Annotated in this window: 43 protein-coding genes, 1 tRNA gene and 1 other RNA gene (2 of these 45 only partly in view); 21 read left to right on the top strand and 24 right to left on the bottom strand. The window is 64.9% G+C overall.

All coding sequences use genetic code 11. The features are described from left to right. From THPRO_RS03575 to THPRO_RS03560, 4 genes are all read right to left on the bottom strand, one after another. On the bottom strand, positions 1-458 hold the 5' portion of the coding sequence (locus tag THPRO_RS03575) for a cupredoxin domain-containing protein (RefSeq protein WP_052064026.1). Its footprint begins 124 nt before the window's first position; 458 of the gene's 582 nt are visible here — the first part of the coding sequence; its start codon is at positions 456-458; its stop codon lies beyond the left edge, outside the window. Positions 459-597: 139 nt separating this feature from the next. Continuing rightward, the gene (locus tag THPRO_RS03570; protein ID WP_038086712.1) at positions 598-1,449 is read right to left on the bottom strand and encodes a class II fructose-bisphosphate aldolase; all 852 of its coding nucleotides are present in this window, start codon (positions 1,447-1,449) and stop codon (positions 598-600) included. Continuing rightward, on the bottom strand, positions 1,446-2,783 hold the full coding sequence (locus THPRO_RS03565) for a four-carbon acid sugar kinase family protein (RefSeq protein ID WP_038086709.1): 1,338 nt from the start codon (positions 2,781-2,783) through the stop codon (positions 1,446-1,448). The genes THPRO_RS03570 and THPRO_RS03565 overlap by 4 nt, the downstream gene beginning before the upstream one ends. A gap of 58 nt (positions 2,784-2,841) precedes the next feature. Continuing rightward, the gene (locus THPRO_RS03560; protein WP_038087017.1) at positions 2,842-5,061 is read right to left on the bottom strand and encodes a phosphoketolase family protein; all 2,220 of its coding nucleotides are present in this window, start codon (positions 5,059-5,061) and stop codon (positions 2,842-2,844) included. A gap of 173 nt (positions 5,062-5,234) precedes the next feature. Here THPRO_RS03560 and THPRO_RS03555 point away from each other — a divergent pair, with 173 nt between their 5' ends. The 5 genes from THPRO_RS03555 to THPRO_RS16600 all read left to right on the top strand — a co-directional run bounded on the left by THPRO_RS03555 (position 5,235) and on the right by THPRO_RS16600 (position 12,990). Then, complete coding sequence (locus THPRO_RS03555) at positions 5,235-5,993, top strand: IclR family transcriptional regulator (RefSeq protein ID WP_038086707.1); 759 nt, start codon at positions 5,235-5,237, stop codon at positions 5,991-5,993. A 33-nt stretch (positions 5,994-6,026) separates the two neighbouring features. Beyond that, entirely contained in the window at positions 6,027-7,544 is a 1,518-nt protein-coding gene (locus tag THPRO_RS03550) for a Wadjet anti-phage system protein JetA family protein (RefSeq protein WP_201786924.1), read from the top strand. After that, entirely contained in the window at positions 7,534-8,199 is a 666-nt protein-coding gene (locus THPRO_RS03545) for a DUF4194 domain-containing protein (RefSeq protein ID WP_038086703.1), read from the top strand. Before THPRO_RS03550 ends, THPRO_RS03545 begins: the two co-directional genes overlap by 11 nt. Continuing rightward, a complete protein-coding gene (locus tag THPRO_RS03540) occupies positions 8,189-11,821 on the top strand; it encodes an ATP-binding protein (RefSeq protein ID WP_065089218.1) in 3,633 nt (1,210 codons plus the stop codon). Before THPRO_RS03545 ends, THPRO_RS03540 begins: the two co-directional genes overlap by 11 nt. Positions 11,822-12,069: 248 nt before the next feature. Then, positions 12,070-12,990: a Wadjet anti-phage system protein JetD domain-containing protein gene (locus THPRO_RS16600; RefSeq protein WP_161489926.1), complete on the top strand. Its 921-nt coding sequence runs from the start codon at positions 12,070-12,072 to the stop codon at positions 12,988-12,990. A gap of 27 nt (positions 12,991-13,017) precedes the next feature. Here the strand turns inward: THPRO_RS16600 and yghU are convergent, their stop codons facing one another. Further along, positions 13,018-13,890 carry a glutathione-dependent disulfide-bond oxidoreductase gene (gene yghU, locus THPRO_RS03530; RefSeq protein ID WP_038086693.1) on the bottom strand — a complete coding sequence of 291 codons (873 nt, stop codon included), beginning with the start codon at positions 13,888-13,890 and terminating at the stop codon, positions 13,018-13,020. 174 nt (positions 13,891-14,064) lie between these two features. Next, positions 14,065-14,429, bottom strand: a transfer-messenger RNA (tmRNA) gene (gene ssrA / locus THPRO_RS03525). A gap of 120 nt (positions 14,430-14,549) precedes the next feature. Here ssrA and purL point away from each other — a divergent pair. The 3 genes from purL to THPRO_RS03510 are packed head-to-tail and all read left to right on the top strand — an operon-like array spanning position 14,550 to position 19,810. Further along, positions 14,550-18,446 carry a phosphoribosylformylglycinamidine synthase gene (purL, locus tag THPRO_RS03520; RefSeq protein WP_065089217.1) on the top strand — a complete coding sequence of 1,299 codons (3,897 nt, stop codon included), beginning with the start codon at positions 14,550-14,552 and terminating at the stop codon, positions 18,444-18,446. Positions 18,447-18,501: 55 nt separating this feature from the next. Then, on the top strand, positions 18,502-19,098 hold the full coding sequence (locus THPRO_RS03515; RefSeq protein ID WP_052064024.1) for a hypothetical protein: 597 nt from the start codon (positions 18,502-18,504) through the stop codon (positions 19,096-19,098). Positions 19,099-19,120: 22 nt separating this feature from the next. After that, entirely contained in the window at positions 19,121-19,810 is a 690-nt protein-coding gene (locus tag THPRO_RS03510; protein WP_065089216.1) for an HAD family hydrolase, read from the top strand. 25 nt (positions 19,811-19,835) lie between these two features. Here THPRO_RS03510 and THPRO_RS03505 read toward each other — a convergent pair whose 3' ends face one another. Further along, positions 19,836-21,023: an MFS transporter gene (locus THPRO_RS03505; protein ID WP_052064052.1), complete on the bottom strand. Its 1,188-nt coding sequence runs from the start codon at positions 21,021-21,023 to the stop codon at positions 19,836-19,838. Positions 21,024-21,108: 85 nt separating this feature from the next. Further along, a complete protein-coding gene (locus THPRO_RS03500) occupies positions 21,109-21,735 on the bottom strand; it encodes an arylesterase (protein ID WP_065089215.1) in 627 nt (208 codons plus the stop codon). Between THPRO_RS03500 and THPRO_RS16940 the strand changes: the two genes are divergently transcribed. From THPRO_RS16940 to THPRO_RS03475, 5 genes are all read left to right on the top strand, one after another. After that, positions 21,734-22,420, top strand: a complete 687-nt coding sequence (locus THPRO_RS16940) for an ABC transporter ATP-binding protein (RefSeq protein ID WP_038087001.1) — start codon at positions 21,734-21,736, stop codon at positions 22,418-22,420. The two genes, THPRO_RS03500 and THPRO_RS16940, sit on opposite strands and share 2 nt — an antisense overlap. Then, complete coding sequence (locus THPRO_RS03490; protein WP_052064023.1) at positions 22,414-24,915, top strand: ABC transporter permease; 2,502 nt, start codon at positions 22,414-22,416, stop codon at positions 24,913-24,915. Before THPRO_RS16940 ends, THPRO_RS03490 begins: the two co-directional genes overlap by 7 nt. 31 nt (positions 24,916-24,946) lie before the next feature. After that, positions 24,947-27,109 (top strand): RelA/SpoT family protein, encoded by a 2,163-nt coding sequence (locus THPRO_RS03485; protein ID WP_038086682.1) that lies wholly within the window; start codon positions 24,947-24,949, stop codon positions 27,107-27,109. Between the two features lie 114 nt (positions 27,110-27,223). Beyond that, positions 27,224-28,003: a 3-oxoadipate enol-lactonase gene (gene pcaD / locus THPRO_RS03480; RefSeq protein WP_038086679.1), complete on the top strand. Its 780-nt coding sequence runs from the start codon at positions 27,224-27,226 to the stop codon at positions 28,001-28,003. 103 nt (positions 28,004-28,106) lie between these two features. Beyond that, positions 28,107-28,661, top strand: coding sequence for a cytochrome b (locus THPRO_RS03475; RefSeq protein WP_038086677.1), 555 nt, complete (start codon positions 28,107-28,109; stop codon positions 28,659-28,661). Positions 28,662-28,724: 63 nt separating this feature from the next. On the opposite strand, the gene THPRO_RS03470 is transcribed toward THPRO_RS03475, so the two are convergent. Genes THPRO_RS03470 through THPRO_RS03460 form a run of 3 tightly spaced genes read right to left on the bottom strand, consistent with a single transcriptional unit; the run spans position 28,725 to position 32,139 of the window. Then, on the bottom strand, positions 28,725-29,279 hold the full coding sequence (locus tag THPRO_RS03470; protein ID WP_038086675.1) for a cupredoxin domain-containing protein: 555 nt from the start codon (positions 29,277-29,279) through the stop codon (positions 28,725-28,727). 41 nt (positions 29,280-29,320) lie between these two features. Further along, a complete protein-coding gene (locus THPRO_RS03465) occupies positions 29,321-30,325 on the bottom strand; it encodes a copper resistance protein B (protein ID WP_052064021.1) in 1,005 nt (334 codons plus the stop codon). A 29-nt stretch (positions 30,326-30,354) separates the two neighbouring features. Beyond that, the gene (locus THPRO_RS03460; RefSeq protein ID WP_038086672.1) at positions 30,355-32,139 is read right to left on the bottom strand and encodes a copper resistance system multicopper oxidase; all 1,785 of its coding nucleotides are present in this window, start codon (positions 32,137-32,139) and stop codon (positions 30,355-30,357) included. Between the two features lie 176 nt (positions 32,140-32,315). Here THPRO_RS03460 and THPRO_RS03455 point away from each other — a divergent pair, with 176 nt between their 5' ends. From THPRO_RS03455 to THPRO_RS16195, 4 genes are all read left to right on the top strand, one after another. Beyond that, the gene (locus THPRO_RS03455) at positions 32,316-32,999 is read left to right on the top strand and encodes a heavy metal response regulator transcription factor (protein WP_065089214.1); all 684 of its coding nucleotides are present in this window, start codon (positions 32,316-32,318) and stop codon (positions 32,997-32,999) included. Then, positions 32,996-34,393, top strand: a complete 1,398-nt coding sequence (locus THPRO_RS03450; protein WP_065089213.1) for a Cu(+)/Ag(+) sensor histidine kinase — start codon at positions 32,996-32,998, stop codon at positions 34,391-34,393. The genes THPRO_RS03455 and THPRO_RS03450 overlap by 4 nt, the downstream gene beginning before the upstream one ends. Before the next feature lie 493 nt (positions 34,394-34,886). Continuing rightward, positions 34,887-35,975 carry a site-specific integrase gene (locus THPRO_RS03445; RefSeq protein ID WP_038086669.1) on the top strand — a complete coding sequence of 363 codons (1,089 nt, stop codon included), beginning with the start codon at positions 34,887-34,889 and terminating at the stop codon, positions 35,973-35,975. A 128-nt stretch (positions 35,976-36,103) separates the two neighbouring features. Beyond that, positions 36,104-36,976: a trypsin-like serine peptidase gene (locus tag THPRO_RS16195; RefSeq protein ID WP_201786923.1), complete on the top strand. Its 873-nt coding sequence runs from the start codon at positions 36,104-36,106 to the stop codon at positions 36,974-36,976. A gap of 46 nt (positions 36,977-37,022) precedes the next feature. On the opposite strand, the gene THPRO_RS03440 is transcribed toward THPRO_RS16195, so the two are convergent. Beyond that, positions 37,023-37,304 (bottom strand): helix-turn-helix domain-containing protein, encoded by a 282-nt coding sequence (locus THPRO_RS03440; RefSeq protein ID WP_038086666.1) that lies wholly within the window; start codon positions 37,302-37,304, stop codon positions 37,023-37,025. Beyond that, positions 37,301-37,600, bottom strand: coding sequence for a type II toxin-antitoxin system RelE/ParE family toxin (locus tag THPRO_RS03435; RefSeq protein ID WP_236717239.1), 300 nt, complete (start codon positions 37,598-37,600; stop codon positions 37,301-37,303). The genes THPRO_RS03440 and THPRO_RS03435 overlap by 4 nt, the downstream gene beginning before the upstream one ends. 702 nt (positions 37,601-38,302) lie before the next feature. Between THPRO_RS03435 and THPRO_RS03430 the strand changes: the two genes are divergently transcribed. Beyond that, a complete protein-coding gene (locus THPRO_RS03430; protein WP_038086661.1) occupies positions 38,303-38,791 on the top strand; it encodes a hypothetical protein in 489 nt (162 codons plus the stop codon). A gap of 1,605 nt (positions 38,792-40,396) precedes the next feature. Here THPRO_RS03430 and THPRO_RS03420 read toward each other — a convergent pair. The 5 genes from THPRO_RS03420 to THPRO_RS03400 form a co-directional block, all read right to left on the bottom strand. Continuing rightward, positions 40,397-41,368 carry a helicase RepA family protein gene (locus THPRO_RS03420; protein WP_038086652.1) on the bottom strand — a complete coding sequence of 324 codons (972 nt, stop codon included), beginning with the start codon at positions 41,366-41,368 and terminating at the stop codon, positions 40,397-40,399. A gap of 730 nt (positions 41,369-42,098) precedes the next feature. Then, positions 42,099-42,173: transfer RNA gene (locus THPRO_RS03415), tRNA-Val, on the bottom strand. Between the two features lie 58 nt (positions 42,174-42,231). Next, complete coding sequence (locus THPRO_RS03410) at positions 42,232-43,515, bottom strand: ATP-binding protein (RefSeq protein WP_065089211.1); 1,284 nt, start codon at positions 43,513-43,515, stop codon at positions 42,232-42,234. Next, positions 43,512-44,249, bottom strand: a complete 738-nt coding sequence (locus THPRO_RS03405; RefSeq protein WP_038086993.1) for a response regulator — start codon at positions 44,247-44,249, stop codon at positions 43,512-43,514. Before THPRO_RS03405 ends, THPRO_RS03410 begins: the two co-directional genes overlap by 4 nt. 68 nt (positions 44,250-44,317) lie before the next feature. Next, positions 44,318-44,869: a hypothetical protein gene (locus THPRO_RS03400; RefSeq protein ID WP_145930679.1), complete on the bottom strand. Its 552-nt coding sequence runs from the start codon at positions 44,867-44,869 to the stop codon at positions 44,318-44,320. Between the two features lie 225 nt (positions 44,870-45,094). Here THPRO_RS03400 and THPRO_RS03395 point away from each other — a divergent pair, with 225 nt between their 5' ends. The 3 genes from THPRO_RS03395 to THPRO_RS03385 are packed head-to-tail and all read left to right on the top strand — an operon-like array spanning position 45,095 to position 50,820. After that, positions 45,095-46,498, top strand: coding sequence for a TolC family protein (locus THPRO_RS03395; protein WP_161489925.1), 1,404 nt, complete (start codon positions 45,095-45,097; stop codon positions 46,496-46,498). A gap of 42 nt (positions 46,499-46,540) precedes the next feature. After that, positions 46,541-47,728, top strand: a complete 1,188-nt coding sequence (locus THPRO_RS03390; protein WP_052064017.1) for an efflux RND transporter periplasmic adaptor subunit — start codon at positions 46,541-46,543, stop codon at positions 47,726-47,728. Then, entirely contained in the window at positions 47,725-50,820 is a 3,096-nt protein-coding gene (locus THPRO_RS03385) for an efflux RND transporter permease subunit (RefSeq protein ID WP_038086650.1), read from the top strand. The genes THPRO_RS03390 and THPRO_RS03385 overlap by 4 nt, the downstream gene beginning before the upstream one ends. Here THPRO_RS03385 and THPRO_RS03380 read toward each other — a convergent pair. The 6 genes from THPRO_RS03380 to THPRO_RS03360 form a co-directional block, all read right to left on the bottom strand. Beyond that, positions 50,811-51,500 (bottom strand): hypothetical protein, encoded by a 690-nt coding sequence (locus THPRO_RS03380; protein WP_038086649.1) that lies wholly within the window; start codon positions 51,498-51,500, stop codon positions 50,811-50,813. The genes THPRO_RS03385 and THPRO_RS03380 overlap by 10 nt on opposite strands. 86 nt (positions 51,501-51,586) lie before the next feature. Continuing rightward, on the bottom strand, positions 51,587-53,929 hold the full coding sequence (locus THPRO_RS03375; protein ID WP_052064016.1) for a glycoside hydrolase family 15 protein: 2,343 nt from the start codon (positions 53,927-53,929) through the stop codon (positions 51,587-51,589). Continuing rightward, positions 53,926-54,384, bottom strand: coding sequence for a DedA family protein (locus THPRO_RS03370; protein WP_052064015.1), 459 nt, complete (start codon positions 54,382-54,384; stop codon positions 53,926-53,928). Before THPRO_RS03370 ends, THPRO_RS03375 begins: the two co-directional genes overlap by 4 nt. Then, positions 54,381-54,542: a hypothetical protein gene (locus tag THPRO_RS16935; protein WP_161489924.1), complete on the bottom strand. Its 162-nt coding sequence runs from the start codon at positions 54,540-54,542 to the stop codon at positions 54,381-54,383. Before THPRO_RS16935 ends, THPRO_RS03370 begins: the two co-directional genes overlap by 4 nt. A 126-nt stretch (positions 54,543-54,668) precedes the next feature. Beyond that, on the bottom strand, positions 54,669-56,108 hold the full coding sequence (gndA, locus tag THPRO_RS03365) for an NADP-dependent phosphogluconate dehydrogenase (RefSeq protein WP_038086648.1): 1,440 nt from the start codon (positions 56,106-56,108) through the stop codon (positions 54,669-54,671). A 131-nt stretch (positions 56,109-56,239) separates the two neighbouring features. Beyond that, positions 56,240-57,671 carry the 3' portion of a DegQ family serine endoprotease gene (locus THPRO_RS03360; protein WP_082954402.1) on the bottom strand. The gene runs 71 nt beyond the window's last position, so 1,432 of the gene's 1,503 nt are visible here — the last part of the coding sequence; its start codon lies beyond the right edge, outside the window — the gene reads right to left on this strand; it ends in the stop codon at positions 56,240-56,242.

Genomic DNA, 57,671 nt, shown 5'->3' with positions numbered 1-57,671 from the left:
TCGGCAAGAATGGGTAGATTGCCGGTGTCGACAAGCGGGTGCGTGACGCGATGATCGGCGGGGACGACCGCGTACGGCGGGGCGGCCGTGGTGATGGCGAAACTGTGCGGCGCCACCTGGCTCGTGTTGACCACGTAGAACGTGATGTCGGCGCCGGACTTGAAGACCAGGGTCGGGTTCTTGATGTTGTCCACCTCGAAGGTGGGGTAGGGGAAACCGGGCAGCACTTGCTCGACCACGACGACAGGATGCGCGCCTTCATATACCACGCGATCGCCGTCATGCGGGCTACCGGTATCGGTCTTCATCAAACTCTGGATCTGCGGCCATGTCAGCGACGGCGTGGCGTCGGTCGTGGCCGCCATCGATAGGGGGGCGATCAGGATCGCCAGCAGCGACAAGGCGTATGCGTGAAACGGGCGCGCGGCCGCGCGAGGTCGAGGGAGACGAATCGACATGTGTCACCTTTTTTGAGTTGTCTTAATGTGGTGAATGCACCGCCAGGGTGCGGTTGCCGGCCCACTCTAGCCGATTACAAAAAATATTTCATGGATTAATTGATGTGATCGCCATGCCGGGAATCGGCTTGGCGGGCGCTTAATGTGTATCGCCGGCATAGAGCAATATCTGCGTTGTGACCAGCTCTTGCCAACTCGCGCGGCATGCCCGCAGGAATGCCTGGTAGTCGTTATGGGTGGCGTCGGCGCAGGCGCGGACCTCGTCCATACCCGCTTGCAGCAGCCCCGAGAAGAAGTTGATCTTGCGGATGCCGCGCGACACCGCGCCCCGGATGGCGATGTCGCCCACGCCGGTGGCGCCATGCATGACCAGGGGGATGGAGACGGCGTTCGCCGCGGCTTCGATGGTGTCGAGGCTGATGTGCGGGGATTCGCGATAAAGGCCGTGCGCGGTGCCGACCGCGATCGCCAGGGCGTCGACCCCGGTCTGTTCGACGAAGCGGCGTGCTTCGGCGGCATCGGTATAGGGCAGGGCGGCCGGTGCGTCGTGCCCGGTGTCGGCCACGCCTTCCTCGCCGGCGACCGCGCCCAGTTCGCCCTCAACACCTGCTCCGTAGCGACGGGCGAGTTCAACCACGCGAGCCGTGATTTCGACGTTTTCGTCGAAGGGCAGGTGCGAGCCATCGATCATGATACTGGTGAAGCCGAGATCGAGTGCCTCGCGGATCATGTCGAACTGTTCGGGGGTGGCGTGATCGAGGTGCAGGGCGGCGGGGACAGCAGCCGCTTCGATGGCCCTCAGGTATGCCGACGCGCGCAGGCCGGCGCGCATGTCATCGAAGTGCCGGCTGGCGATGCCCACGATGACCCCTCGGCTCAGATTCTCCGCCGCGTCTAGCACCGATAGCGCCATGTCGATGTTGAGGGTGTTGAAACAGCCGGCGGCACCTGGCTTCGCCGCGTGCAGCACGTCCGCAAGATCCCGTTTCATGGGGGGCTTCCGCCATTGATCGAAGCCAGACGCCGGTAGGCGGTGGCGAGAGCCTGCGCGTCGCCGACGTTGCCGGGAAAAATGACGACCGGCAGGTCGGGAAATCGCGGGTGATCGTGCGGGCAGCGGACGACGGAGCAGCCGGGCAGGATCTGCCCGAGAACGCGCGAGGCGCGCAGCGCGAGGCCGCTGCTGAGTACGTCGTTGGAGGTGATGCCCCCCTTGCCGATAAGAAAGCCCAGCGTGGCGGGGAGGCCGCGTACGATGTCCATCAGGAAGGCGGAAACCTGTTCGCCAAAGGCCAGGCGGGTGGCCTGATCCGGGAAGGTGCGTTCGACACGGCTGGTGAAGATCACGGGCGCCGATCCTGCCGCGTGCAGCCGGCCGCAGTGTTCCAGCAGTTCGTCCAACAGGGCGTCGCGTTCGCCGACGATGCGGTCGACGTCGACTTCCAATCCGGCGACGCGAGGCATGCGCAGCAGTTCGTTGAGCTGTTGCGTGGTCTTGTTGACGTGGGAGCCCACGACGACCGCGCCCGCGCGGCCGCCGCGCACGTAGGCGGCCATGCGTTCGGCCGGAACGGGTTGCGGTGGCAGCGCCGCCAGTGCGGTGAGCAGACTGGCGGCGCTGCGAAACAAGAAGCGTTTGCCCTGGGTCGCGGCCGCTCTCAACTGGGCGGCGAAACGGTCCAGATCTTCCTGCGATTCGGCGTCGACCACGCAGCACATGTTGCCGTGCAGGCCGAGCAGGCGTTCGCTTACATCGCCGCGCACGTCGTCGAGGGTGAAATGTTCGACCTCGGCAGCGCGGATGCGCCCGCGGGTTTTTTCCTCGACGTAGTCGGGTAGGTGGCTGTGGCGGTAGGCGAACACCGAGTCGCGCGCGAATTCGGTTTCGTGCACGGGGACCGGCCGCCCGTCGGCGATCAGGTAGTGGGTGCCTTCGCGCGTGAACCGGCCGCCTTCGAAAAAGGCCGGGATCATGAAATGAGCGTCGAAGGGACCGAGAACCTCGGCGATCACGTCGGTCTCGACCGGATAGTGTCCGCGCAGGGTCGAGTCCGAACGGCTGACCAGCAGTGGGTTGAGCGGATGGCCGTCCTTGGCAAGCGCGTCGAGTGCCTGTCCGAGGTTCACGCATACCTGGCGGGTAACGGCTTCGGCGCGCACGGCGTCCATGCCGCGGGTATTGGTCAATACGAAGCACAAGGGCGAGTCGTCGCGCAACGCCCCGCGCAGGGTGTCGACGTCCCAGCGGGTCAACAGCAGGCAACCGTGCACGGTTTGCGAGCCGGTCGGGTCGTCGTCGAGAACGATGATCTTGGTGGTGCTCATCTCGGGCTCCTCAGGCCGCGCAGCTCGCCGCGACCGATGCGGCGGGCTGCGCGACGGACTACGACAGCGCGCGGACGCGCTCGATCATGCGGCTGGCGGTGATACCGTTGAAGTCCATGATCTCGGCCGGGGAGGCGGTCGTCTCGCCGCGCTTCCAGCACAGGGTGTCGCGACGTGCCGCGCGCGTGCGCAGCAGTACCGGCTCCAGCGGCGCGCTCGGCCCGCCGCTGACGGCGAGCAGCACGTCGCCGTCGAACAGCGAATCGAACCGGACATCGTCCATGAATCGGCCGTCCCCCTGCGACACGGTATCCCATGCGACATCGCCCGGGCGGTACAGGCGGCGCGGGTTGATCACGGCGACGATGCGCACGCGATAACCTTCGGCTTCCAGCGCCTGCTTGGCCTCGAACACCGGCAGGAACACCATGTCGCCGGTGACCGCGAAGACCACCGTGCCCTTGTCGCCGCCTGCGGATTCATACAGCACGGCGGCGCCTTCCTCGACGGCGGTGCGGGCTTCCTCCAGGCTCAGGTACACCGGTAGCGGACTCTTGGAGGCGATGATCACCATGCCCTTGTTGCAGCTGTCGGTGGCATAGGCGTAGGCGGCCTGAATCGCATTGGCATCGCAGGGGAACAGCGGATACACGTTGCCGTTGCGCATCATGGCCGCGAAGTAGTTCTCGATCTCCGGCCGCTGGTGGGTCCAGCCATTGCGTCCCTGTTCCAGTGCGCCGGCGGTGAACATGGTGACGATCGAGGGCGTCTTGCGGCGCAGCTCGGCCATCGCCTGGGTGACGGTCTGGACGATCGGCCAGCCGTTGATCGCGAAGGATTCGTAGGATAGCCACAGCGCGCGTGAACCGAACAGGGCAAGTCCCGCCGCCAGGCCGGCGCAAGCATCCTCGTTCAGGGGTTCGTAGACCTGTCCGTTCGGCATCTGGTTGTAGAGCGGGTCCTGCGTCGGGTGACGGATCTTCAGCGCGTCGTTGATGTTCTTCATCGCCGAGGCCTCGTTGCCGTCGGCATTGGTGACCACGAAGCGCGGATCGGCCTGGCCGAGCTGTGCGACCAGTGCGCCCATTGCCGTCGAGGGCACGGCCTTTTCGCCCTTGGCAAAGTCCTGCATGGCGAATGCCGGCAACGGCGCGAGCGCGAGCTCGGTTTCGGTCACGGCCGTCTTGGCTGCAGGTCCGCCGCCTGCGCGGCCGAGGTTTTCACGTACGATGTGCCAGGCCTGCGCCGGCAACGCCCGGCGTTTGAGGCCGTCTACGATGTGCGCCGCATCCAGGGTATCGGCCGGATAGAGGTTGTGCGATTTGGCGCCGACTGCGTGTACGCCGGTTCCCTTGAGCTGCTTGAGCACGAAGGCGGTGAGTTTGCCGCCCAGCGCGGATTTCGCGGCGCGGTCCATCTCCGCCAGCACGCGCGCGGCGAAGGCCATGCGCGCGTCATGGCCGAAGCGGCTGCTGTCCACGAAGGCGCCGTCCTGCGCGCTGTCGTCGAAGTCCTTGGCGTCGACCAGAACCACTTCGTCGAAGCCGTGTCCCTCCCAGTAGGCGGTCATGGCGCCGTTGTCGAGCAGCGACACCATGGAGTGGTGTTCCTGCGAATAGCCGTTCCAGACCAGTACGGGCAGGAAATTGGTCACCTCGGGGTAGGCCGTGTGGAAATGCATCATGGCGTTGAGCACGTAGGGTTCGCCCATGCCGCCGTCGCCGATGGTCACCGGAAACAGTTTGTCGCGATGCAGCAGCGCCCCGGCCATGGCGAAATGCTGGCCCTGGCCGAGCGGGCCTGCGGGCGCAAGCAGGCCGGGGATGGCGCCGGAAAGATGTCCCAGCAAGCCATGCTTCTCACGGAAGCGCGCCATCATGTCGTTGAGGGTGCGGATACCCATCGCCTCCAGCGAGCCGTCGAGGAACATCGAGGCATAGAAGCCGGGCGCATGGTGGCCGACCTCGGTGACGATGTTGGTGTGGCCGAGCATCATCAGTGCGGCATGGGCCTCTGCACTGGAGGCGAAGCCGCCCGGATGGCCCGAGCCCTTGGAGCCGCAAACCTGCAGGGTCACATAACGCAAGGCATCCGCGGCGAGCAGGGTCTGGTACACGGCGCGCGGGTCGGCCGGATCGGCAATGGCCGACTGTCCCTCCTGGATGATCGCGTGGTCCGCGTAGCGTTCGAAATCCGCCCACGGTTCGCCCAGGTGACGGATACCCTCGCAGTAGGCGGGCAGATGGCTGTGGTCGATCTCGATGGGATTGCTGCTCATGATGCCTCCTTTGCCGCCAGGGATTTTCATCTGGCGGTAAAAATTTCATAATACGAAAAAATATGCCGGGCAAAACACGCGTCACCCTGTATGCAGGCCTCGCCGTCGCCGATAGGGTCACGATAGGGCGACATCGATTATTCCGCAATACACAATCGTTTTCATAATGTGAAATGAACAAAGCAGGCAACCCCATTCAGGTCATCGAGCGTTCGGCCGCGCTGCTCGACGCCATCGCGGCCCAGGCGGAGCCGACCAGTCTCAAGGTTCTGTCCGCCGAGACCGGCCTCCATCCTTCGACGGCGTTCCGCATACTCGCGTCGCTGATCGATACGGGCTTCGTCGAACGCGATGCCGCCGGGGGCTATGTGCTTGGCCGCAAACTGCTGCAGCTCGCGGGCCGGGTGCGCCGTGGCATCGATATCCGCGAGGAGGCGCGCGCGCACATGGAATGGCTGCGCGATCAGATCGGCGAGACCGTCAACCTAACCGTGCGCGAAGGCGACGAGGTGATCTACATCGAGCGCGTCGCGCCCAAGCGCATGATGCGTGTCGAGCAGGTGATCGGCAGCCGCGCGCCTTTGCACGTGACCGCCGTCGGCAAACTCATGCTGGGTGAGCTGGGCGATGCGTTTTTACGCGCATATGCCCGCCGTACCGGCCTGCCTGCGTATACGCCGAAGACCATTACCTCCGTCGAACGCCTGCTGACGGTGGTGCATCAGGCCCGTGCGCAGGGCACGGCACTGGACGACGAGGAGGCGGAAGAGGGCGTCGGCTGCATCGGCACGCTGGTGCACGACAGCACCGGCGCCGTGGTGGCCGGGCTGTCGATTTCCGCGCCCATGGAGCGCCGTCGGGATGCCTGGGTAGCGCTGGTGCGCGAAGCCGGCCGCCGTATTGCGGCGCGTTTGGGGTATTTCGGGGACTGACGCGCCGAACCGGCGCCCAGGCGGGCCATGTCCATGTCGTGTATTCCTGCCCGGGTCGATTACAATCGCCGCCACTTCGAGCATTCGCGACCCGGGACCGGCCTCCACGTGCTTTTCGACGATACCAGAAGGCATTTCTTCCGCCCGCTCAACGGCAAATACCGGGGGCAGGTGGCCGACTGCCTGATCCTGCTCTACACGCGCCTGTATGGCGCCTACGCGGATTACAGCCGGCATTTCATGCGCGAGCAAGTGGTGGAAGTCCTGGAGGAAGCCATCGCGCGCAGTCCGGTTTTCGATGAGGACGAGGCCGACGAATACACGCCCGGCGCCCGTAGCCCGCGCGAGCAGGCCAACTGGATACTGGCGCTGCTGCTGGAGCATGGCTGGCTGGAACGTCAGATGGACGAGGTCACGCTGCAGGCCAGCTACGCATTTACGCGCCATGGCCGCTTGTTCACGCAGCCCATGATCGATGCCGCCGGCGGGCGTTTTCGTACGCGACACCGCAACACGCGCAATACGCGCAACGCCCTGCAGTCCTTTCTCGACAAGGGCGAGGCCTACGACCTGTTGGATGCATACGAATATTCCGAGCGTATCGTCGCGGATTTCTCCGACGTGATCGCCGAATTGGACGAGCGCAGGCGCGAGCTGGTCAGGGAGGTCGAGTCGCAGCAGATCGTGCAGCGCGCCTCCGACGAGTTCTTCGATTTCATGGAAAAACGCTTCATGCCCGATGTCGCGATCCGACTCTCGGCCGATTCGGTCGAGAAATACCGCGACGAGATCGCCGGGCTGATCGAGCGCATCAAGCGCAAGCGCCGCGAATTCAAGGAACAGGCGGAACACGAACTGCGGCGGGCGGCGCCGGAGCTGATCGAGGCGCCCGGCCGCTCGGTGCTATATGCCATTCTCGACGGCATCGATGCGCGCATGCACAACGCCTCGACCACCATGCTGCCGGCCCTGCGCCAGGCGCTCAATGGGTTTACCCGCCGGGCCGACATCATCATGCGTCAGCTCAGCTACGCCGGCGGCGGCGTGCAAAACCGGCTGCTGCGCCTGACCGAGCGTTTCAGACAGGCCACGCCGGAGCAGCAGTCGCAGGCGCTGGCCGTGGCCGGCGAGGCGTTGGCCACGCTTGCGGTCGGATTCGTCGTCGGCGATGCCGTGCGCCTGCATGCGGCGCGTCGCCCGCGCGTCGTCAACGCCCGTGTGGAGGCGGTGCCGATGCACGACGCGACGACGCGGCGCGAGCTGTTCCTGCAGTCCGCGCTCGATCAGGCCTTTGCCTTCAACAGCCGTGCGCAGCGGGAATACGTGCTGGCCGCGCTGCGCGACGGTCACCGCGTGCACAGCCAGAACCTGCCCGTGCGCGATGCCAGGGACTTGCTGATGAGCGCCCATGCCATTGAAATCGGCGCCTTGTCGACCAGCGAATTCGCGGTCAGGGTTACGCCCACCCGGCAGCGCGTGACGACCGACTACTTCGAAGCGACCGACGAATTCACGCTCGAACTGACCACTCCCCAGGACCATGCTGACTGACTATCTGACCGAAGGACTCGAAAAGGCCGGCGTCACGCTGGACGAATACCGTGAGCTGTGCCTGCGGCTGCTCAACTATGGCGTCCTCTGTCGCGACGAAAGCCAGATCGAACAGCAGCTGTACGATCGCTACCTGCGTGTGGCCGAATGGGTGGACGATTATCTTTCGGTGGTCGGCGTGCGGGTGTTTCACGACCGCCGCTTCGCCTACCTGCGGCTCTATCCCCCCGGCAGCCGGATGCCAGGCGTGGAGGAGGCATCGGAGGAGGCGTTCGCAGGCGGTCTGCGCGCGCGTCTGCGCCAGGACGAGGTTGCCCTGTTGCTGGTGCTGCGGCAGCAGTACGACAAGGCCCTGCGCGAAGGGCAGCTCGACGATGGCGGCTACGTGACCGAGTCGATCGAATCCCTCGGCATCGCCCTGCGCAACCAACTGGGGCGCATGCTGCCGGAGAGGCTTACCGATCGCAAACGGGTGTTCGAGCGGCTGCGCCGGCTGCGCCTGATCCAGTATCGTCAGGAAGACGACCTCGATACCGGCGAAGCGGGTCTGCGCATTCATCCGATGATCACCGCCTTCGTCACCGACGAGGCCCTGATCGCCCTGGAAGACGCGTTGCCGGCCGAAGCGCCGCCGGAGGAAGACGATGTTTCTTAAGCGTTTCGTCTTCATCAATTGGGGTAACATCCCGAGCATCGACTTCGAGTTCGGCCCGCTCAATCTGTTCTCCGGCGGCAACGGCTCGGGCAAGACCACGGCGGCCGACGCGATCCAGACGGTGATGACCGCCGCCCACGAAAGCCTGTTCCAGTACAACCCCGGCCAGGACGAAACCACCCAGCGCGGGCGTGGGGGCAAGCGCGTGCGCACGCTCGCCTCCTATGTGCTCGGTTGCGACGACGGCAGTTATGCGCGCCTGGACCCCACCGATGGCTACGTTGCCGCCGTGTTCCAACCGAACGAGGGCGAACCGGCCGAGCCGTTCACCGCTGTCATCGGCGTGCGCGCCTGGCTGGATATCGCCGGCGGCAACACGGTGGCACGCCAGGACGACGCGCAGTACTTCATTGTCCCCGGTGCCGAACTCGCGCTCGGCGATTTCGTGCGCGAGGAGGAATCCGGCCGTTACGTGGTGGCGCTCAGCGAACTCCAGACCGAGCTGATCCGGATGTTGGGCAAGCGGCGCGTCGAACGATACGACGCCAAGAAAGCCTATTTGCGCCGCCTTTACGGTGCCCTGCGCGGCAAGCCCGATTCCGTTACCGAAACGGAAGCGGTGGCCGCCGCGCGCGCCTTTTCGCGCTTCATGGCCTACAAGCCGGTCAAAAGCATCGACCGTTTCGTGGCCGAGGAAATCCTCGAACCCAAGGATCTCGGAGAAGCGATCCGCTCGGTCTCCAGCCAGCTCAAGACCATCCACGGCATGGAGCGCGACGCGTCGAGGCTGCTGGCCTCGATCGACACGCTCGCCCGTGCCAACGCTCACGCACAGGCCTATATCGACCACTGGATCGACCTCAACCTGCTCGATTACACGCTCGCCCAGGCCGAATACGGCCTGCGCCAGCAGGACTACCTGCGTGGCAAGGCGCTGCAGCGAGAACAGCGCGCGGAACAGGCCGAACTCGAGGCGCGTCTCGCGACCGTTCAAACCCAGACGGTCGGCGTACAGCGCCAGCTGATCGAACTGGAAGCCCAGCGCCAGGGTGTCGACGCGCTGCGTCAGAAGGACGAAATCGAGCGCCAGTCGCAGGCACTCGGCGAGGCCTTGGTCGAAGGCGCCCACCGGCTGGTCGAGCAGGATCGGACGGTTGCGGCGAATGTGGAGGCCACGCGCACGATCCTGCGCGCGCTGGACGATCCATCCGTGGCCGAGACGTTGCCCGGGCCGTCCGCTTCGGAGGCACAGGCGCTCGGACGGGCGGTGGTCGAGACCGCAGGCGAGATGCTGGCGGACGTCCATGCGCTGGTGCAGCGCGACATCGCCGGTGGCGGCGCGGGGTTGGAACAGCGCCTGGAGGCGCTGCTGGCGGTGCAGCGGGCACATAATCGCTGGCACGCGCTGTGGCACGCGGCACGCGAATCCGGGAGCGCGCGCGATCGCTTGATGAATCTGGCGCACGCCGCGCGCGCCCGCTATGGCGCGTTGGCGCATCAGCGCGACGAGAAACGGCGCGAGATCGAACGCCTCGGCGCGAATCTGGTGAGTTATCCGCCGGCGGTGGAGCGGGCGCTCAAGGCCATCCGCCAGCAGTGCCCGGAAGCCGATCCGCGCGTGCTCTGCGATCATGTCGAGGTCCGCGACGCGCGTTGGCAGGCGGCGATCGAAGGCTATCTCGGCGGCGCGCGATTCTCCATCCTCGTCGCGCCGGATCACGAGGCGCAGGCTATCCGTATCGTCCGCGCGCTGCCGGGGCGCGACAACCGGGCGCGGGTCATTCAGGGCCACAAGGCCGCCGAGGACGCTGCCCGGATCGCGCTCGACACGCAGTCGATCATCCATGTGCTGGAATTCAGCCATGCGGTGGCCAGGCATTACCTGGTGGCGAGCTACGGCAGCGTCGTGCGCGTCGAATCCGCCGAAGCGCTGCGCGGCACGCGGCGGGGGGTGACGGATGACGGTATGGCTTCCGGCAACTACAGCATGTGGCGCTGCGACATGGGCGACGCCGACCTGGTCTTCGGTGCCGCCGCGCGCGCGCGCGCCCTGACCGCCAAGCACGCCGAACTGGAAGCCATCGAGATTGAATGGCACGCCGCCGGCGACCAGATCCAGCAGGCGGCGGCATTGCTGCAGGCCGTCGACCGCGTGGCCGTTTCGGCCTACGGCGACGTGTTGCGCGATGTGCTGGCCACGCGCCGTGCGCTCGACGAAAACGAATCACGCCTGGCCCGGCTCGATCTTTCCGAACACCAGGACCTGGAACAGCGGCTGCAGGCGCTACAGGCGGAGTATGCGGAACTGAGTACCGAAAAGGACCGGCTCAACGAACACAAGGGCAAGCTCGGCAAGGAGCTGGAGGACACCGAGCGACAACTCAAGGCGCTGGACGGTCTGCAGAACCGAAACCGGGAGACGGTGGCGGCGCGCGAGGCCGATCTGGCCGCGATCGCCCCGGTCTGGCCCGATTTCGCCCTAGAAGCCCGGCTGGAAACGGCCGACCGGGAGGCGCGCGAACTCAATATCGAATTCTCGAAACAGTATAGGCAGGAGCTGGAAAGAAACCTGCACACGGCCGAACGCCGGCTCGCCGAGGCCGTTCTGCAACACAACCAGGACTGCCGCCCCTCGGACGCCATCGTCTATGCGCCGTTCAGCGGCGAATACGGCCCGGCGCTGTTCCAGTCCGTGTGCGAAGTTCGGCGCGAACTTGACCGCGTGCACAACCTGTTGCGCAACAACATCCTGGTGGAAAAGCACGCCCAGCTGGCCGAACTCAAGGATGCGTTCAACAACGCCTTCGTTTCGCATCTCTGCCATGCCATTTACCAAGCGCTCAACGAAGGGCGGCGCCAGATCGACCTGCTGAACAAGGAGCTGCAGCACCATCGCTTCGGCGCCGATCGGGAGGTATTCCGCTTCGCCAGCGAGTGGGTGCCCGAATACCGCGACTATTCGCGTTTCTTCGAGGAAGTCGTGCGCACGCCGGGGCTGGGTGACGAAGTGACGCTGTTCGACGCGCAGCTCAGTGAGCGTTCCCGCGGCATACGCGACCGGCTCATGGCCATGCTGCTCGACGAGGACGAGCAGCGCGCGGTGCGCGAACTCGAACGCATTGCCGACTACCGCAATTACCGCCGCTACGAGATCTACAAGGAAGTGGCGGGCAAGGCGCCGATCCCGCTCAGCGAATACGGCACCGGCTCCGGAGGGCAGTTGGAAACCCCGGCCTACATCATCCGTTCGGCTGCGATCACCTCCGCCTTCCGTTTCGCCGAGGGCGCGGTCCATCTGCGCATGGTGCTGGTGGACGAGGCCTTCTCGAAGATGGACGAAGCGCGCTCACGCGAAGTCATCCAGTATCTCGCCGAATCGCTCGGCCTGCAGCTGATCTTCATCATGCCGACCAGCAAGTGCGGACCGTATCTCGATCTGATCAGCAACGAATTCGTGTTCGCCAAGGTGCCTAGCGAGGCACCCCGCGGGCAGTTGTCGACACGGGTGCTGGTCGACCGCAAGCAGTGCAACCGGGCGCGCATCGAAGCGCTCTGGAAACGCCACCGGCATTCCGTCTACCAGCAGGCCGAGCTGGATTTCATGGAGGCCTTCGGATCGTAAGCGCAACGACACGCGATGGCCGACAGGCGGGCGCGGCAACGCCGCCATGTCCGGCATGGTTGGATGACGAACCAGAAATTCGAGGGCTCCTCGGCAGCTTGCTGGATCGGCTGGATCGCAAGGGTACGGAATCGCGTGCGCGACCGCCTGGTCTCAGGCTGAGCCCGGAATGCGCGCCACGCCTGTATCGTCATGATCAGGCGGCTGACAGGACATGGGCGCTCATCTGTCGTGATCTTAAGGATTGCGTGATCGAGATATCGCTGAAACGCAATCGTAAACCTTATGAAGCGGAGTATGCGGGCGCCACTTTCAGGTTGGTCGAGAGCGGGGAGGCTCTACTGCGAAGCTGGCTGTCACGTCCTGTGCAGCCTCGTTACCGGGATCTGTGGGGCACAGCTGTGGCATCACGTGCCGAGGCCTTTGTCTATAATGGGAATTCGTTGATTTTGCATCCTGTCAGCGTGTCAGGAAAATCGGCAGAAGAGGTTGTAGAGGCCTTTATCCGAGTAGGGGCGCTCGCATGTGGCGGTCTGACATTGCGCCAGTTGAGCGCCCGCTGTTTTTGGGGGCACTCGAAACTGCTCGACACGCGAGAGGAATTGCTCAAATGCATCTTCCGCGATGTTGTCATCGCCCCGCGGCCGGTGCTGGTCCACTCACGCCTTGCCGCTGCTCGCGGGGATATATTGTTCATCGAAAACCAGGATAGCTACGTCCAGGCGTTGGCCGGTATCCCGGAAGAGGTCGTTCTGCTCGATCTGGTCTACGTCGCCGGATTCCGCGGCAGCGCGGCGCGTATACGCACGCGCAGTGGCGCGAGCCTGCACTATCATGGCGCCGTAAAGCCCAGCTGCCGTAAACCATTCGAAGATTGGTGGTTCGGCGAGCGACATGAGAACTACCGTCTCTGGTTTTGGGGAGACCTGGATTACGCCGGCATGGCAATCCTCAAGGCGTTGCGCCAGCGTTTCGGTGATGTGCGCGCTTGGCCGGCGGGCTATGACGCCCAACTGGTGCTGCTTGAGGCCGGCGGCGGACATCATCCCGAACTGGCCGACAAAACCGAACAGTGCGATCCGGGGAAGACCGGCTGCGCCTATGCAGACGAAATCTTGTTGCCAGCGCTGCGTCGGCAAGGTCGCTTCGTTGATCAGGAAGCGACCTGATGCGTGGGCACGGCGATCCGCTTGCGTTCAGTCTCGCATGAGCTTGTCTTCGGTACGGGTGTCGAAGTCGCTGGCGTCGTGGCGTTCGCGCAGCTGTTCGGCGGGTTCGCCGCGGGTACGGTTGACCATGCGTCCGCGGCGCACGGGTTCGCGGGCGAGGAGGGTGTCCGCCCAGCGGATGACGTGGGGATATTCGTGCACCGAAAGGAATTCTCCCGCTTCGTAGAGCCGGCCCTTCGCCAACTCGCCGTACCAGGGGAAGATGCCCATGTCCGCGATGGTGTACTCGTCGCCGGCGATGAACTCGCGTTCGTTCAGATTGCGGTTGAGCACGTCCATCTGGCGTTTGACTTCCATCGCGTAGCGGTCGATCGGATACTGCCATTTTTCGGGGGCGTAGGCATAAAAATGACCGAAGCCGCCGCCGAGATCGGCCGTGGCGCCCATGTGCCAGAACAGCCAGTTCAGGGTTTCAGTCCGTTTGGCGTGTTCGACCGGCAGGAAGGCGCCGAACTTTTCGGCCAGATAAAGCAGGATCGAGCCCGATTCGAATACTCGCGTCGCCGGGGTCGTGCTGAGGTCGACCATGGCCGGAATTTTCGAATTGGGGTTCACCGCGACGAAACCGCTGGAGAACTGCTCGCCTTCGAGAATGTCGATCAGCCAGGCATCGTATTCCGCGCCGGCATGTCCGAGCGCGAGCAGTTCCTCCAGCATGATGGTGACCTTGATGCCGTTGGGCGTACCCAGGGAGTAAAGCTGCAGTGGATGCTTGCCGACCGGCAGGGCCTTCTCGTGGGTGGCGCCGGCCACGGGTCGGTTGATGCGGGCGAAATGCCCGCCGTTTGCGCGATCCCAGGTCCAGACCCTGGGAGGCGTGTAGGGTTTGGCGTCGGCCATCGGGAATTACCTCATTGCTGAACTGATAGGCGCCGCGCCGAGGCGGCGTGTGTGGTCCTCAGACCCGGTGCGTGGTCGCGGGTTCCCGCTCCCGACATGTCCGGGGCGGCGATGGTGGCGCGCCGCCGGGCGGGCACAAAAAAGGCCATCCTTCCGGATGGCCTGCTGGGTGTTTGGTGGAGGCGGCGGGAATCGAACCCGCGTCCGCAAGTCCTCTGCCTTCGGCTCTACATGCTTATCCCGGTCTTTGAGTTTAACCGCCTGCTACCCGACGGGCAGGGAAAACAGTCGGCGATCCCAGTTAGGTTTTAACGAGTCGGCCCTGGGAGAGCTTCATCGCGATCTTGTGAGAGTCGACGCCTGGTATCTGGGCGCACAAGCACGGCCCCAGTCAGACGGCACCCCTACCGGGTTTTAAGCGGCGAGTGCGTAGTTGTCGTCGTTGGCAACTATAAATTTGCAGCGTGATTTACGAGGGCAGCTACATCCTCGGCATGCACCTCCGGTTTCGCGACCCACGTCGAATCCAGGTCGCCCCCGTTGATGAGGGGTCAGTATACCAGATTGCCCCGTCCATAGGCGTTATGGGGGCTGGCAGGCATGCGTACAAGGGGCGATTCCTTTATGATTGCGCCCTCTTCGCCAGTGGGTTGATCGCTATGTTGTTGGTTCAGGGCCATGGTGCGTTGTCCGAGTTCCGCCGTTCCCGTTTGTTGGCGCGCCTGCAGGCCGTCGATCCGGCGATAGGCGATTTGTCGGCGCGCTTTGTCTACTTTGTCTATCCCGTGCGCGCACTGGACGAGTCTCAGCAGGCGCGGCTGATGCAGGTGCTGGAGGCACCGCGCGCAGCACCCGTAACCGAGCCGTCCGGCGAGGTGCTGGAGTGGCTGGTGGCGCCGCGCCTGGGCACGATTTCGCCGTGGGCGAGCAAGGCGAGCGATATCCTTCACCACTGCGGCTTGGAAGTGGTCGAGCGCGTGGAGCGCGGTATCAGCTACCGGCTGGACCTGTCGGCACCCCTGGGCGCGGCGGCCTTGGCGGCGTTGCGCGAGGCGCTGCACGACCGCATGACCGAAACGGTGTTCGAATCCGCCGACGAGGCCCTGGCGTTGTTCGGCGAGGCCAGGCCGGCACCGCTGGGCCATGTTGCGCTGGGCGAGCAGCCGCTGGCGGCGCTGCGGGCAGCCAATGCCCAGCTTGGGTTGGCGCTCTCGGACGACGAGATCGAGTACCTGGCGGAAAACTACGTGGCGCTGGGGCGCAATCCGACAGACGCCGAGCTGATGATGTTCGCGCAGGCGAATTCGGAGCACTGCCGGCACAAGATCTTCAACGCCAGCTGGGTGATCGACGGGCAGCCGCAGGACAAGAGCCTGTTCGAGATGATCCGCAACACCTACCGCCATGCCCCCGAGGGCATTCTGTCCGCCTATCACGACAATTCCGCCGTGTTCGCGGGACCGCCTGTGGTGGTGCGTTTCGCGCCGGAGGCGGGCGGTACGCGTTATCAGCCCACCCGCGAGACGGTGCATACCTGCATCAAGGTAGAGACGCACAACCATCCGACGGCAATTTCGCCGTTCCCGGGTGCGGCCACGGGCGCCGGCGGCGAAATTCGCGACGAGGGCGCCACCGGGCGCGGCGCGCGCCCGAAGGCCGGGTTGACCGGGTTCACGGTGTCGAATCTGCGCATTCCAGGCTTCGAACAGCCCTGGGAACAAGATTACGGCAAGCCCGGGCGCATCGTGGCGGCGCTGGACATCATGATCGAGGGGCCGATCGGCGGCGCCTCATTCAACAACGAGTTCGGCCGTCCGGGGATCGCGGGATTCTTCCGGACCTACGAACAGATGGTGGCGGGTCCTGGCGGCAACGAGGTGCGCGGCTATCACAAGCCGATCATGCTGGCCGGTGGCGTGGGCGCGGTGCGTGCCGATCAGGTGGACAAGCAGCCGATACCCGCTGGCGCACAGGTGGTGGTGCTGGGCGGGCCGGCGATGCAGATCGGCCTGGGCGGCGGCGCGGCGTCGAGCATGGCCACGGGCGCCAGCGACGAGCTGCTGGATTTCGCCTCGGTGCAGCGCAGTAATCCGGAGATGGAGCGTCGCTGCCAGGAGGTGATCGACCGTTGCGCGGCGATGGGAGCCGACAGCCCGGTGCTGTCGATCCACGATGTCGGCGCCGGCGGCCTGTCCAACGCGGTGCCCGAGCTGATCAACGATGCGGGTCGCGGCGGGCGCTTCGAGCTGCGCGCGATTCCCAACGACGAGCCCGGCATGTCGCCGCTGGCGATCTGGTGCAACGAGGCGCAGGAGCGTTACGTGCTGGCCATCGACAGCGACCGGCTGGATACCTTCACCGCGCTGTGCGAACGCGAGCGCTGTCCCTATGCGGTGATCGGCGAGGCCACGGCCGAGCAGCGACTGGTGGTCGGCGACGCGTTGCTGGAAGAGACCGTGGTCGACATGCCGATGGAGGTGCTGCTCGGCAAGCCGCCCAAGATGCTGCGCGAAGTGCATCGAGCGCAGGTCGTCCACACGCCGCCGCGGTTGGACGGCATCGAACTCGGCGAGGCTGTGCGCCGCGTGCTGTGTTTGCCCACGGTAGCCAGCAAGGGTTTCCTGATCACCATAGGCGACCGCACCGTCGGCGGTCTGGTTGCGCGCGATCAGATGGTCGGCCCCTGGCAGGTGCCGGTGGCGGATGTCGGCGTGACCCTGAGCGATTTCTATGGCTATACCGGCGAGGCGATGGCGATCGGCGAGCGCCCGCCGCTGGCGCTGCTCAATCCGGCCGCCTCCGGTCGCATGGCGATCGGCGAGGCGCTGACCAATCTGGCCGCGGCGGATGTGCCGCGCCTTGGCGATGTGCGCCTGTCGGCCAACTGGATGGCGGCGGCGGGGCATCCCGGCGAGGATGCGGCGCTTTATGAAACCGTGCGCGCGGTGGGCGAGGCGCTGTGCCCCGCGCTCGGCATCGCCATACCGGTCGGCAAGGACTCGATGTCGATGAAGACGGTCTGGCAGGAAAGCGGCAAGACGCGATCGGTCACCGCGCCGCTGTCGCTGATCGTATCCGCCTTCGCGCCTGTCGAGGACGTGCGCAGGACCCTGACGCCGCAGCTACGGACCGACGCGGGCGACACCGATCTCGTGCTCGTGGATCTCGGCAAGGGTCGCGACCGCCTCGGCGGATCGGCACTGCTGCAGGTTTACGGACAGCTGGGCCATCAGGCGCCGGATCTCGACACCCCGGACACGCTGCGCGGTTTCTTCGAGTCCATTCAGTCGCTCAACCGCGACGGCAGGCTGCTGGCGTATCACGACCGCTCGGATGGCGGGCTGCTGGCGACCCTGTGCGAGATGGCCTTCGCCGGCCATTGCGGTCTTGACGTGGACCTCGGCGACGTGCGCGACCCGCTGGCCAGTCTGTTCAGCGAGGAGCTGGGCGCGGTCATTCAGGTGCGGCACGCCGATGTCGACGAAGCACTGATGACCCTGGAGGAGTACGGCCTCGGCCATCACGCGCGCATCATCGGCACGCTGGCCGACGACGACGCGCTGCATATCCGCGCCGGCGGCCGAGAAATCTATCGCGAGACGCGCGTCGCGCTGCAGCGTCTGTGGGGCGAGACCAGCTATCGCATGCAGGCGCTGCGCGACAATCCCGACTGCGCCGAGCAGGAATTCGCCGGTCTGGGCGCCGCCGACGATCCCGGTCTGTTTGCCCGCTTGGGTTTCGATCCCGACGAGGACGTGGCTGCGCCGTATATTGCGCGCGGCGTCCGCCCACGCGTCGCCGTCCTGCGCGAGCAGGGGGTGAACGGGCAGATCGAAATGGCCGTCAGTTTCCACCGTGCCGGTTTCGAGGCGGTGGACGTGCACATGAGCGACATCATCGAGGGGCGCACGGATCTGGCCGATTTTCGCGGTCTGGCGGCGGGCGGCGGTTTCTCCTACGGCGATGTGCTTGGTGCGGGAGGCGGCTGGGCCAAGTCGATCCTATTCAATCCACGCGCGCGAGATGCCTTCGAGGCTTTTTTCAAGCGCGAGGATACCTTCGGCATCGGCCTGTGCAACGGCTGCCAGATGATGTCGCAGATCAAGTCGCTGATCCCGGGCGCCGATCACTGGCCGCGCTTCGAGCGCAACGCCTCCGAGCAGTTCGAGGGGCGCCTGACGCTGGTGGAAGTGATGCCTTCGCCGTCGATCCTGTTCGAAGGCATGCAGGGTGCGGTGCTGCCCATTGTCGTCTCGCACGGTGAGGGGCGCTCGCATTTCGTCGACAACACCGCCGAGGCGGTGTCGCGCGCCGGACTGGTGACGCTGCGCTACGTGGATCACCATGGTCGCCCCACAGAAGCCTATCCGGAAAACCCCAACGGCTCGCCGCTGGGCATCACCGGGCTGTGCTCGGCGGATGGCCGCTTCACCATCATGATGCCGCATCCGGAACGGACCTTCCGCAGCGTGCAGTATTCCTGGTGTCCGCCCGAATGGAACGAAGACTCGCCCTGGCTGAGACTGTTCCGCAACGCGCGGGTATGGGTGGGCTAGCCGGCCGTGCTGGATGTTAAAATATACCGTTTGAAACGCGCACCGGAGGTGCCCAATGCTTGAGATCAGTGTGCGCTTCGCACCCGGCTTCCCCGATGACGCGCGCGCCGGCCTGCGCGCCGAGGGCGACGTGCTGCCCGAATACGGCCAGGTCTGGATCTGGGACATGGCTTACGCCCAGACCCTGCACGCGCTGGCGGGCAGCGAGGCGGCGCGCAGTCTGCGCGAGGACCTGGAACTGTGGGGCATCAACATGTCCAGCAAGGTCTTCCAGCCCATGGACCACATCCGCGCCAAGGGGCACCTGAATTTACGTCAGGGCTTTGCGCTGGACGACACGCTTGCCAGCGAGTCCGTGCTCGCCTATCGCATCACCGGCGCGGCCGGCGAGCTGCCCAAGGTGGAAATCGAGGCGGCGGCGGACCTGGACCCGCAGGCACGGGCGGCGGCGGTGCTCGCGCTCGGCCAGTTCTTCATCGAGCAGAACGACCTGTTCGCCAAGGAATTGCCGCTGCACGTGCTGGCGTTCCGTAAGTTCTACGGCGACGTTGCCCCGGAGAGCGATCCGAGCAGCGTGGAGGACGCGCCCATGTTTGCGATCCAGAAGGCCCTGGAATACTTCAACAGCGTCGCCGGCGCCGCGCGCCATTAAGGTCGCGAACGGCGCACGGGCGATGGCGATCCGCTGCATCACCTTCGATCTCGACGATACCCTGTGGGACTGCGAGCCGGTCATCGCGGCCGCGGAGGCGCGCTTTCATGCGTGGCTTGAGGCGCATTGCCCGGCGCTGGCCCGTCATTACGATCTCGACGGCCTGGTGCGCCATCGGGTGGATTACTTCCAGCGCTTCCCAGCGCTGCATCATGATCTCACGCGCCTGCGCAAGCAGTGGCTGGCGGCGCTGTCCGAGGCCCATGGGCACGCGGACGACTGGGTGGAGGAGGGCTTCCGGGTTTTCTGGCTGGCGCGCAACGAGGTCGAGCTGTACCGCGAGGCGGCGGAGTTGCTCGAAGGCCTGCGCGACCGCTACCGTGTCGGCGCGATTACCAACGGCAACGCCGATGTGCATCACATCGGCGTGGGGCATTACTTCGACTTCGTGATCACCGCCGCCGAGGCCGGCAGCGCCAAGCCGTCGCCCGGTATCTTCCGGCAAGCAATCGAGGCCGCCGGGGTGCCGGCCGCTGCGTGTCTGCACGTCGGCGACAATCCTCATGCCGACGTGCAGGGCGCGCGCGCGCAGGGCATGCGCACCGTGTGGGTCAATGCCGCCGGCGCATCCTGGCCGGCGGGTGATCCGCGCCCGGACGCCACGGTGCGCCACGTCGGCGAACTGGCCGCACTGCTCGCGCGCTGGGCCTGAAGCGGGGCGGCGCGCGTGCCGTTACTCAGTGATGGCGTACGGGGCCGACGGCGCCGGGCAAAACGAGACTGAACAGGGTGGCCGCGGCACCGACGCCGACCAGCACCCACATCACGTCGGCCAGCTCCATGTGGCTGGCCACCAGGCCGAGCAGGATCAGTGCCGCCGCGCCGAGTCCGTTGGATACGCCCAGTGCGATGCCGGAGCCCATGGAACGATTTTCCGGGAAGATGTCCTGGCCGATCACGATGCTGATTGGCAGCGTGGCGAACAGCGCGATGCCGAGCAGTCCGAGCACGAACCACTGCGCCAGTCCGCCGACGAACATGAAGAGCGCGAGCAACAAGGTCGCGGCGAGTATCGAGGTGAACACCACACGCTTGCGGCCGAACAGATCGGACAGATGGCCGCCGCCGACGTTGCCGATGATGCCGACCACCAGCAGCACGCTGATCAGCGCCGAGGATTCGACCAGCGAATGGCCGCTGTCGTGCCAGATGATCGGCAGATAGGTGACAACGCCGAAGATCATCAGCGCGCGCAGGCTGGAGAAGGCGACCAGCGCCGACAGCGGTCCCATGTGCTTGCTCCAGGCGATCGGGCGCGCATCGGGATGACGCGGTGGCTGTACCGGCAGCGTGTTCCACAGCAGGGGCACGCTGAACAGGGCTGGGATGGCCAGCAGCCAGAGATAGTGCAGGCCCCAGCCGGCCACCACCAGACTGGCGAACAGCGGCCACAGGCCGCGGCCGATTTCGCCGCCAACCAGGAACAACGCAAGGCCGAAACCCTGACGGCCGCGGCTCAGTGCGCGTGCGCCGGCCAGCGCTTGCGGATGGAACAGGGCGTTGGAAATCCCGATGACGATCAGTACGGGTATCAGCGCCCACAGACTGGGCGCGAAGCCGATTAACGCGCCGGCCAGATTGGACCCGAGCACGCCCATGACGATGAACACCCGGCCGCCGACGCGGTCGGCCACCCAGCCGGTGAAGGCCTGCAGGGCCTGGCCGATGAGCAGGGCCGCCATGACGGTGCCGGCGAGACCGACATGCAGATGCAGATTGATGAGCACGGCCGGCAGCACGCCGGGCAGGTAGTTAGCGGCGCCGTCGTTGAGAAAATGCAGCCAGCCGAGTCCGCCCAGACGGGCGTAGTGAGGATGCGCGGCGGCGTCCTGCACGGGGCGTCCGGCGATTTCTGATGCGCTCATCGAAATTCCTTGTAGGTTGAATATTAGCAAGCTATCTATTCTTGCAGATCGCCGCGAGGTTGTCAGCCACGGCATTGCTGGGGTTTTAATGCGCCAGCAGCGGTTGCAGCACGGGCCACACGTTGGCCAGCAGCTTCGGCTGGGCGGCGGCGTTCGGATGGATGCCATCGGATTGCATCAAGGCCGGGTGCGTGGCCACGCCCTTGAGCAGGAAAGGCACCAACGGGGTGCCGGTCATGCGGGCGACTTCGTCGTAGACCGCATGGAACATTTGGGTGTAGGCGGGGCCATAGTTGGGTGGCATGCGCACGCCGAGCAACAGGACGCGCGCGCCGGAGGATCTCGCCGTGATGACCAGTCGCGTCAGCTGTGCGCGGAAGGTGGCGACGGGCGTGCCGCGCAGGCCGTCGTTGCCGCCGAGTTCGACGATCACCACGGCGGGGTGGAAGCGCGTGAGTTCGGCCGGCAGGCGCGCGAGGCCGCCGGCTGTGGTGTCGCCGCCGATGCTGGCGTTGACGACGCGATAGGGATAGCCTTCCCGGGACAGTTTTTCGGCGAGCAGATGGACCCAGCCGGCGTCGATCGGGATGCCGTGACCGGCGCTGAGGCTGTCGCCAAGGACCAGGATGGCGGCCTTGCCGGGGGCATCGGCCTGTGCCGTGCCGGCGGCAAGCAGCAGGATGCACAAGCAGCGGACGAGGATGGAGCGCATGACGGCAGATTCTAGCGCGCCGGTCGCCGTGGCCGCGACCGCGCTGTGCAAGTCGGTGGCCGGCCCGGAAGGCGCCTTGCAGATTCTCGACGGCGTCGAGCTGCAGGTGGCTCACGGCGAATCGGTGGCCATTCTGGGCGCTTCCGGCTCAGGCAAATCGACGCTGCTGGGGCTGCTCGCGGGACTGGACAGCCCCAGCAGCGGCGAGGTTCGCCTTGCCGGCGAAGCGCTTTCGGCGCTGGACGAGGACGGCCGCGCCCGCGTGCGTGCCGGCCGGGTGGGCTTCGTGTTCCAGTCCTTCCAGTTGTTGCCCGGTTTGACCGCGCTGGAGAACGTGATGCTGCCGCTGGAGCTGCAGGACCGCGCGGCGCGCGCACCGGCGCTGGAGGTGCTGGCCCGTGTCGGCCTGGCCGCGCGCGCGGCGCATTATCCGCACCAGCTCTCCGGCGGCGAGCAGCAGCGCGTGGCCATCGCGCGCGCCTTCGTGACCCGCCCCGCCGTGCTGTTCGCCGACGAGCCGACCGGCAATCTCGACGAAACCAGTGGCGCGCAGGTGATCGATCTGCTGTTTTCCCTCAACGACGAACAGGCGACCGCGCTGGTGCTGGTGACGCACGATGCGGTGCTCGCCGCACGCTGCGCGCGGCGCTATCGGCTCCAGGCCGGGCGTTTGGCGCCGTGCTGAGCCGTCTGCTGCCGCCGCGATTGCTGTGGCGCGCGCTGCGCCGCGATCTGGGCAGCGGCGCGCTGCGCGTGATCGTGTTTGCGTTGATCGTGGCGGTGGGCGCGATCACGGCGGTAGGCGTATTCACCGACCGGGTCGCGCGCGGCATGAGCGAGCAGGCCAGCAACCTGCTCGGTGCCGATTTGGTGCTCGGTGCGGCCGACGCGATTCCCGGCGACGTGCGCCAAGAGGCGCGCCGCCTCGGCCTGCGCGCGGTCGACGCGCTGGGCTTCCCCAGTGTTGTGCTCAGCGGCGAGCACACCCTGCTGGTGATGGTGCGGGCGCTGGGTAGCGGATATCCGCTACTCGGCGACGTACGGCTTTCGGAGCGGCCATTCGGCCCCGAGCGCACGCTGCGCCGGCCGCCGCGAACGGGGACGGTCTGGCTCAGCCGCGAGGCTTTGACGCGACTGGGACTCGCCGTGGGCGATTCGCTGCATCTGGGCGAAGCGCGTCTGCGCATCGCCGGTATCGTGCGCGAGGCGCCAGGCACCGGCGCGGGTCTGTTCGATTTCGCACCGCGCCTGATCCTGTCGCTTTCGGATGTGGCGTCCACCGGGCTGGTCACGCCGCAGAGCCGCGTGCGTCACGAACTGATGCTGGCGGGGGCGCCGGCAGCCGTCGACACCATGCGCCGCTGGTTGAGCGCGCACGCGCCCGTCGGCATGCAGGTCGAGGACGTGCGCAGTGGCCGGCCGACGCTGCGCACCGCGCTCGATCGCGCCCAGCGCTTTCTGTCGCTGGCGGCACTGGCCGCCGCCTTGCTGGGCGGCGGCGCGATCGCCGTCGCGGCAGCCAGTTTCGCGCGCCGCGAGGCCGACCAGAGCGCCTTGATGCGCTGTCTAGGCGCGAGCGGCGCGAGAGTGCTGCGGCTGGCGGTCTGGCGGCTGCTGGGCGTGGGCCTGATCGGCAGCCTGGGCGGGCTGGCGTTGGGTGCGCTGGCGCAGTGGGGTTTGTCCGCGCTGCTGGCGGGCTGGTTCGCCACGCAGCTGCCGCTGCCCGGCTGGCAACCCTTTGCCGTGGGCCTGGCCAGCGGCCTGATCCTGATGCTCGGATTCGGGCTGGTGCCGGTCCTTCAGGTCGGTCGCGTGCCGCCCCTGCGCGTGCTGCGCCGCCAATTGGGGGCGCCGACATCCTCGGTATGGGGGATCACTGGCGCTGCGCTGTTGGCGATGGCCGGCCTGCTGCGCTGGCAGACCGGCAATACGCGGCTGTCGATGTGGATGGTCGGCGGCGGGCTGGTCACGGTCGCCGTGTCGTGGGCGGTCGCCTACGGCCTGATGCGCGGCCTGGCACGCGGGCATGCCCGCGGCAGCCGTTTCGGCTGGCGCTATGGCCTGCGCAGCTTGGGACGCCGGGGTCTGCTCGGCGCCGTGCAGCTGGCCGCCGTGGGGCTGGGATTGTCCACGCTGCTGCTGCTCGCCTTCGTGCGCGGCGATCTGCTCGATGCCTGGCAGCGCAGTCTGCCGACGGATACGCCCAATCAGTTCGCGATCAACATCCAGACGGACCAGCGTGCCGGAGTGCGCGCGCTGTTCCAGGCGCACGGACTGCCGCCACCCCATTTCTATCCCATGGTCCGGGCGCGGCTCGTTTCGATCAACGGCAAGCCGGTGCGCGCGCGCGACTACGCGGATGCGCAGGCGCGGCGTTTGGTCCGCCGCGAGTTCAATCTGTCCTGGGCCAGCCATCTGCAGCAGGGCAACCGGCTGGTGGCCGGACGCTGGTGGGCGGATGACCGGGCGCAGGGATTCTCGGTGGATCAAGGGTTGGCTCGCACCCTCGGCATCCGGCTCGGCGATCGGCTCGGCTTCGAAACCGCGGGGCAGGCGTTTGCCGGCACGGTGGAGAGTCTGCGCGATGTCCGCTGGGATACCTTCCGGCCCAATTTCTTCGTGCTGACGCCGCCCGGCATGCTCGAAGGGCTGCCCGTGAGCTGGATCACGAGCTTCTACCTGCCGCCCGGCCATGCGGCCTTACTGCCCGCACTGGTGCGCGCCTACCCGGGCGTGACTCTGTTCGACGTCGACCGCCTGCTGGCGCAAGTGCGGGCGATCATCGAGCGCGGCGTGCAGGCCGTCGAATACGTCTTCGCCTTCGCCCTGCTGGCGGGCCTCATCGTGCTGTACGCGGCGATCGACGCCTCGCAGCCGGCGCGGCGTCGCGAGCTGGCCGTGCTGCGCGCCCTCGGCGCATCGCGCACGCAGATGCGACTGGCGCTTGCCGCCGAGTTTGCCGGACTGGGTATACTGGCCGGCGTGATCGCCAGTGCCTCGGCCAGTCTTCTGGGCTACGTGCTGGCGACGCGGATATTTGATCTCGACTACGTGCCCGATCCGGGGCTCTGGCTGGCCGGCGTGGCCAGCGGCATGCTGCTGGTGCTGGCGGTGGGCCTGTGGGGCACGCGCACCGCGGCCCGCGTACCGCCGCAGGCGATTCTGCAGACGCCGGACTGAGCCCCGGACCCGGGCCGGAGTGACGCCAGTCATGAAACCGAACGAAACGACCCCCGCCGATCCGCCACCGGACGACGCGGAACGACTCAGCGAACGGCTGCTCGAAGCCGTGGGCGAGCAGCGCCGTGGGCAGATGGCGCAGGCGCTGTCGCACCTGACCGAGGCGGGCGCACGCGAACGCAAACGCCCGGACGGGCGCGCAGCGGCCCTGCGCCTGCTCGAGATGGGCGCGGATGGCGATTCGGTGGTGGCGGCCGTGCTTGCGGACCCGCGGCTGCGCGACCGGTTGTCTCCCGAATACCTGACGCAGACCTATGGCGCCACCATGGCTTCGCTGGTGCGCAACATCCATTGGCTGAATACCTTCAAGGAATGTCGCGAGGAATTCGTCCAGCCGCCCGAGCAGGCCGAACATCTGCGGCGCATGCTGCTGGCGATGGTCGACGACGTGCGCGCCGTGCTGGTCAAGCTGGCCTATCGTGTCGAGCGTCTGCACCTGCTGGCCGAGGAATCCTACGAGACCCGTCGCTGCATCGCGCGCGAGACCCTGGATATCTACGCGCCGCTGGCCAACCGCCTCGGCCTCGGCCAGCTCAAGTGGGCGCTGGAGGATCTCGCGTTCCGTTACCTGGAGCCGCAGACCTACAAGCGCCTGGCCAAGTCGCTGGAGGAGACGCGCGATTCGCGCGAGCGCTACGTCAGCGCTTTCGTGGACGAGCTGCGCGCTGCGCTGCAGGCCGAGGGCATCGAGGCCGAGACCTACGGACGTCCCAAACACATCTACAGCATTTACAAGAAAATCAGTCGAAAAAATATTGATTTGAATGATCTTTATGATATCCGCGCGGTGCGGGTTCTGGTCGACCGCGTGTCTACCTGCTATGCCGTACTCGGCGTGGTGCATGGCCGCTGGACACATATTCCCAAGGAGTTCGACGACTACATCGCCAATCGCAAGGAGAACGGCTACCAGTCGCTGCATACCGCCGTGATCGGACCCGAGGGCAAGGTCGTCGAGGTGCAAATCCGCACGCACGAAATGCATGCGCTGGCGGAGCAGGGCGTGGCCGCGCACTGGCGCTACAAGGAAGGTGGCCGTCAGGACGAGGCGCTGGACAAGGCGGTGAACTCCCTGCGCAATCTGCTGGAACACCGCGACAACGACGAGGAACTGCTGGAGAGTTTCCATGCCGAGCTGTTCGGCGACCGCGTGTTCGTGCTCACGCCGCGCGGCGACGTGCTCGACCTGCCCAAGGGCGCCACGCCGCTGGACTTTGCCTACACGGTGCACTCCGAGGTCGGCCACCGCTGTCGCGGTGCCAAGGTTGACGGTCGCATCGTGCCGCTGAGCTATACCCTCAAGTCCGGCGAGCAGGTGGAAATCCTCACCGCCCGCGAACCCAATCCCAGCCGCGACTGGTACAACCCCAATACCGGTTACCTGTACAGCGCGCGCAACCGCGCCAAGGTGCGCCATTGGTTCGCTCAGCTCGATCGCGATCAGCATCTGGCTGACGGCCGGGCGATCCTGGAGCGCGAGGCGCAGCGCCTGGGTACGCCGGTGCCCGATCTGGAGGTGCTGGTGCGGCGCTTCCACGTACAGACGCCCGACGAGCTCCTGCTCGCCATCGGCCGCGGCGACGTACGCCCGGGCCAGATCGCCTCGGCACTGCAAGGGCCGCAGGCACCGGCCTCGCTGCCGGCCGACGGCGTGCGCAAGGCGCCGAGCCATGGCGGGCGGCCGGATCGGGATGCGATCCGCGTGCAGGGCGTCGGCAATCTGCTGACCCAGTTCGCGCAATGCTGCAAACCGGCGCCGGGCGACCCGGTGGTGGGCTACATCACCAAGGGCGAGGGTGTCACCATCCATCGCAGCGACTGTCCCAACGTGCTCAACATGCCGGACACGCAGCGCAAACGCCTGATCGAGGCCGACTGGGGCGAACGTCCTCACAGCTACCCGGTCGATATCCATATCGAGGCCTTCGACCGCCAGGGTCTGCTGCGCGACATTACCCAGACCCTGACCAACGAAAAGATCAATGTGCTCGCCGCCAACACGCGCACAAACCGCGACGATCAGTCCGTGATCATGGATCTGGAGGTGGAAATCGTGGACATCGCGCAGCTCAGCCGCATACTCGACAAACTGGGACAGCTGCCCAATGTCATCAGCGCGGAGCGCAAGCACTGAATTCTTTTTAAACAATGTCTTGCTGTCGAAATCTGATGTATTTTATCGCTTTCGGCGCGGCGTCCCGAAGCCGGGTTCGCCGCCGCCGATCGTCATCGCTATGGAGGAAGCCGCATGCCCTCAACGGAAATCGACGAGCTGCGCCTGCACTATCGCCTGGAGGGGCCGGTGGATGCTCCGGTACTGGTGCTGTCGAATTCGCTCGGCGCCGCATTGGAAATGTGGCAGCCGCAGATGGCGGCACTGAGCGAACGCTTTCGCGTGCTGCGCTACGACACCCGAGGCCATGGCCGCAGCAGCGTGCCGCCCGGCCCCTACAGCATCGAGCGACTGGGACACGACGTGCTGGGCCTGCTCGACGCGCTCGATATCGAACGGGCCCACTTCTGCGGCCTTTCCATGGGCGGCATGACGGGGATCTGGCTTGGCATCCATGCCGCCGAGCGTCTCGAACGCCTGGTGCTGTGCAACACCGCGGCCAGGCTCGGCGATGCCGACGGCTGGAACGCGCGTATCCGCGAGGTTGGCGAAGGCGGCATGAACGCGCTGGTAGGCGCCACCATGGAGCGCTGGTTCACAGCGGCCTTTCGCGCGCACGCGCGCGCCGAGTGCACGGCGATCCAGGCCATGTTCAACGCTACCGATCCGGCCGGTTACGCCGCCTGCTGCGCAGCTATCCGCGACATGGATCAGCGCGCCGGGCTGGGTCGTATCGGCACGCCGACGCTGCTGATCGGCGGCGAACAAGACCCCGTGACCCCGCCCGAATGCACGCACGAACTGGTGGCAGCCATACCCGGCGCGTCTCTCGCCATGCTCGATGCCGCGCACCTGTCGAACGTGGAGGCGGCGGCTGCCTTCACCCGGTCCGTGATCGAATTTCTGCACGCCTAGCACCCGGCAGGCGGCGCGGCCGCATCCCTGCAAACATCGAATCAGCCGATATACTCATCGAATCCGCAAATCGCGGATTCATTCACGGACGGGAGGGTTGCGTATGTCGCTGAAGGATTCGAATCGCCGCTTCGGCTGGCTGAGCATCACCAATCATTGGCTGACCGCGACGCTGGTGATCGTGATGCTGTTCGTCGGTTTCTATATGGCCGGTCTGCCGCGCGGGCCGGAAAAGCTGCAGATGATCGGCATGCACAAATCCATCGGCATCACTATCCTGGCGCTGGCGATCCTGCGGCTGTTCTGGCGGGCGCGCAATCCGATGCCCGACATGCTGGGCAATCCGCCGGCCTGGCGTCACCTTGCCGCCCGTACCGTGCAGTTTTCCCTGCTCGGGCTGATCCTGCTGATGCCCATCAGCGGCTGGATCATGTCCTCGGCGGGCGGGCATCCGGTCTCGTTCTTCGGCTTGTTCACGCTGCCGCCGCTGGTGGACAAGAGCAAGGCGCTCGGCGAGGCCTTTCACGAAATCCACGAGATCCTGGCCTTCGTCATCATCGCGCTGCTCGTGATCCACGTGCTCGCCGCGCTCAAGCATGCCTTTCTCGACCGCGATGCGACCCTGCTGCGCATGCTGGGGCGTCCCGGGCGCGACTGAGCGAGACGCCCGTCGCGAACGGGCCGCCACGCACGCCACGGACGGGCCGCTCCAGACAGGCGTCTATTCCACGACGATCCGTCCCTTCATGCCGGCCTCGCGGTGACCCGGCAGCAGACAGGCGTATTCGAATTCGCCCGGCTGGTCGAAGCGCCAGACCAAGCCGCCCCGTTGGCCGGCCTTGAGCCGGATCATGTTGGGCGCGATATGCGCCATCGTGGGCATCTTGCGCATCATCTCGGCATGCTGCGCGAGCCGGTCCGCGGGCCCGATGACCATCTCGTGCACCAGGCGTCCCTCGTTGCGCACGAAAAAGCGGATGGTTTCGCCCGTCTTGATGCGTAGCTCGGCGGGCGTAAAGCGCATGCTGTCGTGCATGTCGATATCGACGGTGCGGTCGACCCGCGCGGGGTCGCCGGGGCTGCCCGCCATGCCTTCATGCATGTCCGTGTTCCCGTGCATGCCGTTCATCCGCTCCATGCCGGGCTTGGCGTGTCCGGTCATCTGCACGTCGCTGCCGTGCATGGCTGCGGGCATCATCGGGGCTTGCGGTTCGCCGTTCGCCAGCGCGAGCGCCGGCAACAGCGCGGCAAGGCCGATCAGCGTGGTTATCTTCATGATGGTCTCCTTGAGCGGATGGGGCGGGTCCCAGAGGCGGTTCAGAACCAGAAATGGAGTCCGGCGACCCAGCGGGTTTCGCGCGCGGGCTCGCCGGCGGCGCGCGCGAAGTCGGCGGTTTCACCGAACTTGCCGGCCCATTCGACACCGACGTAGGGTGCGAACTGGCGCCCGAATTCGTGGCGCAGGCGCAGCCCGGCGCTGACGTCGGACAGACCGCTGCCGAGGCTGCGTGCCGCGTCGCGGCGGCCGTACAGATTCGCCTCCAGGCGAGGTTGCAGGATCAGCCGTTGGGTGATGCGCAGGTCGTATTCGGTGGCGGCGTGCAGCGCGGTGCGGCCCTCGCCGCCGACGTAGGCAGTGACTTCGGTCTCGAACCAGTAGGGCGCAAGCCCCTCGAAGCCGAACGCCAGCCAGGTGCGCGAGGGGTCGACGCCGCTGTCGTGACGCACGCCGAACTGACCGTTCCAGAAGGCGGATACCGCATGGCTCCAGAAGGCCTGGGTGGTGGCTTCCTGCAGCCTGCCGTTTGCGATGTGGCCCTCGGCCTTGATCACCAGGCGGTCGAAGTCGCGCCCGATCCAGGCCTGGGCGTCGTAGGCGGTGGCGTCGCCGTGAGACGCGAAGACGCGTTCCAGCCGATCCACGCGCACGGCGTGAAACCGTTTCTCGTCGGCAAGGTGCAGGCGTTGTCCGTCGGGCAGCGCGTAGGCGCCCGAGGCGAGGGTATAGCCGTCGGCGTAGGCGTGCGGGTCGCGTGCATCGGCCGGCGCGCCGCCGCCCGCAGAGGCAGGGGTGGCACCGTGATTCATGGTCGGCGCTGTGGCGTGTCCCATGCTGGCATGGTCCATGCCAGCGTGATCGCCCGACATGGTGCCGTGGGACGGCTTGGCGTCGGTCTGACCGGCAGGGGCGCCGTGCATCATGCCATCGTGCTGCATGGGCGGTACGGCGGCGTCCGCCGCGGCCGTGTCCGCCTGTGCGGCCGTCGCGGCGAGCAGCGCGGCGACGCTCAGGTTCAGGATGGCGGTGCGGGGCAGGTTCATCGTCGTTCTCCTTTTGGCGGCGCCGGCATTCAGGCGACCACGACCTCGCGGAACATGCCCGCATCCATGTGAAACATCAGGTGGCAATGCCAGGCCCAGCGGCCGCGCGCGTCGGCGGTGACCAGGAAGCTGATGCGTTGGGCGGGCTGTACCGCGATGGTGTGCAGCCGCGCCTGGAATTCGCCGGCCGGCGATTCGAGTTCGCTCCACATGCCGTGCAGGTGCATGGGGTGGGTCATCATGGTGTCGTTGTGCAGGATCACGCGCAGGCGTTCGCCGTAGCGAAAGTGCACCGGCGTGGAATCGCCGAAGGGCAGGCCGTCGAAGGCCCAGGTGTAGCGCTCCATGTTGCCGGTCAGGTGCAGCTCGATCTCGCGCTCGGGACCCCGCGGGTCGAGCGGCCCGCCCAGAGTATGCAGATCGGCCAGGGTGAGGCTGCGGCGGCCGTTGCCGCGCAGGCCCACGCCGGGATCGTCCAGGTTTGTGCGCGGCATGTCGACGCGCATGTCGGTACCGGGACCGTATTCGGTGCGCGCGTGGCGTACGGGGGGGCTGCCGCCGGCGGCCGGCATGGCCATGCCGTGCGCGCCGTGCGCCATCGGCTGTCCGCCCGGGTTCATGCCGCCGTGGTTCATGTCGCTGTGGCCGGCCGCGGCGTGCGCCATGCCGCCCATCGCGCCCATCATGTCCGCCATGGTGAGCTGCTCGATAGGGTCGAGCGCGGGCACCGGCGCATTCAGCCCCTCGCGCACCGCGAGGGTGCCGCGCGCATAGCCGCTGCGGTCCATGGGTTGCGCGAAGATCGTGTAGGCCTCGTCGTGCGGGGCCACGATCACGTCGTAGGTCTCGCCGGGGCCGAAGCGGAACTCGTCGACCGTCACCGGTTCGACGTCGACGCCGTCGGCCTGCATCACGGTGAGCTTGAGCCCGGGGATGCGCACGTCGTAGAAGCTGTTGGCCGCGCCGTTGACGAAGCGCAGGCGCACGCGCTCGCCGGGGCGGAACAGCCCGGTCCAGTTGCCGGCCGGCGTGGTGCCGTTCATCAGGTAGGTGAGGGTGGCGCCCGACACGTCCGCGAGGTCGGTTGGGCTCATGCGCATCCGGTTCCACATGCGCCGCTTGTCGAAGGCGGCAGCGACCCCCTCGTGCGCGGCGTCGCGGAAGAAATCCATCGCCGTGGGCTGGTGGTAGTTGTAATAGGCGCTGTGCGACTTGAGCTTGGCGAAGACGCGCATGGGATCCTCGTCGGTCCAGTCGGACAGGGCGATCACGTGCTCGCGGTCGGCGCGGATGGTCTCGCCGCCGGCCGGATCGATGACGATGGCACCGTACATCCCGGTCTGCTCCTGCATGCCACTGTGCGAGTGGTACCAGTAGGTGCCGCTCTGGCCGACCTTGAAGCGGTAGACGAAGGTTTCGCCGGGTGGGATGCCAGGGAAGCTGATGCCGGGCACGCCATCCATCCGGTAGGGCAGAATGATGCCGTGCCAGTGGATGGAGGTGGCCTCGCGCAGACGGTTGGTCACGCGCAGGGTCACGGTATCGCCCTCGCGCCAGTGCAGAGTCGGCGCCGGGATCGAGCCGTTGATGGTGGTGGCGATGCGCGGCTGGCCGGTGAAGTTGACGGCGGACTCGGCGATCACGAGATCGAACTCGGTGCCGTGCAGCCCCGGTGCGCCGGTTGCGGCCGTGCGGCCTACGCTGCTTGCGGCGGCCGCGAGCGAGGGGGCGAGGCCGAGCATCACGCCGCCGGCTGCGAGGCCTTGGACGAAGCGTCGGCGGCGAAGATCGGGGCCGGTCGGGACTCGGGTCATGTCGTCTGCTCCTCCCTGCTGATGTCGGGCGCCCGGACGGGACGTTGCGGACCAGCCTAGGGGGCGGCCGCTGTCCCTCGCATGACCGCTTCATTACATTGATGTCATGATGGGCGCGCGGTCTGGCGGCGCGTTAAGCTGTGGCCGGTCGCGCGTGCGCGAGGGATGGCGAAGGCATGAAGCTACTGGTGGTCGAGGACGAGGAAAAGACAGGCGAATACCTGCGCCAGGGGCTCGCCGAGGCGGGATTCATGGTCGACCTGGCGCGCAATGGTCTCGACGGCCACCATCTCGCGGTGACCGGCGACTACGACCTCGTGGTGCTCGACGTGATGCTGCCCGACGTCGACGGCTGGCGCATCCTGCGCGCCCTGCGCGAGGCCGGCAGGCAGGTGCCGGTGCTGTTCCTCACCGCGCGCGACAGCGTGGAGGACCGGGTCAAGGGCCTCGAACTCGGTGCGGACGACTATTTGGTCAAGCCCTTCGCTTTTTCCGAACTGCTCGCGCGCGTGCGCACCCTGCTGCGCCGGGGCGCCGCGCCGGCCGTCGCCGACCGCCTTGAGGTGGGCGATCTCGTGCTCGACCTGCCGCGCCGCCGTGCCAGCCGTGGTGGCGCGCGCATCCACCTGACCAACAAGGAATTCGCGCTGCTGGAGCTGCTGGTGCGTCGGCAGGGCGAGGTGCTGCCGCGCTCGCTGATCGCCTCGCAGGTCTGGGACATGAATTTCGACAGCGACACCAACGTGATCGACGTCGCGATCCGCCGCCTGCGCGCCAAGGTGGACGAGGGCTTCGAGCCCAGGCTGATCCATACGGTGCGCGGCATGGGCTACGTGCTCGACCTGCCGGACGCCGAATGAGCCGCCGCCCAGTCTCGCTTGCGCTGCGGGTGACGGTCCGCGTGGGGCTGGCCACCTGCCTGCTGTTTCTCGGCTTCGGCTGGGTCATCGAACGCTCGATCGAACACCATTTCGCCGAGCAGGACGCCGGGGTGCTTGCCGGCGTGGCGCGCGCGGTCGTGACCGCGCTCGACACGCGCCCGGCGCAAGTGCCGTTGCACGAGGTCCTGGCGCGCGCCGTCTCCGCCGAGAAGCGCGTGTTCGTCAGCGTGACCGGCGCCGACGGCGGCCGGTTGTACGCCTCGCCCGGCCCCGACCTCGCGCCGCTGTTGGCGACGGGCAGCCCCGCCGCGCGGATCGCTGCCGGCGACGTGCGTGTCTGGCGCGCGGAAGGCAGCCGTTTCCGCGGCGCGCTGCTGCGAATCGACGCCGGTCTTCCCGGTCACTTGCGGCCGGTCACCGTCGCGGTGGCGATGTCGACCGATTTTCACCAGCATTTCCTCGACTGGTTCCGCCATACGCTCTGGCTGACCACCGCCTTCGCCTGCCTGCTGGCCATCGCCGCCGCCTGGTTCGCGGTGCAGCGCGGACATGCGCCGCTGCGCGACGTCAGCGCGCGCATCCGCGGCATCACCTCGGCGCGGCTCGATACGCGCCTGGCGCCCGAGGCGGTGCCGGTCGAACTGGCCGAGCTGGCGACCTCGTTCAACGACATGCTAGAACGCATCGAGGACAGCTTTCGCCGCCTGTCGGCCGTGTCCGCCGACATCGCCCACGAACTGCGCACGCCGGTGACCAATCTCGCGACGCAGACCCAGGTCGCGCTCGGCCGCGCGCGCGACGCCGAGGCCTATCGCGAGATCCTCTATTCCAATCTCGAGGAGTACGAACGCCTGAGCAAGATGATCGCCGACATGTTGTTCCTCGCGCAGGCCGACAACCGCCGGCTGCGCCTCGAACGCGACGCCGTCGATCTCGTGGCGGAGAGCCAGGCGCTGTTCGAGTTCTTCGAGGCCTGGGCCGAGGACCGCGGCGTCGCGCTGCAACTGCGGGGAGACGCGCCCAGCGTGCAGGGCGACCGCCTGATGTTGCGCCGTGCGTTGAGCAATCTGCTGAGCAACGCCATTCGACACGCACCGGCCGGCTCGTCGGTGAGCGTGCGCCTGTCGTCCGAGCCGGACGCGGTCGAGATCGCGGTCGAGAACCCGGGCGACATCGACCCGACTCATCTGCCGCGACTTTTCGAGCGCTTCTACCGCGCCGATCCTGCGCGCCGGCATACGGGCGAGGGTGCTGGCCTCGGGCTTGCCATCGTCAAATCCATCGCCGAGGCGCATGGCGGTTCGGTGAGCGTAGAATCGGCGGGCGGTCTCACGCGCTTCGTCATCCGCCTGTCGTTGACGAAGACTGCCTGACAAGATTTGCGCGCGACGCCTGCGCGTCGGGCGGGCGCGCCCGGATACCAGGGCGCTTGAAGCGCAGCGAGGACAGCGATCCGAATGCAGTGCGCGATCTGAACCGTCGGTATCAATCGCACATCTAGGGCGGAGAGGCGCCGAGTCCACGAGGGCAAGCCAAAGGCCAAATTGAAGATCAGAAGGCCGGGCATGGTTTCATCCCCTACGACCAAGTACGCACGCTGAGGTGCAAATGCAGGCAATTGGGGACACTCGTGCTGTCCCAGAGGGGTGTCCTGGACAAAAAAAGACCACCATGGTTAGGTGGTCTTTTTTTTTTATAACAGGCAGATTTATAAGCCTTTATTTGGTGGGCGGTACTAGGATCGAACTAGTGACCCCTGCCGTGTGAAGGGCTAATTAAAGTCTTATAACTCAATGATTGTTAAGTGATTAGTGGTGTTATAATAGGGCCTCGTGGACAGCTTGTGGACAGTGAGGCCCCCGCAAAATGGCAACGATCACGCAACTTCATTCGGGCCGGTGGCAAGCGAAAATCCGGCGTCAGGGCTACCCATCACGAGGAAAAACCTTCCTCCGGCGCGAGGATGCTGCCGCATGGGCAAGGGCGCAGGAATCGGAGATGGATCGCGGCGTGTGGCGCGACCGCTCCAGCGCGGAAACTACTACCCTATACGCTTTGCTGGATCGCTACCGCTTGGACGTGGTGCCGTCACAGAAAGGCGCTGAAACCGCCGCGCTGCGTGTTCGCACCCTAATGGGCGATCCCATAGCCCAATACCGTCTAGCGGCCCTCTCACCGCTCGTGTTGGCCGAATGGCGGGATCGTCGGCTTGCTGCCGGTGCCAAGGGCTCCACGGTCAACCGCGAGTTGAACATCGTATCCGCCGTTCTCAACTGGGCGCGGCGCGAACTGATGATTGAGGTCGAAAACTCCGTATCCGGCATCCGCAGGCCGAAAGACCCGCCTGCGCGTAATCGTCGGCTGGAGGTTGATGAGGAATCGCGCTTGCTGACGGCTCTGGGCGACCATAGCGCCGAGGGCGAGCGCGAGGACGGCAAGAAGTACCGACGAGGCACGAAAAACCCGTATATGCGCCCGCTTGTGATGCTGGCCCTTGAAACCGCCATGCGGCGGGGTGAACTGCTGGGGCTGACGTGGCCGAATGTCGATCTGCGCCGCCGTGTGGCTCACCTGCCGGATACGAAGAACGGTGAGGCGCGTGACGTGCCACTGTCGAGCCGGGCCGTGGCTGTGCTCGAAGACTTGAAGGCCAAGCGCGATGAACAGCAGAAGGCGACGAAGGTGACTGCGCTGCGCCGTCAGAAACCCGCTATGGATGACCGAGTATTTCCGGTGACGCCCAACGCGCTCAAGCTCTCATGGGTGAGGGCAACCAAGAGGGCGGGGCTGGATGATCTGCATTTCCATGATCTACGCCACGAGGCAACCAGTCGGCTCGCAGAGAAGGTGCCGAACTTGATCGAGCTTGCGGCGATCACTGGCCACAAGGACTTACGGATGCTCAAACGCTACTATCATCCACGGGCTGAGGATTTGGCGGCAAAGCTGGGGTAAGTTAGTAATGGGGTACGCATGACCTGCGGGAATAGCGTTATGAGGTATCCCTTGTTAGATGGGGAAATGGCAAAAGGGACAGTCGGCAGGACTGCATAATTCTTGGAAGCTAAGCAGGAGAATTTATGATGAGTACTGATCCATCCACCATACCCCCTGATATGATCCCCGCCCAAGGGAGCGCATTAACCATGGGCTTAGAGATTCCTTCGCTCAAGTCGCTCTACATAGAAATGTACTTCAAGGATGTCCTCCTGAGCAGCGGTACGGCATTTCTTGTCGCAAATGATCAATCTTCGCACTGTGCATTGATTACAAACCGCCATAACGTCACAGGTCGGCACCAAGAAACCGGCGAGTGTCTGGATAAAAAACACGGCGCCATTCCAGACACTATCCGCATCTACTTCCACAAACCCCCTCTGGAACGCGGAGAGTGGCACTGCGTCAGCCTGCCTCTATATAAGGAAGACGATTCGCCATGGTGGATTGAACATCCGAGGCTAGGTGCATCGGCCGATGTGGTTGCACTAAATTTAAAATGGGGAAGTGATGTCCAAAAATTACCCTATTACCTAAAGACTGACCTTGACCGCCAGAAGTTGGTAGTAAGGCCCGCAGAGCCAATTAGCGTAATAGGATTTCCCTTTGGGTTGTCTTCCACTGGACACTTTCCTATATGGGCCACCGGGTTTATGGCTCAGGAACTTGGTATCGTGACGCCAGACAACCAAACCTTTCTCATTGACTGTCGCACTCGGCAAGGTCAATCGGGTTCCCCTGTGATTGCCTATAGAACCAACGTATTTACTTATCTAAACGACAATGGACGGATTTCGACCACAATGGCAGCAGGGGTGGCTAAGTGGGAATTCCTCGGAATCTACTCAGGTAGAGTAAATTCTGAGTCAGACCTTGGCCGTGTCTGGCACGTTAGCGCGATAGAAGAGGTGCTAGCCGCAGCCGAAACTGCTATGCCAGCGCCCGCAAACCCCATCTAAATCAGCTCGGCTGTGGGGAAAGGCGAAGCGAGGGTGGGTGATTGGCTCAAGCCGCATCCTTCACTCGCAGTTCGACATGCATCCCGGCAGCCGCCGCCATGTTCACCAGTGCATCAAGGCCAAACAGATTGATCTTGCCGCGCATCAAGTCGGACACGCGTGGTTGGGTCACGCCAAACAGCTTGGCGGCCTGCGCCTGACTCAGCCCGGCAGCCTCAATATGCTTTTTCAGCGCCATCATGAGCGCCGAGCGCAGCTTCATGTTCTCGGCGGCCTCGGGGGTGTCCTCAATGGCGTCCCACACGCTTGCATATCGTTCGTTGCTCATCGTCCTAGCTCCTTCAATAAATCCCGGTAGCGCTGCCCAGCCAACTCCAAGTCACTCTTGGCCGTCTTCTGCGTCTTCTTCTGGAAGCAGTGCAGGACGTAGACGGCCTCGGCCAGCTTGGCGACGTAGATCACGCGGAACGCGCCCGTGGCGTCGCGGACACGGATTTCCCGAACACCCTTCCCAACGGTCGGCATAGGTTTCCAGTCGTCGGGGTCACGCCCGTTCTGCACTTGGTCGATTTGATGGCCGGCCTCTCGGCGGGCGTCTGACGGGAAAGCACGCAGATCGTCCAACGCGCTGCCCCTGAACTCGACTAGCTTCGGTGTCTTCACAAACCGATTATACAAAATCTTGTATGGCCCGCAAGCTGAGTGAAGCAGGCGGCCCGGAGGGCGGTTTCGGAGACGCGAAGCGGCGACGGGCGAGACCCGGAGGGGCGAGTTGGCCGAGCGGAGCGAGGTTTAGGCTGCGGAGCAGGCACCAAGGCATCCGGAGGATGCGTTGGTGCGTCTCTTAGAATCGACGTAGGAGATTCGGGAATTTCTATACGTTCACTGAAAGTGAACGGAGTTCTTGTTGAGTGTTGTCTGAATACTTGTTAAATAATTGTTGACATCGGTAAAAGTGTTTGTTGTGATGATGTTGTAGTAGTACCGATTTAATACCGAATAAGTACCTGATCAAGGTTGTTTCGTTGTTGATCTGAGTCATCGGAGGTGGCTTATGGAACCGAAGAACAAAACTGTCCGCGTTGCCGCTCGATTGGACGCGATTAACGATGCCCGCCGCCAAGGGCTGACGTGGGGCGAGATCGCTGAGCAGGGTTCTTGGGCGTGGGGAAATATGAGCCCCGCGTCCCTGCAAACGACAATAGGTCGGGCTCGGCGAGCGGTCGCAAAAGGGCTGTACGCCCCGCCACCACGACCACTAATCGACCCACGACTTGGCGACGCGACGCCGCCACCTGACGGTCGTCTTAACTGAGGGGTACGACAATGGAGCCCAAGGCCAAGACTGCGAAATTAGCGGCTTATCTTGACGCCATCGACGGCGCTCGACGTATCGGCTGCACGTGGGGCCAGATTGCCGAGGTACTTGCTCCGGTGGTCGAGTGTGGCGACGGCAACCCTGAGCGCCTGCGCCGTCTGGTGGTCAACGCCCGCAAGGCGGTTGAGAAGGGGCGCTTGGCACCCGTGCAGCGCCCGCTCCCCGGCGAGCAGCAGACAGCGGCCACGTCGGGCCGGGTCGTTCCTGCGGTTCCTGCGGCCACGCAGGGCCGCCCAGCGCCCGCCGCCACGCAGGCCCGGCCTGCGGCAGCGCCAACCCCGGTCAAGCAGGCGAATGCGAAGTTCGAGGGCAGCGTGCCGCCGAGCTGGCGGGAGGACTACAAACCACCGCCGGTAATGCCGCCGCAGAAGGTTGTGACCTTGGGGCATAAGTTGACCGAGCCGCCGCCTCCGCCTGACCTCGATGACGACGACTAAAAAAAGCCCGGATAGACCGGGCCTTTCTCGTTTCACATGGATTGGACGCCACAAAGGCACAAGCTTGCGCTGGTTACCATATTTATATGGAGGCCATTAAAGGCGTCCTTTCACTAAACCCAATCCATATGGAGCAACTAAAAATGAACAAGCCCGTTTTGACCATAAAGCCATCTGCCGAGCCTGTAACTGTCGGCGCATTTCAACGCGCAATCAACACTGACCACATAAAGCTTGTGTTGATCCACCCCAAGCCCGGCACTTCGGACTACTACGCATCAGTCGTTAGCCCAGACGATACAGTCAGCGAGCTATGGACCGAGAATAATACGCTCAAGCAAGAGCCAAGCATTGACGATTATGTTTCGTTTCTTGTCCGTCAATGTGGGTATCGGGGAGACGTTGTAATCCGAGGCTCTTCTTCTCGATTTGCCATAGGAAGGGTTGAGAACACCTAGCTACCATCCGGCTGGGGGCTGTTGGGTTCTAGCCGTCAGAGTAGGGTGGTGGTTTTGGACTCGTCGATTCAAATCCAACTCCAACAGGGGCGGGGAAAAAAGCGCGGGGTTCTGGCTGGCCGCCTGCGGCGGATACGAGAAAACGTATTGTCTGGATCGAGTACAAACCATCCGCTTTTTTCCCCGCCCCATGTCTTTGCTTTGGGTTTGGTTTGTTCGTTGGGGAACGCCCCAATTGGGCGTTTCCCCTTAACGCCCTTAGAGGGCTTAAATAACTTAAGAGATGGGGGGCTGGATGTCCGCGTATGGGGGGGTGGATGTCCGCCGATGGGGGGCTGAGTGTCCGGGGATGGGGGGTTGGGTGTCCGCCCCGACCCTTCTCGCGCCCTTTTTATCAACCTCGACACCTAACTGCCTGACCTGATCTGCGTGGTCCAACAGCTCACGTATCCGACGCCTTCGTACCCGCTGTGCCGTTTCAGTCGTGCTGTCTGACTCGCTGTCGCCCACAACGGTGCGATAGATCACGTCCATCCACCACGTCTTTCCGGGTTTATGCGACCTCATGAACCGTACGACCTGGGCTGTGAAGCTGGGCAGCTTGGCGAGCAAGACAAGCTCTTCACTCGCCCAAATCAGGGGTGCTGTTGCCGATTTGAGGAATTCGACATATTCGGGTGTGAATGTCACGACGTAGATCGGGTGTCCTCGCGCGTCAGTAACGCGCGAGGACTCTCCATGCAGTGATACTAGGCCAGTGGTCCAGTACGAGCCGTCCGGGCGCACCACGTGGACGCTGGCGCGGCGCAGGTCGTCTATCCTGTCCTCTAACCACGCCCTGTCTTTCACTCCGGCTTGAGCGATACCCATCCGGGCCAGAACCGCGCGTCGGCCACAAATTACCGACACGCCACCGTCACCCATCGGCACTTGCTCGAACCCACCAAAAAACAGCGCATCTAGGATTTGTCGGTGAACGGCATTGATCTGACCGCTGACCGTTATCTGAGCCCATTTGGTGCGGGTCGTCCGCTCCTGCTGCTCTGCGACACGCCGTCCTGTTTCGGGGTCAGTGACCAGTTTTGTTCGTCCTAGTTGGGTCATGGCCCCGCGTACTTCCAGCTCGTGACACATCAGCCGGGTCTTCTTAGTAGAGGTCGTCAACGGTCGCCCCTCCATTGCTTGCGCGTTCGTACCGCATTGCGATTCGATCTATCTCACTGAGATGGCTTGGGGTATCTCCATGCATGAGAATGCCGCCCTCGGTTCGCTGTAGCCACGTCGGCTGCGGCTGCTGGCCGTAATTGATCTTATCGACTGCAAGCCGGACCCATCCCGGCCTCATCTCGTCAGGGACGCCCTGATTTGCCGCCTCAGTGGCGTTCATCGGTCTTAGGCTGGCCTGCCACCGTGCGGCTGTCGTGATCGCTCCTGCGCCGGATGCAGCGGCCCAATCCTCGCCGTCGCCTGCACCACCCTTGCGCGTGTGATGCAACAGGATGAACGTTGCCCCGGTCAATCTGGCGATCTGCTGCACGATGCGCATGAATCGCGTCATTGCACCGTTGTTGTTTTCGTCTGCGTCGTGCAAGAACCTGAGCGGATCAAGGATCACAAGGCGCTGGTCCTTGGCTATCTCAAGCAGATCGTCATACCACATCCCAAGTACGGCATTGCCGTTCTCCATTTGCATTAGCCGAAGGTCATACCCTCGACCGCTCAGGATGGTCATGCGCTCGTCGATTTCATCGTCTTCGTCCTCTGTGATGCCCTCGGCTTCCCGCAGGAAGTGCATACGCTCTTGAAGAACGTCCACGCCATCCTCGGCCATCACAACCGTCACTTTCCCGGTAGCGGCTGGCTTCCAGACACCAGCTATAGACCGCCCAGACGCGACGGCCAGAGCGATTGACAACGAGAGCATGGATTTGCCGACCGCGCCTTGTCCCACGATCAGCCCGACGCTCTGGACCAACAGCCCCGGCAGCACGAAATCCAGTGCCGGGCGCTGCCGGGCCATGCGGAGAGTCACGCGGGGCATGCTCGGCTTCGGTTTAGGCTTGTTGGTCATGCCGTCCAAACTGGGGTCGTCTGTGCCTTTGATGTCGAGAAAGCCCATCACGCACCTCCTACTCGGAATGCGTCGTTATCGAGTGCTTGCACGAATGCAGCCCAGTCCGCAGATCGGACCATCATCCGTCCGTTTATCTGGTGAACCGGCACAGGGAATTTCCCCGCGTGAGCGCGCTTGTATGCGGTTGGTCGCGGCATTGAGAGCGCTTTGTACGCTTGTGCAAAAGGCATAAGCAGCTTGTCAGTGTTCATGTTCTTAGTCCCGCTCGGTTGATCTCTCCCTTGGCGCATTTGTCTCACGGTTAACTGGTGCCGTCAAACATCAATAGTTAATAAAAACATGTGCTTGCAACACATTCAGTCAATAGTTTCGAGATGCGTGCTTCGTTACCAGACAAGGAAGTTTGTGTGCGGACGGGTGACAGAAACATGGCTGACGTGAGGCGGCGATCAGCCGATGAGCGGTCGCTAGATCGCCTGTGCGACAGAGGCTCGGGGTAACGCTTAGATCAGGCCGCTTGCACACGGTAGCGGTGGGGTGAGGGTTATGAGTTATGAGTTATGGGTATCCATAACTCACGGACATGCAGAGGGGAACTAATGGGTACGGAATAGCCCATGCGGACAATCCATGGACAGAGACAGACGGGTACTAGCGGGAATCCATGGACACTACGTGGACAGTGAATTGTCCACGAGAGGGTATTTTGCACAAAAAAAGACCACCCTTACGGAATGGTCTTCTTTCGCAATCCATTGTATTACAAGGATTAATTTGGTGGGCGGTACTAGGATCGAACTAGTGACCCCTGCCGTGTGAAGGCAGTGCTCTACCGCTGAGCTAACCGCCCGAATGGAGGCGGAATAATACTGATGCATGCGAGATCAGTCAATCGCGCGTCCGCGCATTTACTCAGGGCGTGTCGGGAGGCTGACTCGGGCTTCGAAGCCACCTGTGGGCAGATTGGCAAGTGCGAGGTGTCCGCCGTGGTTCCGGGCGATGCGTTCGACGATGGCAAGCCCGAGGCCGATTCCGCCGCTGGCCGAGCCATGTACGAAGGCGTGCGGCAATTCTTTGAGAATACGTGAATCGATGCCGGGCCCGTGGTCGCGCACGGTCAGTACCGCATGTCCGTTCTCAAGCCGGGTCGATATTTCGATGGGGGGGGCGCCGTGGTTGAGGGCATTGTCGATCAGATTGCGGATCAGGCGGGCGATGCCGACCGGTTGCATCGGGAAGATATGTGCACCAAGCCCCGGATCGAACCGGATCGCCTGCGAGCCGCTGCGTTCGATGGCGGCCTCCACCATGGGGTCCAATGCGGTCATGCTCGGCGGTTCTTCTCGACCGTCTCTTGCATAGCCGATGAACTGATCGATGATGGCATCCATCTCACGTACATTGGCGACTATTTCGTCGCGAGTGTCGGCGGCTGCGCCAGGCAGAAATTCGCTGGCTAGGCGAATACGGGTGAGCGGGGTGCGAAGGTCGTGGGATACGCCGACGAGTACGAGTTCGCGTTCGCGGATCAGCGATTCGATATCCGTGAGCAAATGATTGAAGCGCACGGCAAGTTGCCGGATGTCGCGGGGTCCTCGTTCGGTGACGGGTTCCGGCAGGCGACCCTCGCGCAAGCGCGCGACCGCATCGACCAGCGTGCTCAGGGGGCGGTTGATCTGCCGGGCGGCAAGGAACCCGCCCAGCAGGGAGAGCAGCAGCAGCGTTGCCAGCTTGAAATACGGCAGGGGCACGGGACTGCCTTGTTTGACAGGCAAGCCTAGCGTGACCGGGTGGCTGCCGGCCCAGCTTAGCCAGAGCATGTGGGCGGCATGATCGACGCGTATCGCTGCAGTGTCGCCGAGGCGTTCCTGAAGGCGTGCCTGCACTTGGCGTAAAAAGCGGTGTTTGGGCGGATGGCCCTGCGCGGGCGCCTGCTCGGTGGTGACGAGCGCTATATGACGTTGTTCGAACTGGCGTTGCAGCGTGGGGTAGGCGGAAGGTGGGACGGCCGATGCGAGGATCAGGGTTTGTGCCCACAGGTCGGCCAGGCGCTGGCTGCGCGGACCGTATTCGTATGCATGCAGAAAACCGTAGAGCGCCCCTTGTCCGAGCAGCAGCAAGCCGGCAATCAACAGCACCATGCGTGTGAACAGCGTATCGGGCCAGAATCGGAGCGTCGTTGAGGATTTCATGTGGGCGGTGTCCCGGGTGACGTTTCGGAGGCATGGTCGCCGGGGCTGGGGGAAAACGCATATCCGAGGCCCCAGACGGTCTGCAGATACCGCGGTCGACGCGGATTGTCCTCGATAAGCCTGCGCAGTCTGGAGATTTGTGCGTCGATACTGCGTTCGCTGGCATCGCTACCGCCCGTCAGGAGTACCTGGAGGTGTTCCCGGGACAGGGTCTGATAAGGGTGGGAGGCAAGCGCATGCAGCAGGGCGAATTCACCGCTGGTGAGGTCGATGGTTTCACCGGCGCGATAGAGACGGCGTTCTCCCAGATCGAGACGGAAAGGGCCGAAGCGGATTTCTCCAGGGGCGGGCGTGGCGCTGGGCGTCTCGCCATCGCTACGCCGCAGCACGGCACGGATGCGAGCTACCAGTTCTCGCGGTTCGAAGGGTTTGGAAAGATAATCGTCGGCACCGAGCTCAAGGCCCAGTACCTTGTCCGGCAGCTCGCCGCGTGCCGTGAGCATGATGATGGGGAGCGTGGGACTCGTTTGGCGCAATCGGCGACAGACCGAAAGCCCGTCTTCCTCGGGCATCAGGACATCGAGCAGCAGCAGGTCGAAATGTTCCCGTTGCAGCAGCCTGTCCATGTGTGCGGCATCGCCGACCGCGCGGGCATCGAAGCCCTGTTCTTCAAGGTAACGCTGCAGCATGTTGCGCAGCCGAGGGTCGTCGTCGACGATCAGAAGCTTGGGCATGGATGCATGTTCCTCGGAAAGGCCGTCACCGGCGAAGCCGGCGACGGCCGTGATGCCTGCTGGTACGATCAACCCATCATGGGGCGGTGCATGCCTTTGAACCGCTCCATTTTGCGATGCTCGAAGCGCTTTGCCCACTCGGTTGCCTGCTTCCATTGTTCAGGGGTGAGTACGCGCTTGAGCAGGGTGATCTGCTCGATGCGCATCGACAGCAGTTTGGCGCGCCCCTGGTCGATGCGGGCGGCGATGGCATCCATGGAGACCTTGTCCTGTCCTTCAAGCGCGGCCTGCCGGAGCTTCATGAAATTCTGCCGCAGCGCGCGGCGGGTTTCGACGGACGTTTTGAGGTGCTGGTTGCGCCAGACGGCAATCTCGCTGGCCTGTTTGTCGGTCAGCTTGAGTGCATAGGCGTGACGTTGGACCATCGCCAGCAGCGGCAGACCGCCGCCCATGCGATGATGCATGCCATAGGCTGGCCGGCAACCTTGGCCCGCATGGTGGCCGGGCCAGGGCGGCCCCTGCATGTGCCCCTGCAGCGGGGCCTCCGCGAATGCGGCTCCGGAGAGCAGCAATCCGGCCAGGCCGAGGGATAACGCGTTGCGTTTCAATGATCTGTGCATGGCTGACTCCTTGAGATGTCGGGTTGACGACGCAGTCTCGTCGGTGGTCAACATAGCGCGATGCGCGGCGCGCGACAGATTGTGGATGTTGAAAATTGTGAGCGACGGCCGTGGTGGCAACAATTCACAACAATTAATTGGTGGGAGAGGCCGCGACGCGGTTTAAAGTACGCATCCATGAAGAACGGACGCGCAGATCGGAGTCGGTGGGCAGGGGGGCTTGGCATGGTGATATGCCTTGGGCTGATCCTGCCATGGTCGATTGCCTGGGCGGCCGATCCCCTGGGCGCGTATGACGGGCTCGGTCATGGCGCGGGTCGGCTGCTGTCGGTACCTGAAGCGCTCCCGCCGCCCACGCCGACGATGGCATCGCTGCCGCCCGGCTGGGAAAATCAGGCGCTGAGTCTGGCCCAGATCAGCTGGCTGGCACTGCGCAACAATCCACGCACCCATGCGGCCTGGGCTCAGCTGCAGGCGCAGGCCGCATTGCTGGGCCAGGCGCGCAGCGCCTGGTGGCCGACCCTGAGTCTGTCGGTGCCTTTGCAGCGGCGCCGTACGACATCGGCTGCCGGGTTTGCCTTGCCGCAGCAGGATACGGCATCGCCGAACTTCAGTTTGACGTTCCTGATCTGGGATTTCGGTCATCGCTCCGCGCTGATCGATCAAGCGCGCGCGGATGTGCGCGCCGCCGAGTTCGCCCAGAATGCCACGGTGCAGTCGGTGCTCTATGGCGTACAGCAGGCGTATTACGCCCTGTTGGGCCAACGCGCCCTGCTCGATGCCTATCGCGCGGCGCTGGAGCAGAGCCGTCAGGCCTTGACGGCCGCCGAAGCGCTGCACCGCGCCGGGCGCGCCACGGTGAGCGATCTCTATCAGGCTCGTGCGGCGCTGGCGCAGGCACAGGCCAATCTGTCCATGGCCGAGCAATCCCTGAACAGCGATGCAGGCACGCTCGCCAGCGCCGCCGGACTGCCGCTGAACATGCACCTCCATCTGGCCGCGCTGAATGTCGATGCGCCGCCGGCCATGATGCAGTCGGTGGCGTCGCTGATGCAGGCCGCGTTGGCTGCCAACCCCGGCCTGCGCAGCGCGCAGTATCAGGTGACGGCGGCGCATGCCGGTCTTTCGGCTGCCGAGCGCAGCGACCTGCCGACCGTCAGCTTGGGCGCGGATCAGGGCTGGCATGCCCAGAACGGTTTCGGGCCGAGCCAACAGTACAGCATCGGCATCACCTTGACCGTGCCGCTGTTCACGGGGTTCCAGCATACCTATCAGGTGGCCCAGGCGCGTGCCCAGCTGGCACAGGCTCGCGCATCGCTCGACGACACGATCAACGCGACCCGGTTGTCCGTCTGGCAGTCGTATTACGCCTTCCGCAGCGCCAGTCTGGCACTGCCCAGCGCGAAAGCGCAGGAAGCCAACGCCGCCAAGGCACTTGAGGCCGTGCAGGCGCAGTACCGTGTCGGCCTGGCAACGATGCAGGATTTGCTGAGCGCACAGAGCGCGCTCAGCAGCGCACGGGTGGCGGTCATCCGTGATGCGATCAACAGCTATCTGGCGCTTGCGGGTCTCAGCAGCGCGGTAGGCACCCTGTCGCCGCCCGATGGCGGCATGGGACGGCAGCCGTGATGAAAGCGAAGACGCCGCCGGCCATTTCCCGGGAGTCGATAAATGCTGCGTAAACTGGCATGGCACGTGCCTCTGATCGGCCTGGCGGTGATGCTGGCCGGGTGCGGCAAGGAGGAGGGACGCAGGCATGGCCCCATGGCCGGCATGGAGGTGCCGGTCCAGGTCACCAAGGTCACCACTCGCGATATGCCGGTGACGGTGACGAGCGTCGGCACCGTGCAAAGCCTGCATGCCGTGACCGTGCGCCCGCAGGTTACGGGAATGCTGAGCGCGGTCGAGGTACATTCCGGACAGCAGGTGCGTGCCGGAGAAGTGCTGTTCCGCCTGGATCAACGTCCTTTCCTGGCAGCGCTCCGACAGGCCGAGGCCAAGCTGCAGGGTGATCTTGCCAATGCGCGCTACACGGCCGATCAGGTCGTCGCGCTGCGTCCTCTGGTGGCCAAGGATTATGTGACCCGCCAGAGTTTCGAGCAGGCGCAAGCCGCCGCGCTGGCCGCTTCCGCGCAGGTGAAACAGGATCGCTACGCGGTCGAGACCGCGCGCATCCAGCTCGGCTATACCACGATTCGTTCGCCGATCGACGGTCGCCTCGGCGCGGTGGACATCAAGGCCGGGAATGTGGTGCAGGCGGATTCGACCATGTTGGCGACAATCAATCAGATGAATCCCGTTGAGGTCGACTTCAGCGTGCCACAGTCGCAGCTGCCGGCGGTACGCGAGGCGTTGGCCGCGAGTCGAGCGAACGACGTCGTACTTTATCGTGAAGACGATCAGGGCAAGCCGCTGGCGCAGGGGCGCCTGCGTTTTGTCGACAACGCGGTCGCATCCGGCACCGGCACCGTTGCGTTGCGTGCGCTGGCGGACAATGCCGACCTGAAGCTCTGGCCGGGGCAGTTCGTTGTCGCACGGCTCACATTGCGCACGTTGCCGCATGCCCTGGTCGTACCCGCGCGCAGCGTGCAGCAGGGACAGCGCGGGCCGTTCGTATATGTGGTGCGCAATGGCCATGCACAGATCCAGACGATCAAGCTCGAGTTCATCGCCGATGACTGGGCGGTCGTCGATGGCGGCCTCGCCGTTGGCGAAGACGTGGTCGATCCGGTGCCGGCACGGATGCGGCCCAACGCCCCGGTCCGCGTGCTGGACGGGCATGCAGGCGCCGGTCAGCCGATGGGTGAGCGCAAGAGGCTTGCAGGCGTCGATCGCCGCGCACACGGTGAACGTCCATGAACCTTGCCGGGCCGTTCATCCGTCGGCCGGTGATGACCACCGTGCTGACGCTGGCCGCGATTCTGATGGGCTTGCTGGCCTACCGCGGACTCCCGGTGGCCCTGCTGCCGAGCGTTTCATTCCCCACCATCATGGTATCGGCGAGCCTGCCGGGCGCCAGCGCCCAGACCATGGCTTCGGCCGTCGCCTCACCGCTCGAAAACCAGTTTTCGAGTATCCCGGGGCTGCTCTCGATGAGTTCGGAGAGTCGCAACGGCAACACGCGCATCACCCTGCAGTTCGATCTCAAGACCAATATCGACGCTGCCTCACAGGAAGTTCAGGCCGCGGTGGGGCAGGCCTCCCGGTTCCTGCCTCCGAATATGCCGCAGACGCCGCTGGTGCGTCAGGTAAACCCTGCGCAGAGTCCGATCATGTTCATCGGGCTGTCGGCGCCGAACATGCCGTTGTACAAGCTCGATGCCTATGCCGAACAACGCTTCGCGACGCAGCTTTCGGGCGTGCCCGGCGTCGCCCAGGTGCGGGTGTTCGGCGGCCAGACCTATGCCGTACGCATATACCTCAATCCCTACGCGCTGGCTGCGCGCAATCTTTCGCTGACCGGCGTCGAGTCGGCGATTGGCGCGCTTAACGTCAATCTGCCCCAGGGTACGCTGCAAGGGCGCGCGAGCAATTACGACCTCAATGTGGACGGTCAGCTCGACGATGCGGCCGCCTACAACCATATGGTCCTGGCCTACAGCAACGGTGCCCCGGTGCGTCTCGATCAGGTCGGTCGCGCCGAAAACAGTGTGGAGCAGAATCTTCAGGCGAGCTGGATCAACGGTGACCGCGGCATCGTGCTGGCGGTGGTGCGCGAGCCGGACAGCAATACCGTCGACGTGGCTGCACGGGTCCGCGAAATGCTGCCGAAGCTGCAGGCAGCACTGCCCGGCGGCGCCAGTGTGCACATCCTCTACGACAAATCGAAATACGTGAAGGCGGCGGTGGATGAGGTGCAGTTCACGCTACTGCTCGCCAGCGCGCTGGTGGCCTTCGTGATCTGGCTGTTCCTTGGCGATATGCGCCAGATGCTGGTGGCGGCGGTGGCGATCCCGATATCGCTGCTCGGTACCTTTGCAGTGCTGCAAGCGCTCGGTTACAGCCTCAACGTGCTCACATTGCTGGCGCTGACACTGTCGGTCGGTTTCGTCGTCGACGATGCGGTGGTGATGCTGGAAAATATTTCGCGCCATCGCGAGGCCGGTCTGTCACCCATGCGGGCGGCGCTGTTGGGGAGTCGCGAGATCGGCTTCACCGTGCTGTCGATGACCCTGTCGCTGGCCGCCGTGTTTCTGCCGCTGATATTCATGGGGGGGCTGCTCGGCCGCCTGTTCCTGGAATTCGGTGTGACCATCGCAGTCGTCATTCTGGTGTCAGGGGCGGTATCGCTGACGTTGACGCCGATGCTGCTTTCACGCATGCGCCTGCGCAAACGACTGGACGCGCAGGCGCCGAGTCGCTCTGCCTTTCAGCGTGGCTTTGCGACGTTGACGCGGCTGTACGGCGACAGCCTGGCCTGGTCGCTGCGCCATCGAGCCTGGGTGCTGGGGTTGGCCGGCCTAAGCCTGGTGGCCGCGTTCGTGCTGTTCATGATGGTGCAGAAGGCCTTCATCCCGAGCGGAGACTCTGGCATGGTCATCGCCAATCTGCGCTATCCGGAAGGCATTACTTTCGCCCAGCTTGCAAGGGAACAGCAGGCGGTGGCGAAGCGGATACAGGCCAATTCCGCGGTTGCCGTGGTCATGTCCAGCGCGGGGCAAAGCGGCGGTGGTTTCGGCGGCAGCAACGTCGGTCGCATCATCATCCATCTCAAGCCCGCCAGCGAGCGGGCCGATATCGATACCGTGATGATGCAACTGCGGCGTGAAATGACGCGCTTCCCGCTGGTCAGGGCCTTCTTCATCCAGCCGCCGGCGATCCAGCTTGGCGCGCTTTCCAGCAATGCCAACTACCAGTTCGTGCTGCAGGCCGGTAGCGAATCCGAGCTGGAACGCGCCGTACTCGACTTCGAGCCGGCGCTGCGTCGCGTGCCGGGCGTCATCGGCGTCAATTCGAGCCTCCAGCTGAAGAATCCGCAGATTCGCATACACATCCTGCGTGAACGCGCGGCGGCGCTGGGCGTAACCCCCCAGAGCATCGAAAAGACCCTTAACCTGGCTTATGGCGGCGCCACCGTTGGCACCATCTACGGTGCAGCGCAGCAATATCAGGTGATCACCCAGCTCGCGCCGGAATATCAGATCGACGCCTCGGCGCTGTCGGCGATCTATCTGCCCGGCAGCGCCGGCCAGCTTGTGCCCTTGCATGCGGTGGCGCGTCTGGGCTATGGCGTCGGGCCGCTGAGCGTCGAGCACTACGGCCAGATGCCATCGGCGACGGTATCGTTCAACCTGGAACCGGGCATCTCGCTCGGCGACGTGACGGGCAGGATTCAGGCGCTTGCCCGGCAAGTGCTGCCTGCGGGGGTAAGCGGCCAGTTCGCGGGCAGCGCGCAATCGTTTCAGGAATCGCTGGTGACGTTGCCGGTGCTGTTGCTGGTGACGATTCTGGTGATCTACGTGATCCTGGCCATCCTGTACGAGCACTTCGTGCACCCGTTGACCATCCTCACCGCGCTGCCCCTGGCCGGATTCGGCGCCTTGCTCTCGCTTTACGTCTTCCGCCAGCCACTCGATCTGTTCAGCTTCGTCGGGGTGATCATGCTGGTCGGGCTGGTGAAGAAAAACGGGATCATCATGATCGATTTCGCCATTGAGCGGCGGCGCGAGGGCGAGGATGCGTTGAGCGCTATCCACGATGCCTGTGTGGTCCGTTTCCGGCCGATCATGATGACGACGGCAGCAGCCATCCTCGGCACCCTGCCCATTGCGCTGGGCTTCGGTTCCGATGCGCGTGCGCACATGCCGCTGGGCATTGCCGTGGTCGGCGGGCTGGTGTTTTCACAGCTGCTGACCTTGTACGTGACCCCCGCGTTCTATGTGACGGCCGAGCGCTGGCTGGCCCGGCTGCGTGCCCCGCAACACGGCCAGCCGGGCGAGGCTCAATCCTGAGTCGCGGGCGCTTCCGGCTGCATGTCCAGCGGGTAGGTGGCGAATGCGCGATGTAGCGATTCGAGGTGTTTCACCAGTCGTTTGAGCAGGTTGTCCGAAATCGTATTGTCGCTGGCGTTGAGTGCCACGAAGGCCTGTTCCAGATTGGCGGATGCAGCCTTGAGCGGCGGCGAGATAAAGGGGTTGTCGAATGCGGCGGCGGATTTGCGCAGCGCGTCCAGGGCGGCGGCACGATTGGGTACCGCCAGGGCATGCTGCGCCCGAGTGAGATACTTGCGTGCGTGCTTGACCACCTTGCCGTCGCCGAGATCGTCCAGCGCATAGAAAAGATGGCTGAAGAACGGCTGGACCTGCTTGTTGTCCTCAAAATGCATTTTCGCGCGCATCGCCCTGACCATGGCCAGGAATTCCGCGCCGGGCATGCGCGCGCGGATCAGCTCGAGCATGACCTGGACCTTGGTCAAATCGGCATCGAGGCCAACCAGATTCTTGTCGTGCAGGGCCGCGCGCGCCTCGATGGCGTCTGCCATCGCCTGGGCGGCGTAGACCTGCATGCGGTTGAGTGCCTCTATCCGCGGATTCAGCGTGGGTGCCGTCATTGCCGGCGGCGCCGCGAGGGTACTGGCGACGGGCAGCGCCGCACCCGCTTGCGCGGCGTAAAGGGCAAAGGGCAGCAGCATGGCGTGCTGCCAGCATGGAGGGCGATGGGATAATGCCAAAGCGGTTTCTCCTAGGATCAGGGTGATTGCTGAGACCTTATCACCGGTCAGCCGCACACGATACGGTATTCGGGCGTGTTGGGGGAACCATCCGCCCAGCGCAAGGTGAAGCGCAGCGTTTGCCCGCTCTGCGCGGTCCAGTCCGGTGTCACGGGATGAATACCGAGCAGCGCCGCGGCAGACGTCGTTTTATGGGCATGCTGCCAGTCGTCGAGACTCCAGAGGAGGACGGCGGCACGAGGCAGGAGCAGCTTGAGACGGCAGCCCGCGTCAATCCAGCCCGCAGGTGCCGCCAGCGTCCAGAATCGAATGCGGGAGGCCGGGCGTTCGCCACGGTAGCGGCGCCAAACGGCCTCGGGGCGATCGACCGGGCGGCCTCGCGCACGTCCCGCGGCGAGCTTGATGAACTCGGCATGTGCCCAGGCGAGCGGCATGGCCGAGCCGGTTGGCGCATAGGGTGCGAGCCCGCACTCGGGTAGGGGGCGACCGTCCCATATCTGTTCAGGCAGCATGCCGGCAGGGCTCGCGCTGGCGGCCATGGCCCGTAACAGGGGCAGTGGGTCGCCGCCGGCGGCGATTTCGTAGTGCCCGCGTTCGCCGGCCAGCAGTGGCCAGGGCCGGCCCCGGCCGATACCGTCAAAGGGGCTGCCGTCGTCATGTTCGCCGTATCCATCCTCGTTGTAGCGATACCAGACGGGGCCGTGCGGGGTTTCGATCTTGAGCAGGCGGTCCGCCAGAGCGAGGGTGTCGAGGACCAGTGGGTCGTCGGCGCGCCGCAGGCCGTAGCGTACGAGTTGCAGAAAATCGAGACTGATGTGGCCATTGGCTTTGAGCCCGGGTTGCGGGTCGCGGTTGTTGACGATGATCGCCTCGTTCAGCGCGCGCCGGTCTTGCAGCATGCCGCGTGGCCCCACGCGAACGTAGTGCGCCGCAATACCGTGTCGTTGACCGAGTTCGCTGTCACGTGCGACCGTCCAGTCTTCGATTTGCGTGTTCCAGCTATCGGCGAGTTCGAGCGCTAAATCGCGTTCTGCGGGCGGGAGATAATCGGCGCCTGCCACCAGCGCGGCGATCATGACCGCCAGGGTGAAGGGGCTCAGGCCGCAATCCTCCTCCCAGCGATCCTGGTCGCTGACGGGGCCATTGAGGGCCAGATAGCTCAATGCCTGGCGGATCATGTGCCGGGGCTGTATGTCGCCGAGCGCACCGTGCGCATCCAATGCGCCCGCAAGCAGCACCGGGAAGGCCGTTTCGTCGAGCTGCTGACCGGTCCAGTAGGCGCGGCCGCCGAGCCACTGGTTCTGGTGCCAGTGGCCATCGGCATGCTGGGTGGCGATCAGATAGCGCAGGTTGGCGCGGGCGTCGTCGTGTGCGCCGAGCGCTAGCAGCGCGCCGGCGGTTTCCACCAGATCGCGCGGCCAGACGAGGTGATAGCCTCCTTCGCGTTCGCGCGTTTCCCCCCAGGGGATGCTCAGACTGGCAACCACGGCACCAGGATAGGTCTTGTCCTCGTGCGCCTTGACGACCATGGCCGATGTGCGCAATAGCTCGAACAGGGGGCGTTCAAGCGCCTCCACCTCGGGGAACTGGGCCTGCCAGACCCGATGCCAGGTCTCCCACTGGGCGCAGCAATGGTCGACGACGTGCGCGTAATCGTGGCTCAGACTGGCGAAGGCGAGAGTGGCAGCCGAGCGGCATCCGCTGCCGAATCCTAGGGCCAATACGGCCCGTCTGGGCAACGCGCCCGTGAGGGCGACATTGCCTGGGCCGGCCTGCGCATGCGTCCACCGCATGGCGCCGTGACGGGCAAAATCCTGCCAGCCGTCGTTTTCGCCCACGTAGCCGGCCGCGCCGCGCATCAGGCCGTCCTCGCCGTCCTCGCTGCGCGCGGCGAGCGCGAGGGCAAAGGGGCCTTGCCGGGCGCAGAGTACGTGACGGCCGCGGTAGCGTTCGTACCAGGCTTCATTCCGATCGCCGCTGCCGCCCAAGCGTGGTGCGAGCAGCACGTACGGATGCAGATCCGAATCGCCCTCCAGTACGACTTCCAGCATCAGCACGTCGCGGCGCGGATCCGGGCAGATGCCGATGCGTAGCGTGAAACGAGGGTGATGATGGGTCAGCGTCACCACCGGTGCGCCTGCGCCGCAGGGTTGGACGACATAGTCGCCGTGACGTTTGACTTCGACCCAGAAGCCCTTGTCGTCGGCGACGATGAAACCCAAATCGCGGATTTGCGGGATATCGACCCTCGGGTAATAAACCTCGTTGACGATGCCTTGCCCCAGCGTGTACCAGAGACGCGGCGGCCCCAGCGCGCAGCCGATCATGTCCTTGCGGCTGGGGCTCCAGGTTGCGGGGGCACCGGGGCCGCCGGGAGCATTTTGATTCATGTTTCCGTGCCTCGGGAGGGGAGGCGTGCGCGCGGATAGGCGGCCAGGGTGACGAGCATGCCCGCGGCAAGCGGCAGCAGGACGGGACGGAGAGGCGTGAGCGGGTCCAATACGGTATCGAGGTGTTCGTTCCGAGCGTAGGGCGTCCAGATCGCAGCCCAGGCAAGGCAGACCGAGGCATTGGCCTGCGCCACGAAGCGACGCCAAGGCATTCCGATCATCCCGGCCACGGGCGCGTTGAACTGCCGTCGTCCATCCAGAATTGGCGCGCGCCTCGCGATCCAGAGGCCTTTTCGTCGGAACAGGCGCTGCACGCGGGCGAGGGGGTGTGGATTGATCGAACGCGTGCGCAGCAAAAATCGGCCCTCGCCCGAGCTGCCGCGCGGGTAGCCGAAGTTGTCGTAGCCGGTCAGTGCTGCAAGCAGCGCGCTGCCGAAGACCCGCCAGGGGTTCATGCGCCGTGTCCAGGCGGTAGGCCGCCGGCGACGACGAAGGTCCGGCCGAATGTGGAAACCCCGATGCCTTCGAGCATAACGGCCGCGATGATGGCGGGATAGCCGTACTGGATCAGGTAGGGGATGGCAAGCGCCAGGCTGTGGTTCAGGAAGCCCATGCCGGTCTCAGCTGATTCCTGCGGCCACGCGCACCGGCGGTCCGAGGTTGGTTCGTTCCAGCCCCCGAGCATGGGGATCGGCCGTGGGGCTTCTGGTTGGTGCGGCGGGCGACGGTGACACGGGCATTACGCGCCGGGGGCTTGCCCGCCCTGTGTCCAGTGCGTGTGAAACCGGCCATCCCTGTCCAGCCGTTCATAGGTATGCGAGCCGAAGTAGTCCCGCTGCGCCTGGGTCAGGTTGGCGGGCAGGCGTGCACTGCGCCATGCGTCGTAATAGGCCAGCGTGGCGGAAAAGGCCGGCAGCGGTATGCCACCCAGCGCGCCTTGCGCGACGACCGCGCGCAGATCGGACTCGAGCGTGCCGAGTCGCTGCGCGATCCCGGGTTCGAATATTGGGTTGGCGGAATGTCCGTTGCGCACATAGGCTTCCGCAAGGGTTTCGAGCATGCCGGCGCGGATGATGCAGCCGCCGCGCCAGATATGGGCGACGGTGGCCTGGGAGGTGCCGTAGCCGTATGTCGCATTCGCCGCGGAGATGAGGTGCAGACCCTGCGCATAGGCCAGCAGCATTCCCGCTTCCAGTGCGCCAGCCAGGCGTGCCTGGAGCGAATCGGGTGAAGTCGAGAGGGGGCCGGAAAGGTGACGCGAGGCGTGCTGGCGCTCAGCATAATAGCCGGAGAGGCCCCGTGCGCTGACCGCGGCATCGATCGAAGGCGTGGGTACGCCCAGATCGAAAGCCGCCTCGCTGGTCCAGCGGCCGGTACCCTTTTGGCCGGCCTGGTCGCGGATGCGGTCGAGCAGTGCGCCCGTTCCCAGGTCGTCAGGTTGTATCAGGATGTCCGCGGTGATTTCGACGAGATAGGACGCGAGCGGACCCTCTCGCCAGGAGGCAAAGAGATGGTGCAGGTGGGCATTGTCCAGCCCGCCGCCGCGATGCAGCAGGTCATAGACCTCGGCGATCAGCTGCATGATCGCGTATTCGATGCCGTTGTGAACCATTTTCACGAAATGACCGGCCCCCCCGGAGCCCATCCAGGCCACGCAGGGTTTGCCGTCGGTGGCGATGGCTGCAGCCGGTTCGAGCAGTGGGCGGAGATGGCGCCACGCGGCCTCTTCGCCGCCCGGCATCATGCTGGGACCGTGTCGCGCGCCCGATTCGCCACCCGATATGCCCATGCCGATGAAGTGCAGGCCTTGTGCAGCCAGTTGCTTGAGCCGGCGTTCGGTATCCGGGTAATGGGAATTGCCTCCGTCGATGACGATGTCACCGGGCTGCAGGTAGGCGCCCAGCTCATCCAAGACCTCGTCGACGGCTGCGGCGGGCACCATCAAAAGCAGGATGCGAGGCGTGCCCAGCGAGCGTATGAAGGCAGGAAGGTCGCTGCTGCCGATCGCGACGCCGGATGACCCAAGCTCGTTGGTTGCCCGTCGGCTGAAGGCTTCGGCTTTTTCGGATGTGTGATTGTAGCCGGCTACCCGGGTGCCATGGCTGGCCAGATTGAGCGCGATATTCGCACCCATCACGCCCAGGCCGACAACGCCGATGTCAAAAGGTGAAGTTGCCATGCGCTACCTCCATTGAGATGCGGGATCGGGTCGCTCGTGCGTCGTTTCCTAGGCCATTTCGTGCTCGATCATCGGGTTCATGGGATGTCCCGGACGCCCCCCGGCCGCATTGCGCGACCAGGGGGCAAGACTTACTTGGGCAGGGTGATCGCGGTGAACAGCGGGGTCTTGTCCCTCAGGATCAGGATCGGGATCGGGCGTCCACCCGGTGCCTGTCGGACCAGTCGATTGAGTTCCGTCGACGAGGTGATCCGATGGCGGTCGAAGTCCAGAATGATGTCGCCGACCTGCAGCCCGCTCTTGGCCGCCGCCCCGTCCGGGTTCAGTGCCTTGATGACAACCGCGTCGTGCTTGAGCCCAAGGGCTTCGAGCTTGTCCTTCGGGATGGTTTCGGTGGCGATGCCCATGCGTCCATGGCCATTGTCGGCTGGCGGCTTTTCGTGTGCCGCCTTCATCTGCTGTTCGCTCAATTTGCCGATCTTGACCTTGAGCGTCATGTGCTTGCCGTCGCGCAGGATATCGACCGGGACCACGGTGCCGACCGGCGTACTACCGACCAACGGCGGCAGATCGCCCGAACGCTTGACCGGCTTGCCGCCGAATTCGAGGATGATGTCGCCCGATTTGAAGCCCGCCTTGGCGGCCGGACTTCCGGGTTCGACCTGGGCGACCAGCGCGCCGGTCGGCTGCTGCAGACCGAAGGACTGGGCCAGTGACTGATCCATACCCTGCACCATGACGCCGAGCCAACCGTAACTGACCTTGCCATGGGCCTTGAGCTGGTCGATCACGTCCTTGACGATATTGATCGGGATCGCAAAGGACAGCCCCATGAAACCGCCGGAGTTGGTGTATATCTGCGAGTTGACGCCGACCACCTGACCCTTGAGGTTGAGTAATGGGCCACCGGAATTGCCGGGGTTGACCGCAGCATCGGTCTGGATGAACGGCACGTAGTTTTCGTCGGGCAGATTGCGCGACAGGGCGCTGATGATGCCTTGGGTGGCGGTATAGTCGAAGCCGAAGGGGTTGCCGATGGCGAGTACCCATTGACCGACCTGCAGGTGATCGGAATTTCCGAGCGGCAGGGTGGGCAGCTGCTTCGCGTCGATCTTGAGCAAGGCCAGATCGGTGCGCTTGTCCATGCCGATGACCTTGGCGGTGTACTCATGACGATCGAGCAGACGCACCTTGAGGTCCGTGTCGCCGACGACGACATGCCGGTTGGTCACGATATACCCGTCTGAGGAAATGATGAAGCCGGAACCGAGGATGCGTTCCTTGCTCTCGAAGGGTTGATCAAAGGGATTGTTCGGCCCGAAGAAATGCTTGAAAAACTGGCGGAACGGGCTGTTCGGCGGTAGGTCGGGCATGGCCTGCTGCTCGCCCGCATCGCTCTTGATGATCCTGACGCCGGTAATGCTGACCACCGCCGGCGCGGCATTGTGAACCAGTTGCGTGAAATCGGGCAGGCTGCTCAGCTGGGGAGCCGCGGCGGCACTCGATTGCGAGGGGGTCTGGGACTTGGCATGGTCGGAGGCTTCCTGCGCGCAGGCCTGCGTG

This window comes from Acidihalobacter prosperus (assembly GCF_000754095.2).
Classification (GTDB): Bacteria; Pseudomonadota; Gammaproteobacteria; order DSM-5130; family Acidihalobacteraceae; genus Acidihalobacter; species Acidihalobacter prosperus.
This window is presented reverse-complemented; position numbering and strand designations above follow the sequence as displayed.

Excerpts from the sequence above, each read along its gene's own strand:
- THPRO_RS03570 (WP_038086712.1), bottom strand. The coding sequence starts at position 1,449 with ATGAAACGGGATCTTGCGGACGTGCTGCACGCGGCGAAGCCAGGTGCC.
- THPRO_RS03565 (WP_038086709.1), bottom strand. The coding sequence starts at position 2,783 with ATGAGCACCACCAAGATCATCGTTCTCGACGACGACCCGACCGGCTCG.
- THPRO_RS03560 (WP_038087017.1), bottom strand. The coding sequence starts at position 5,061 with ATGAGCAGCAATCCCATCGAGATCGACCACAGCCATCTGCCCGCCTAC.
- THPRO_RS03555 (WP_038086707.1), top strand. The coding sequence starts at position 5,235 with ATGAACAAAGCAGGCAACCCCATTCAGGTCATCGAGCGTTCGGCCGCG.
- THPRO_RS03550 (WP_201786924.1), top strand. The coding sequence starts at position 6,027 with ATGTCGTGTATTCCTGCCCGGGTCGATTACAATCGCCGCCACTTCGAG.
- THPRO_RS03545 (WP_038086703.1), top strand. The coding sequence starts at position 7,534 with ATGCTGACTGACTATCTGACCGAAGGACTCGAAAAGGCCGGCGTCACG.
- THPRO_RS03540 (WP_065089218.1), top strand. The coding sequence starts at position 8,189 with ATGTTTCTTAAGCGTTTCGTCTTCATCAATTGGGGTAACATCCCGAGC.
- yghU (WP_038086693.1), bottom strand. The coding sequence starts at position 13,890 with ATGGCCGACGCCAAACCCTACACGCCTCCCAGGGTCTGGACCTGGGAT.
- purL (WP_065089217.1), top strand. The coding sequence starts at position 14,550 with ATGTTGTTGGTTCAGGGCCATGGTGCGTTGTCCGAGTTCCGCCGTTCC.
- THPRO_RS03515 (WP_052064024.1), top strand. The coding sequence starts at position 18,502 with ATGCTTGAGATCAGTGTGCGCTTCGCACCCGGCTTCCCCGATGACGCG.
- THPRO_RS03510 (WP_065089216.1), top strand. The coding sequence starts at position 19,121 with ATGGCGATCCGCTGCATCACCTTCGATCTCGACGATACCCTGTGGGAC.
- THPRO_RS03505 (WP_052064052.1), bottom strand. The coding sequence starts at position 21,023 with ATGAGCGCATCAGAAATCGCCGGACGCCCCGTGCAGGACGCCGCCGCG.
- THPRO_RS16940 (WP_038087001.1), top strand. The coding sequence starts at position 21,734 with ATGACGGCAGATTCTAGCGCGCCGGTCGCCGTGGCCGCGACCGCGCTG.
- THPRO_RS03500 (WP_065089215.1), bottom strand. The coding sequence starts at position 21,735 with ATGCGCTCCATCCTCGTCCGCTGCTTGTGCATCCTGCTGCTTGCCGCC.
- THPRO_RS03485 (WP_038086682.1), top strand. The coding sequence starts at position 24,947 with ATGAAACCGAACGAAACGACCCCCGCCGATCCGCCACCGGACGACGCG.
- pcaD (WP_038086679.1), top strand. The coding sequence starts at position 27,224 with ATGCCCTCAACGGAAATCGACGAGCTGCGCCTGCACTATCGCCTGGAG.
- THPRO_RS03475 (WP_038086677.1), top strand. The coding sequence starts at position 28,107 with ATGTCGCTGAAGGATTCGAATCGCCGCTTCGGCTGGCTGAGCATCACC.
- THPRO_RS03470 (WP_038086675.1), bottom strand. The coding sequence starts at position 29,279 with ATGAAGATAACCACGCTGATCGGCCTTGCCGCGCTGTTGCCGGCGCTC.
- THPRO_RS03465 (WP_052064021.1), bottom strand. The coding sequence starts at position 30,325 with ATGAACCTGCCCCGCACCGCCATCCTGAACCTGAGCGTCGCCGCGCTG.
- THPRO_RS03460 (WP_038086672.1), bottom strand. The coding sequence starts at position 32,139 with ATGACCCGAGTCCCGACCGGCCCCGATCTTCGCCGCCGACGCTTCGTC.
- THPRO_RS03455 (WP_065089214.1), top strand. The coding sequence starts at position 32,316 with ATGAAGCTACTGGTGGTCGAGGACGAGGAAAAGACAGGCGAATACCTG.
- THPRO_RS03450 (WP_065089213.1), top strand. The coding sequence starts at position 32,996 with ATGAGCCGCCGCCCAGTCTCGCTTGCGCTGCGGGTGACGGTCCGCGTG.
- THPRO_RS03445 (WP_038086669.1), top strand. The coding sequence starts at position 34,887 with ATGGCAACGATCACGCAACTTCATTCGGGCCGGTGGCAAGCGAAAATC.
- THPRO_RS16195 (WP_201786923.1), top strand. The coding sequence starts at position 36,104 with ATGAGTACTGATCCATCCACCATACCCCCTGATATGATCCCCGCCCAA.
- THPRO_RS03440 (WP_038086666.1), bottom strand. The coding sequence starts at position 37,304 with ATGAGCAACGAACGATATGCAAGCGTGTGGGACGCCATTGAGGACACC.
- THPRO_RS03430 (WP_038086661.1), top strand. The coding sequence starts at position 38,303 with ATGGAGCCCAAGGCCAAGACTGCGAAATTAGCGGCTTATCTTGACGCC.
- THPRO_RS03420 (WP_038086652.1), bottom strand. The coding sequence starts at position 41,368 with ATGGGCTTTCTCGACATCAAAGGCACAGACGACCCCAGTTTGGACGGC.
- THPRO_RS03410 (WP_065089211.1), bottom strand. The coding sequence starts at position 43,515 with ATGAAATCCTCAACGACGCTCCGATTCTGGCCCGATACGCTGTTCACA.
- THPRO_RS03405 (WP_038086993.1), bottom strand. The coding sequence starts at position 44,249 with ATGCCCAAGCTTCTGATCGTCGACGACGACCCTCGGCTGCGCAACATG.
- THPRO_RS03400 (WP_145930679.1), bottom strand. The coding sequence starts at position 44,869 with ATGCACAGATCATTGAAACGCAACGCGTTATCCCTCGGCCTGGCCGGA.
- THPRO_RS03395 (WP_161489925.1), top strand. The coding sequence starts at position 45,095 with ATGGTGATATGCCTTGGGCTGATCCTGCCATGGTCGATTGCCTGGGCG.
- THPRO_RS03390 (WP_052064017.1), top strand. The coding sequence starts at position 46,541 with ATGCTGCGTAAACTGGCATGGCACGTGCCTCTGATCGGCCTGGCGGTG.
- THPRO_RS03385 (WP_038086650.1), top strand. The coding sequence starts at position 47,725 with ATGAACCTTGCCGGGCCGTTCATCCGTCGGCCGGTGATGACCACCGTG.
- THPRO_RS03380 (WP_038086649.1), bottom strand. The coding sequence starts at position 51,500 with ATGCTGCTGCCCTTTGCCCTTTACGCCGCGCAAGCGGGTGCGGCGCTG.
- THPRO_RS03375 (WP_052064016.1), bottom strand. The coding sequence starts at position 53,929 with ATGAATCAAAATGCTCCCGGCGGCCCCGGTGCCCCCGCAACCTGGAGC.
- THPRO_RS03370 (WP_052064015.1), bottom strand. The coding sequence starts at position 54,384 with ATGAACCCCTGGCGGGTCTTCGGCAGCGCGCTGCTTGCAGCACTGACC.
- THPRO_RS16935 (WP_161489924.1), bottom strand. The coding sequence starts at position 54,542 with ATGGGCTTCCTGAACCACAGCCTGGCGCTTGCCATCCCCTACCTGATC.
- gndA (WP_038086648.1), bottom strand. The coding sequence starts at position 56,108 with ATGGCAACTTCACCTTTTGACATCGGCGTTGTCGGCCTGGGCGTGATG.